A 55,403-nucleotide genomic window follows, 5' to 3' on the forward strand; every position below is an offset into this window, starting at 1 on the left:
TGCGGCTTCAGCTCCCCGGAGATCAGCCGCAGCAGGGTTGTCTTCCCGGCGCCGTTGGGGCCCACGAGGGCCACCACGGCCCCTTCCCCCACCCGGAAGGAGACGTCGCCGAGGAGCGTCCTCCCGTCGGGGAGGCAGTACTCCAGGTGCGCGGCTTCGAGGTGTCCCATGCGGCGCATTGTCCGGGCGGGCGGGACGGGCGGGCAAACCGATTTCCGCCGCCGGTCCTCCACGGGGCGACTTGACACGGAACAGTCACCTCGGGGTACCCGTTGCCTCATGATCCCAGATGTCGACCTCACCGTCCGCCCTCCGGGCCACCACGTCCTCCGGGACCGTTTCCTCGCCTCCGACTTCAGTCTGTTCGAGGCGGTGGCGGCGCGGCACTGGCCGGGCGGCGACGCCGTGCTGCCCCGGCTGAGCCGTGCCGCGAACCACGGTGTGCTGTGGTTCGCCACGGCGGCGGCGATCGCGGCGACGAGGAGCCCCAGGGCGCGGCGGGCCGCCGCCCGGGGCGTCGCCTCGCTGGCTCTCGCCTCGGCCACCATCAACACGCTCGGCAAGCGCTCCGTACGCCGCCCCCGCCCGGTCCTCGACAACGTCCCGGTGATGCGCCGGCTGAAGCGGCAGCCGATCACCACGTCGTTCCCGTCGGGCCACTCCGCCTCGGCCGCCGCCTTCGCGACGGGCGTCGCCCTGGAGTCCCGCGGCTGGGGCGCGGCGGTCGCGCCGGTGGCCGCCGCGGTGGCCCTGTCCCGCGTGTACACGGGCGTCCACTTCCCGAGCGACGTCCTGGTCGGCGCGGCCCTGGGCGCGGGCGCCGCCTACGCCGTACACGGCCTCGTCCCCACCCGCGACCAGCTGCCGCCGCCGAGGCGCCCCCGTGCCGACGCGCCCGCGCTGCCGGACGGCGAGGGCCTGGTCGTCGTGGCCGACACGGCCTCCGGCGCCGCCGACCGCGTACGCGCCCTCCAGGAGTCCCTCCCCCGCGCCGAGACCGTGGAGTGCGCGCCGGGCGACGTCAGAGCCGAGCTGGAGAAGGCGGCCACGTACGCCCGTGTCCTCGGCGTGTGCGGCGGCGACGGCACGGTGAACGCGGCGGCCGAGGCCGCCCTGCGCCACGGCCTGCCGCTCGCCGTCCTGCCCGGGGGCACGATGAACCACTTCGCGTACGACCTGGGCGTGGAGGACGTGCACGGCCTCTGCCGCGCGCTGAGCCGCGGCGATGCCGTCCGGGTGGATGTGGGGCACTTCGCGTCGGGCGACCTGGAGGGCTATTTCCTCAACACGTGCAGCCTGGGCGTCTATCCGGAGCTGGTGCGCGAACGCGAGCGCTGGTCGCGGCTGATCGGTGTCTGGCCGGCCGGTGTGCTGGGCGCGCTGCGGGTTCTGCGTTCGGAACATCACCCGCTTCAGGCCCGCTTCCAGGACCGTTCCCGCCCGCTGTGGCTGCTGTTCGCCGGCAACGGCACGTACCACCGCTACGGTCTCGCCCCGGGCCGCCGTTTCGACCTCGCGGACGGGCTCCTCGACGTCCGTGTGGTGCACGGAGGCCGCCGCCCCGGCGTCCGCCTGCTGGCCGCGGCCCTCGCCGGCCCACTGACCCGCTCCCCCGCGCACGCGGCGGTCCGGGTACGGCAGCTCCGCGTGGAGGGCGTCGCGCCGGGGACGCTCCTCGCGTACGACGGTGAAGTCACCCAGGCGGAAGGCGAACTGACGCTCCGCAAGCTCCCCGAGGTGCTGACCGTCTACCGGCCGCGCTGACCACATATTGATACCAGGGTCTCAATATCCGACATGAGCGCGTACGGTTCCGAGCGCCGACCCGCACAGCGGAAGGGGAACAGTCATGTCGGAGACCCGGGACACCGCCGTCTACACGCACGGGCACCACGAGTCCGTACTGCGCTCGCACACCTGGCGGACGGCCGCCAACTCGGCGGCCTACCTCCTCGGTTCGCTCGAACCTCACATGAGGATCCTGGACATCGGCTGCGGTCCCGGCACCATCACCGCGGACCTGGCCGAGCTGGTCCCGGACGGTCGGGTCACCGGCGTGGACAGCGCACCGGGCGTCCTGGAGCAGGCACGGGCCACGGCCGCCGGGCGGGGCCTGAAGAACGTCGAGTTCGCGGTCGCGGACGTGCACACGCTGGACTACCCGGACGACACCTTCTGCGTGGTCCACGCCCACCAGGTGCTCCAGCACGTGAGCGATCCGGTACGGGCGCTGCGCGAGATGCGCCGGGTGACCAGGCCGGGCGGCTTCGTCGCCGTGCGCGACGCCGACTACGCGGCGATGACGTGGTTCCCGCTGTCGCCGGGCCTGGACGCGTGGCTCGACCTGTACCGGCGGGTGGCCCGTGCCAACGGGGGCGAGCCGGACGCGGGGCGGCGGCTGCGGTCCTGGGCACTGCGGGCCGGGCTCACGGACATCACGGCCACATCGGCCACCTGGACCTTCGCCACGGCCGAGGAGCGGGCGTGGTGGAGCGGGCTGTGGGCGGACCGCACCCTCGCCTCCGCGTACGCCGAGCGGGCCACGGAGGGCGGTCACGCGAGCGCCCGGGAGCTGCGGGCCGCCTCCGAGGCGTGGCGGGAGTGGGGAGAGCGGGAGGACGGATGGTTCTCCGTACTGCACGGCGAAATTCTCTGCCGTAAGACCGTCTGATCCGCCGCAATCGGGAAACTCGCCAGGCAGGAGGTTCGTTGTCATGGTTCCCATCCTGCTGGTACTGCTTCTGGTGCTGATCCTTTTCGGTCTCGGCTTCGCCGCGGAAGCGCTGTGGTGGATCGCAGTGGCCGTGCTTGTGGTGTGGCTGCTGGGATTCCTGATGCGCGGGACGACCGCCGCCGGAACCAGGGGACGCTGGTACCGCTGGTAGTCGGCGGTACCGCTGGCAGCCGGCCGATTTCCGGAAGGGCCGATTTCCAGAACGGTGGAATCAATCCCTGGGAAGCAGTGGTCCGAGCGGCCCGAGGTCCAGATTCAGGTCCTCGGGCCGCAGGCCGTAGCGTTCGCGCAGTTCTGTCATGCGGTCGTCGAGCAGCATGAGCGTGAGCCCGATGCGCTCCTCCTGTTCCTCCGTCAGCTCGCCCGTGTCGAAGCGGCGCACTGCCTGGCGTTCCATGAGCTGGCGGAGCAGCTCGACGACGGTCAGGACGAGTTTCACAAGATCGCGCTCTACGGTGTCGGGCTCCAGATCGAGCCGGTTCCGGCCGGTCACCGTACCAACTCCTCCCAGGGTGAGGGGACTTGTGCGTTCACCGAGCTGATGAGCGCGTTCAGGTCGATGCGGACGAGGTCGACGTCCGCGATGCGCAGGGTGAGGTCGCCGGTGATGACGACCCCGCCGGCGAGCAGCCGGTCGAGCAGGTCGACGAGGGCGACCTCTCGGCGTTCGACGACGGTCACGAGGCCTCCCCGCCGAAATCGTCCGCGCCGGCGTCGGTGCCGGACGCGTCACTGAAGGAGTAGGCCGCCCACGGCCCGGTGAGCTCCACGCGCAACCCCGGTTCGTCGTTCTTCGTCCGGTCCACGAGTTCCACGAATTCCTCGGAATCCGCGCGCGGCACCAAATAGGCCGCGTTGAGTACATTGCGCCCCGAGGCGCCGGAGAGCGCGGAATTCTGGGGCGCGTGCAAACGGGCGTCCTCCGCGCATTCGGAGAGCTTTCCGTGCAAGCGGCGCGCGAACTTCTCGGCGCTCTCCCACAATTCCGCATGCGCCCGCTGCAGCATGCGCCGCTGCCGCAGATAGTCCCGCCCGGACGCCGCTCTTCCCGGTGGCCGGGAGGCCTCTGAATTATCCGCGCTCCCGGAGTCCTCCGTTTCCGCATACACCTTGACGCCCCATTCCACCCGGCCCTCCAGCCGGTCGAGCGTGCGCCGGAAGCTCTCCTCGCGGGCCTCCATCATGGTGCGTACGCCGCTGTCGTCCCGGAAGACGGTGGCGAGCCGCAGCGGCAGCGGGGTCGTGACGGTGGTGAGCGCGTCGATCACGCCCTGATGGGCGCGGGCGGTGGCGGTGAGCCAGGCCAGGTCCTCCAGATGCTCCCGCAGCGGCTCCTCGGCGAAGTCGGCCTCCGGGACCGTGCTGACGACCGCGACCAGGCCGTGGTGGGTCAGTTGCTTCGGCGGCACTCCCGCGACCCCGGTCAGCTCGGCCTGGAGGGCCGCGCCGAAGGGGCGGCAGACGGCGTACACGTACCGCAGTCCGGTCATGACGGCTCCTCCCGGGGGCGGCCGCGCTCCAGTTCGGACAACTCGGCGACCTGGGCGCGGAGTTCCGCGTTCTCACGGGCGAGTTCGTCGCGGCGGGCGCGGGAGGAGAGGGCCGGGTCGGTCTCCCACCAGTCGATGCCCATCTCCTTCGCCCGCTCCACCGAGGCGACGACGAGGCGCAGTTTGACGGTGAGCAGTTCGATGTCGAGCAGGTTGATGCGGATGTCGCCCGCGATCACGATGCCCTTGTCGAGGACGCGTTCGAGGATGTCGGCGAGGTTGGCGCTGCCGTTCTGGCCGTACGGGTCGGGGAGGCGGCTGGACGTCGTCATGGCGTGCTCCTGATCTCGACACGGCGGGCGTCGCCGGGTCCGCCGTGGAGAGTGACGGACCGGACGAAGTCCGCCGGCTCCCGGCGGCGGCCCCTGCGGCGCGGGGCGCCCCGGAGGGCGGACGCCCGCGGCTCTTTGTGGCGGGCAGTCCATTGGCCGTACGCGGTCCGCGGCGACACCCCGACGTCGGCGTACTCGATGACGGTGAGGGGCCGGCCGGGGCCGTCGGCGGGGTGTTCCCGCGCCCGCGCGGCCGAGATCTCGACGCCGGCCCGCACGGGGGACCGGCCCGCGACGAGCTTGCGTCCGGTGTCCAGCGCGAGCTGCGCGAGGCCGAGGGCCGCGGCCCTCGGCCTCCAGGCGGACGGTGGCCTCGCCCAGCCCGCGCGGCCCGACCGCGATCAGCAGCCGCTGAGCCCGCACCTCCGGATACGCGCGGAACTCGACCCGCGGCCGCTCCGACGCGGGCCGCAGGACGTGACTCGTCATCACGACCGCCGCCTCCCTCCGCGCCCTCGGCCTCCCCGATGCCCCGGGCTTCCCAGGCATCCCCGGCTTCCCCGAACTCGTCGCCCTCCTCCGGCAGTTCGCCCTCGATCACAGGCGAGACCCAGTCGCGTACGGCTGTTCAAGGCGATGTCCCCGGCCCCGCGCTCCTCCCGAAGGCGATCTCCAGGCGGTCCAGGAGCGCGTCCTCCAGGCGATCGAACTCCTCCTCATCGATCTCGCCCGCTTCGAGCCGCTGTTCGAGAAGGGCGAGTTCGGCCCGGACGGCCGCCGGGTCGTAGTACTGGCGCTCGGCCTCGGCGAGCACCTGTCTCACCGCCCACAGGCTGCCGCGCACCGGAGCGAACGGCAGTAGCAGCACCTCGCCGATGAGTCCCATACGGTCTCCTCAGTGGCCTCGGATCAGCGCCCGGTCTCCCCGGTGCGCGATGTCTCCGCGGGCTCGGACGGTCCGGGCTCCACGAAGCTGTACGGCGGCAGCGGCCCGTTGACGCGCACTTCGAGGTGCGGATGGCCGGTGCGGACCTCCTGGACGGCGGCGAGGAAGGCCTCGGCCGACGTGCGGGCCACGAGGAACGAGACGTTGGCGAGCCAGCCGGTGGACTCGGGGCCCACACTGACCGCCTCCGCGACGGGCTCCAGCGTGTGCTGCAACTCGACCGCGTCCGCGGCCTCCTGGTTCTGCAGCGCGGCCACGACCATCTCACCGAGGCGCAACCGCTGCTCGTAACTGCCGCCGCCCTCCTGCCGGTTGGCCTCGGTGACGGCGCGGATCTCGGGGTTCTCGGCCATCACGTGGTGCAGTACGGCCTCTTCGTTGTGGCTGGCCTTGATGTTGTACTCGACCTTGCCCTCCAGTGCCTTCAGGCGCTCCCTGTAGTGCTCGGCGCGCTCGGCGAGCACCGAGGTGACGGCCTTGTCGTCGGCGGCGAGGCTGCCGAACCGCATGGGCAGCACGGCGCCTCCCGCGCCCGCCTCGGCGAGCACGTTCTGGTGGGCGAGCAGGTGGTTGCGCTTGGGCCGCAGCCCTTCCGGGGCGTCGCTGACGATCGCCGCCAGGTCACCCTCTTCGAGCACGCGCACGGGACGCGCCGGGTCGCCGACGCCGCCCATGCCCTCGGGCAGCGGCGGGTGTGAGGCCGCGACGACGCCGTAGACGTACGTGGTCATTCCCGCTCCTCCTTCCTGCGTGCGGCCGTGGACGCGCGTGCGCCGGACCGGGGCTCTGCCCGGCCCTCCTCACGGGCCTGCTCCAAGGCGCCGGCGACGGTCCTGACGGCCTCGGTCACCGCGCCGTCGGACCGGTCGCGCCCATCGGGTCCGGTGATCTCTCCGGCGAAGTCGGCGAGTCCCACGGTCTGGCGCGGCCTGCCCTCCAGGTCGAGCCGGTTGCAGGCCTCGGCGAAGCGAAGGTATGTGTCGACGCTGGCGACAACGACTCTGATGTCGACCCGCAGAATCTCGATGCCGATGACGGAGACCCGCACGAACACGTCGATGACCAGGCCCCGGTCGAGGATGAGTTCCAGAATGTCGTACAGGCCGCTGCTGCCGCCGCTCTGCTGTGGGACAACGGTCATGTCGAACGAGCCTCCTGGCCTGCTGGTCGTATATGGGTCGGCGTGGAAAAGGGGTGTTCAGCGGCCTGTGGGTCTTGGGCCGTCGGTCCGCCCTCGTACGTAGCGGCGAACGCGGCGGTAGCCGGTGAGTTCGCCCCGTTGGTCGATGTGCACCTGGTAACCCGCGAGCAGGCTCATCGTGTCGGGGACCCGGGCGAGTTCCAGGACCTCGATCTCCAGCGTCCAGCCGTCCTCGGTGCGTTCGAAGGACGACACGGACTCGGCGTGCATGCCGGTGAGCTCCGAGAACTGGGCCCGTGCGTGACGCAGCGCGTCCGCCGGGCTCTGCGGCCCGTCCGCCGCGCCGGTGTGATCCTTCTTCGGTTCGCTCGTCATAACACCTCGAACTGCGGGTGACCGAACAGGAGTTGGCGAAACCTGCGGGGGTCGGTTCTCAGCCACGCAACGCGTCGAGCCGCCGCCGGGCCGGGCCGAGGGCGCGGCCCTTGCCCATGAGCCCCCACCAGGGTTTGGTGCGGGCCTGGTCGACGGCGTTGTCGATGTTCCAGCGGCGGGCGTCGAGGCCGGGTTCGTCGAGCTGGTTCCAGGAGATCGGAGTGGCGACGGGTGCGCCGGGTTTGGGACGGACGGTGAAGGGCACGACGGCGGTCTGGGCGTAGGCGTTGCGCTGCACGTCCAGGTAGAGCCGGTCGCCGCGGTCCTTCTTGCGGACGGCCGTGGTGAGGTGGCCGGGGTGCGATGCGGCGGTCAACTCGACGACGTTCTTGGCGAATTCACGGACCTCGTCGAAGTCGTGGTGCCCGCCCAGCGGCACCACGACATGCAGTCCGCGCGACCCTGTGGTCATCAGCGCGGACGGCAGCTCCACCGAGTCGAGGAGCTCCCCCAGCCACCGGGCGGCCTCCCGCACCTGCCCGAAGTCGTGGTCCGGCGGGTCGAGGTCGAACACCATCCGGTCGGGCCGGTCGATGCTGTCGGCCCGGGAGAGCCAGCGGTGCAGGGTGATGCAGGCCTGGTCGGCGAGGTAGACGAGGGTGGCGGCGTCGTCGCACACGGGGTGGAGGACCGTGCCGCCCTCCTTGGGCACCTCGACCCGTTCGATCCACTCCGGGTAGTGGTCGGGGGTGTTCTTCTGCATGAACCGCTCGCCGTCGATGCCGTCCGGGTGCCGTTCCAGCATCAGGGGGCGCCCGCGCAGGTGCGGCAGCATGAAGGCGGCGACGGCCCGGTAGTACGCGACGAGGTCGCCCTTGGTGTACTCCTTGCCGTCCTCGTCGCCCGGGAAGAGCACCTTGTCCTCCCGGTGGATCTCCACGGTGCGGCGGCCGACCCGCATCGTGCGCGCGCTGGCCATGTCTCAACTCCCTTGATAGCCGGGTGTGTTCAGCTCCCTTGATCGCTGGGCGCGTTCAGCGCACGACGGCATGTTCCACCAGCAGCCGGCCCGCCGCCGCGATCGACTCGGCGTCGATGCCCGCCGCGTGCAGTTGCTCGGCCGGGGAGGCCGAGCCCGGCATCGTACGGACGGCGAGGCGCACCAGGCGGGGCACGGGACGCCCGTCGAGGAAGGCGTCGAGGACCGCGTCGCCGAGGCCGCCCTCCTCGTGGTGGTCCTCGACGGTCAGCAGGCAGCCGGTGCGTTCGGCCGCCTCGCGCAGGGTGCGGCGGTCGACGGGCTTGACCGAGTACAGGTCGATCACCCGGACCCGGATGCCCTCGCGGTCGAGCGCGTCGGCCGCCGAGAGCGCCTCGTGGACGGTGACCCCGGCCGCGACGAGCGTGAGCCGGTCATGGTCCGAGGCCCGCAGCACCTTGCTGCCGCCGACCGGGAACTCCTCGGTCGGGCTGTAGATGACGGGCGTGCCGCCCCGGGACGTACGCAGATAGCGGATGCCCTCACAGCCCGCCATCGCGGCGACGAGCTTGGCCGTCTGGTTGGCGTCGCACGGGTACAGCACGGTCGAGCCGTACACCGCGCGCATCATCGCCAGGTCCTCCAGCCCCATCTGCGAGGGCCCGTCCTGCCCGATGGCGACGCCCGCGTGCGAGCCGACGAGGTTGATCCCGGCGCCGCTGACCGAGGCCATGCGTACGAAGTCGTGGGCGCGGGTGAGGAAGGCCGCGAACGTGGAGGCGTACGGCAGCCAGCCACGCGCCGCGAGTCCGATCGCGGCGGCGACCATCTGCTGTTCGGCGATGTAGCACTCGAAGTAGCGGTCGGGGTGTTCCTTGGCGAAGAACTCGGCGCGCGTGGAGTCGCTGACCTCGCCGTCGAGGGCGACGAGGTCACCGCGTCCGGTGCCGAGCGCGGCGAGCGCCTGGCCGTACGCGTCGCGGGTGGCGATCTTCTCGCCGTGCTCGTAGCGCGGGAGTTCGAGGTGCCCGGCCCGTACGGCGTGCAGCATCCGTGCCGCGGGCGGCGGCTGGACCTCCACCCGGGCGCCACGGTCGCCGCCGAGTTCCGCGATCGCCTCGTCGGCGTCCTTCAGCGGCTTGCCGTGCAGGCCCTCACGGTCCTGGGCGGCCTCGACGCCCCTTCCCTTGAAGGTGCGCGCGAGGACCGCGGTGGGCTGCCCGGCGGTGGACACGGCCTCGCCGTACGCCCGGTCGACGGCGTCCACGTCGTGGCCGTCGATCTGGACGGTGTGCCAGCCGAAGGCCTGGAACCGGCGGGCGTACGCGTCCAGGTCGTGCCCGTGCCGGGTGGGCCCGCGCTGGCCGAGCCGGTTGACGTCGACGATCGCGGTGAGGTTGTCGAGGTCCTCGTACGCGGCGTGCTCGGCCGCCTCCCACACGGAGCCCTCGGCCAGCTCGCTGTCGCCGCACAGCACCCACACCCGGTAGCCGGTCCGGTCGAGCCGCTTGCCGGCCAGCGCGATACCGACGCCGACGGGCAGCCCCTGGCCGAGCGAACCGGTGGCCGTCTCGACCCACGGCAGCCGCCGGGGCGTCGGGTGGCCTTCGAGGCGGCTGCCTGCCTTGCGGAAGGTCAGCAGCTCGGTGTCGTTGATCGCCCCGGCCGCCTTGTACGCGGCGTACAGCAGCGGTGAGGCATGGCCCTTGGAAAGGACGAAGCGGTCGTTGCCGGGGTGCTGGGGCCGGTCGAAGTCGTAGCGGAAGTGGCGGGCCAGCAGCACGGCCATCAGCTCGGCCGCCGACATGGACGAGGTGGGGTGGCCGGAGCCCGCGGCGGTGGCCGCGCGGACGCTGTCGACGCGCAACTGCTGGGCGAGTTCGGTGAGTTGACGCGTGTGCATCAGTCAGTCTCCTTCCGGGATCCGGCACTCCGACCGGGCGTCCGAGGAGCTCCGGGCACAGCCGCCGGTCCCGGCTTCAACGACTCCTCCTGCGGCCGCGCCGCCCCCTGCCGCTCCGGTCCGTCAGCCCGCCGCGGCTTCTCCCGCTCTCCGGGCACGGCCGCCGACCCCGCCTTCTCCGACGCCTCCTGCGGCCGCGGCACCTCGGGCCGCTCCGGCCGCGCCGGCCTCGCGGCGCGCTCCGTCCTGTCCTGCGCACCCGGCACCCGCGCCAGCTCCGGCGAGGCCGTGTCCAGCGGCACCGACCAGGACCGTACAAGGCCCAACTGGACGGCCTGGCGCGGCAGTACGGCGTCCAGCAGCCAGTCGGCGGCCACCCGGACGCGGTTGCCGGGCATCGCGGCGAGGTGGTAGCCGCGCGTGACCGCTCCCGCGATCGGCCCGGACAGCGATACGCCCATGGGGTTGGCCGCGGCCTTCACCCCACCGAGGTCGACGGCGAAGCCCCTGTCGCGGTGGCGGTAGGGGCGGGGCTCGCCGATACCGAGGGAGGCGGCGACGTTGTGCCCCGCGGTCTTGCCGTGCCGCCAGGCGTGCTGGGCGGTCATCGGCGTGTACTGCCCCGGCTTCTCCAGATCCGGTACGGCGGCCGCGTCGCCGCAGGCGAACACCTCGGGGCGGCCGGGCACTTGGAGCGTGGGCTCGACGAGCAGCCGGCCGAGTTCCATCGGCAGCCCGAGGGACTCGGCGAGCGGATCGGGCCGTACGCCCACGCACCACACCAGGGTGCGGGTCTCGACGAACTCGCCGTCGGTCAGCAGGACTCCGGTGGGCGTCGCCTCCTTCACGGAAGTCCCCATCCGCACGTCGACGCCCCGCCCCCGCAGCACACTGTCGGCCGTACGGGACAGCTTCTCGTCCAGCTCGGGCAGGACGCGCTCGGCGATGTCGAGTAGCAGCCAACGGGGCCGTATGCCCTCCCGCAGCGGGCGCTTGCGCACCTGTGCGTCGGTGAACAGCTGCCCGTGCGCGGCGACTTCGGTCCCGGTGTAGCCGGCGCCGACGACAACGAAGGTGCACCGTGCCGCGCAGCCCTTGGGGTCGTCCGCGGCCGCCGCCAGCTCCACCTGCCGGGTCACGTGGTCCCGCAGGTACAGCGCCTCCGGCAGCCCTCGGAAGCCGTGCGCGTGCTCGGCGACGCCGGGGATGGGCAGCAGCTTGTTGACGCTGCCGGCGGCCAGCACGAGCCGGTCGTAGCCGAGCGTGCCGCTGTCGCCCTCGGGGTCCGTGTAGTGGACGCCGCGCCCGTCCAGGTCGATGCCGTCGGCCTCGCCGAGCACGAGGCGTACGTGGGGCAGGGTGCCGGAGAGCGAGACGGTGACACGGCGTGGTTCCAGGATTCCGGCGGCGACCTGGGGCAGCAGGGGCAAATACAGGAAGTAGTCGGTCGGGTTGAGCAGGGTGATGTCGGCCTTGTTCCGGGTCAGCCGCGACAGGGTGCGGGCGGTCTGGTACCCGGCGAAGCCGGCACCGACGATCACGATGCGGGGTCGACTCACGGTTCGCCTCCGGCGGGGTCGCGTACGGAGTCTTTCGGTCCCGTGGCGGCGGCATCCGAAGGCCGCACGCCACGAACACACGGACCTTCCGCGTCCCCCTGGCCAAGGCCCCCAAACGTCCACGGTGTCCCGGGCGCCGCCTCGGTTCCCACCGGGCGTCCGACCGGCCGTGGCCTCGGCTCCCGCCCGACGTCCGACCCACCACAGCCTCGGCTCCCGCCCGACGTCCAGCCCACCACAGCCTCGGCTCCCGCCCGACGTCCAGCCCACCACAGCCTCGGCTCCCGCCCGACGTCCGACCCACCACAGCCTCGGCTCCCGCCCGACGTCCGACCCACCACAGCCTCGGCTCCCGCCCGACGTCCAGCCGACCGTGCCGTGGGCGTCCACCAGGCGTGCGGCCGTGCGCGTCCACGCGCCTTCGCCAGGCGTCGGCTGGGGCTCGCGTCCGCGCGTTTCCGCCAGGCATCGACCGGACGCGACACGTCCGTCCGGTTCAGCCGAACGCCCGACCGGACACGTATACACAGGTCCCCACGAAACGCCGACCGAACGCCTCCCCGCGCTTCCCCCAAGCATCCACCGGTCACGCCCGTCGTCCAATTCCCCCGAGCGCCCGACCGGGCGCACCCATGGGTTTCCGCCGAAGGCGCCGGGTACTCGGACGGCGACCCGACCCGACCCCGTCGCGGAGGTACTCCACATGCCCGAGTACGGCTGCTTCCTGTCGACCGAGGAGTTCCGTCCGGCGGAGCTGATCGAACAGGCGAGGATGGCTGAGCAGGCCGGATTCCAGTCCCTGTGGATCTCGGACCACTACCACCCGTGGAACGACGCGCAGGGCGAGAGCCCGTTCGTGTGGTCGGTGATCGGCGCGCTCTCCGAGGCGGTGTCGCTGCCGATCGAGACGGCGGTGACCTGTCCGACGGTGCGGATCCACCCGGCGGTGGTGGCGCAGGCCGCGGCGACCAGCGCGGTGATGACGGACGGCCGGTTCCGTCTCGGCGTCGGCTCGGGCGAGGCGCTCAACGAGCACGTCCTCGGCGACCGCTGGCCGCCCACGCACGTCCGCCTGGAGATGCTGGAGGAGGCCATCCAGGTGATGCGCAACCTCTTCACCGGCGACGAGGTCAACCACCACGGCACCCACTACACCGTCGAGAACGCCCGCCTCTACACGGTCCCCGACGAGCCCGTCCCCATCGACGTCTCCGGCTTCGGCCCCCAGGCCACCGCCCTCGCGGCCCGCGTCGGCGACGGCTACATCACGATGATGCCCGAGGAGCCGATGGTGGAGCAGTTCCGCAAGGGCGGCGGAGGCACCAAGCTGGTCTGCGGCGGGACCAAGGTGTGCTACGGCCCCGACCGCGACGAGGCCGTGCGCACGGTGCGCCGCCTGTGGTCGAACCAGCTCCTCCCCGGCGAGATGGGACAGGTCCTGCCCACGCCACGGCACTTCGAGCAGCTGGAGCCGCTGATCACCGAGAAGATGGTCGGCGAGAACTCGGTGTGCGGCGACGACGCCGACGAACACGTGGCCGCGCTCACCGCATTCGCCGAGGCGGGCTTCGACCGGGTGTACGTCAACCAGATCGGCCCCGAACAGCGCGGCTTCTTCGACTTCTACCGTACGAAGGTGCTGCCTCAGCTCCAGCAGCGGGCCGGCGTCTGATGGGTCTCCAAGTCCAGCAGCCGGTGGTGTCCGTGTACACGGTCCCGACCGACGCGCCCGAGGCGGACGGCACGCTGGCCTGGGACACCACGACCGTCGTCATCGCCGAGGTCATGGCGGGCGGCGTGACGGGCACGGGCTGGACGTACGGACCGGCGGCGGCCGGCGATCTCCTGGTCGAACACCTCGCCCCGGTCGTCACCGGCCTTGACGCCTTCGACATCCCCGCGGCGCACGACGCGATGTGCCGCGCGGTCCGCAACGCCGGCCGTCCCGGTATCGCCTCCTGCGCGGTCTCGGCGCTCGACACCGCCCTGTGGGACCTCAAGGCCCGCCTCCTCGAACTCCCCCTGGCCCGCCTGCTGGGCATGGCCCGCGACACGGTTCCCGTCTACGGCAGCGGCGGCTTCACCACGTACCACGACACTCATCTCGCCGCCCAGCTCAACGGCTGGGTGCACGGCCAGGACATCCCCGCGTCAAGATCAAGATCGGCGAGGGCTGGGGCCGGGCGGTGCCCCGCGATCTGTCCCGCGTCCGCTCCGCCCGCCAGGTCATCGGTCCGCAGGCCGAGTTGTACGTGGATGCCAACGGCGCGTACACCCGCAAGCAGGCGATCCGCGTCGCCCGGGCCCTGGCCGATCACGGGGTCGGCTGGTTCGAGGAACCGGTGTCCTCGGACGACCTGCGGGGCCTGCGCCTGATCCGGGACACCTCGGTCTGTGACATCGCGGCCGGCGAGTACGGCTACGACCTGCCCTACTTCGCCCGCATGATCGACGCCGGCGCCGTCGACTGCCTCCAGGTCGACGCCTCCCGCTGCGGCGGCCCCACCGAGTTCCTGCGCGCCGCCGCGCTCGCCCAGGCCCACGGCCTGGAGGTCTCGGCCCTCCCCCACTGCCTTAACGGCGTGGGGGTACCCCCAGCGCCCCGCACGTCCACGCCCCCGTGGCCGCCGCCGTCCCCAACCTCCGCCACATCGAGTGGTTCCACGACCACGTCCGCGTCGAGTCCCTCTTCTTCGACGGCGCCCTCGACCCGACAGGCGGTGTCGTACGGCCCGTCAACGGAGTCGGCCACGGGCTGACTCTCAGGGCGGAGGAGGTCGAGGAGTACCGAGTGGCCTGAGAACCTCAGGGCCTCAGCCTCAACTACACCTGCTCAACTGCACCTGTCAGCGTGTCAGCGTGTCAGCGTGTCAGCGTGTCAGCGTGTCAGCGTGTCAGCGGAACCAACCACGCCGACGCAACCCCCGCACCCCCGCGGCCAGCGCGACCCCCACCCCGCCGGCCACCAGCCCCACCCCCATACGCCCCCGATTCCGCGAGGCCCACTCCTGTGAACTCCCCGGCAGCGCCTCGGAGTCGAACCGTCCGTGAGCCCCGAAGTCACGCCCATGGGGCCCGTCGGCCGGACTCCACAGGTTCCCCTGGCCGTCCTGGTCCCCGTCGTCCCGCTGGGAGTCGTAGCCGGTCCGGGCGAGGTACCGGTCGAGCAGTCCGGGCGCGACGGCGTTCGCGAGCAGCGTGGCCGCCGTGGACCCGCCGACCCAGTACTCCCGCCGCCGCGCGTGTCCGGCCGCGTGCACGATGGCGCGTGCCGCCACCTCCGGCTGGTAGACGGGCGCGACGGGCCGTGCCCGTCCCGGCATACGGCTCAGCACCCAGTCGAACTGAGGGGTGTTGAGGGCGGGCAACTGCACCATGGTCGTACGGACCCGGGAGCCGTCGTGCAGCAGTTCGCAGCGCAGCGACTCGTTGAAGCCCTGGATCGCGTGCTTGGCCCCGCAGTACGCCGACTGGAGCGGAATCCCCCGGTACGCGAGGGCCGAGCCGACCTGCACGATCGTGCCGTGGTCGCGCGGCAGCATGTGCCGCAGTGCGGCCCGGGTGCCGAACACACAGCCCAGGTAGGTCACTTCGGTGACCCGGCGGAACTCGTCGGGGGTGATGTCGGCGAACGGCGCGTAGATTCCGGCGAAGGCGTTGTTGACCCAGACGTCGATGCGGCCGAACGCGTCGGCGACCTGCTGGGCGGCGTCCTCGACCCCCTTGGGGTCGGCCATGTCGACAGTGACGACGAGCGCCTCACCGCCGGCCTGCTGCACCTCGTCCGCAGCCGCGGCGAGGCCCTCGCGCCCCCGGGCCAGAAGGGCGACCCGGTCGCCACGGGCGGCGAAGGCCCGGGCCGTGGCCCGGCCCACGCCGCCGCTGGCCCCGGTGACCACGACGGCCCTGCGGCGGTGCGTTCCCAGGTGTGCTCCCAAGGGTCCGGTCATCGTCATCACGCCCGGTGGTGGGGTGCCTCGGGGTCGACCTCCTGCTGGGGCGGGCCGCCGCCGGGCGGCGTGGTCGGCATCGGCGGGTACGCCTGGCCGCGGTGTCCGCCCGGGGCCCCTGTGGGCGCGGTGCCGCCGACGACACGGTCATCGCCGCGGTCGCGGCCTTCGGCCGTCTCGGGCGCGATCTCGGCCTGACGCTCGGGCGTCGGCCGGGACGCGGACGGACGAGCCGCGCCGCGCAGGACGTACGCCGCCACGCCGAGTACCGCGGCGGTGATCAGCGCGGCGGCCCAGTCGGGCAGGCCCAGAGCGAGCGCCAGGCCGAAGGCGAGCGCCAGCGCGGCGCCCGCGTAGAGGGCGACGGCGCCGGACGCGGCGTACAGCGCGGCCGTGCGGCGCTGCCTGCGCGTCTGCTCGCGCAGTTCGTCGCGCACGGTCTCACGGGCCACCTGCGCCAGCTCGTCGACCAGGTGCGGGTCCAGATGTTCCAGGTGATCCAAGCGCTTCATGGCGGCCGGGTACCCCCGCCCCCGTGCCCGTAACGCATCGAAGGCGGTGACCAGGCCGTCGAGGACCGCATCGGGACCGCATCGAGGAGGGGCGGCCGGCGTACGGGATCCGTCCGAAACGATCTCTTTCCCGCCCGGCCCCAACTAGGCTCGTCCGCATGGAAATTCTGGGAGCCACGCTGCGCATCTGCGTCGACGACCTGGACAGGACGGTCCCCTTCTACGAACGGCTCGCGGGCGGCCCGGCGCTGCGCTTCGAGCGCGGCGGTGTCCAAGTGGCCGCCGTCGGCTGCTTTCTGCTGATGAGCGGCCCCGAGTCGGAGCTGGAGATCCTGCGCAAGGTTTCGGCCACCATCGCCGTCAAGGACGTCGTCGAGGCCCATAGGGTGCTCACCGACTCCGGTGCCCATGTCATCGCGGGCCCGGTCGAGACACCCGCGGGGCGCAACCTGATCGCGATGCACCCGGACGGCACGATCTACGAGTACGTGGACCGCGGCGCGGGCGAATAGCGGCGAGCGAGAGGGACGGACCCGGGGGCCGGCCGACGTCACGTCAACTGATCGTCCCCGAAGTCCTCTTCATCGCGTACACGTATCGCGTCCTCCTCCGCGGCCAGTCCGCTCGTCGCCCCCTCCTGGGAGTAGACATCCTGTTCGCGCGGCAGATCGGGATCGGGTTCGTCGTACAGCAGCCCGGCCGGCTCCTCGGGTGGGCCGGACCGGGCATCCGGGTCGGTCTCGGGCTCCTCGTCGGCCAGCCGCTCGTCCAGCGACTCGTGTTCGATCACCTCGTTCACGGTGGTGTCCCGCTCCTCGGCGATCGTCGGCTCGTCCCCGGCCACGGGCAGTTGCTGGGGGTCGCTCGACCGTTGCTGGCCGGGCGTCCCGTCCTGCAGGTCCGGCATGCCCTCGTCCTCGGGGTCGGCCCCGGGATCGTGCGGCCTGCTGCTGGTCACCGCGTCCACCTCCTTCCGTACGGACGGAGTGCTTGTCGTACGACGGAGTACTTCTGGTACGTCGGAGTACGTCCTGTGCGTACGCGGGAGACGAGTGCCCAGCGTGCGGCGGCTCAGTCGGCGACGGTCCCAGTGAACGCCGACACGATCACGTCCGTGAGCAGCGCCCCCGCCGTGCCGTCCGGGTCGAGGTCCGGGTCGTAGATGGTGACGTTGAGGCCCACGCAGTGCGGCGAGCGCACCAACGGGCCCAGCAACGCGGTCAGTTCGTCGGGCAGCAGCCCGTCGCGGTCGGGGCTGTCGACGGCGGGCATCACGGACGGGTCGAGCACATCGGCGTCGAGGTGCACCCAGAAGCCGGCCGGCGCCGGGATCTCCAGGCTCTGCACGGTGACGCGCGCGAGGTCGGCCGGCTGCCACTCGCGCAGCTCGCCGACGGTCACCACGGGGATCTTCAGGGCGGCGAGCTCGGCCCGGTCGGCCTCGTAGTGGTCCCGGATGCCGAAGAGCCGTACGTCCTCGTCGCGCAGATAGGGCCTCAGCCCCTCCAGGTTCGTCAGGTCCTCCTGCCCGCGCCCGGTGGCGAGGGCGAGTTCCTCCCCGCCGGCCGCCCCGATCCGGTCGGAGTTGCCCGGATGCCGGAAATCGGCGCTGGCGTCGATGGCGACCAGCCCGTACCGCCCCCTGCGCCGCAGCGCGAGCGAGGCGCCGAGCTGGATGGAGCAGTCCCCGCCGAGCACGACGGGCAGGTCACCGGCGCGGACGTGGTGCTCGATCCGGTCGGCGAGCCTGAGGGTGTACGAGGCGATCGCGGCCGCGTTGAAGACCCCGTCGCCCTCCTGCCAGTCCCCCCGGTCGTAGCGCGGCGGGACCACGACCCCGCCCTCCAGAGCGCCGAGCCGCCGCACGATCCGCTGCTCGCGCAAGGCTCCGGCCAGCTTGTAGCAGCCGGGCACGGTGCCGGGGGCGGGCGGGCGCAGGCCCAGGTTGGAGGGGGCGTCCACGACGACGACGTTCCGCATGGGGCTCATCCTCGTCCACCGGCAGACCGGTGGGAAGAACTCCTCGAACGGGCCGTCTCGCGGGCCATCTCCGCGGTGATCGCCCAGCGCTCATGGTCCCGCCACGCCCCGTCGATGAACAGGAAGTCCGGCGAGAACCCCTCCAGCCGGAACCCGCACCGCCGGGCCAGCGCGATGGACGCGGCGTTGCCCGGCTGCACATTGATCTCCAGCCGGTGCAGTCCCATCACCGTGAACGCGTACCGGACGACGAGCCCGAGCCCCTCACCCATCAACCCGCGCCCGGCGGCGTGCGCGAAGGCCCCGTACCCGAGGGCCCCGCACTGAAAGGCCCCCTTGACGATGTTGTTGATGTTGATGAACCCGGCGATGCTCCCTCCGTCCCCTTGAGAGCCCTTCCCACCGCCCTTCTCACAGACGAGAAACCCGGCCCTCGTCGGATCCTCGATGAGCCGCCCCGCGTACGCGGCGTACGTGTCGGCCCGGTCCGGCGGGTACAGCCACGGGTGGTGCAGGTCCTTGCTCTCCCGCACGCGTGCGATGAACTCGGCACCGTCGTCGTGGGTGAAGTGCCGTATACCCACACGGGGGCCTTCAACGAGGTGGCGAACGTTCTCAGGCATCCGCCCACGGTACGTCTGCGAAGGCGCCGCCCGCCGTCCGATGGGCACCCCGCCTCACCTCCGCCGCTTGGTGAAGTACGCCCCGCACACCGCCCCGATCACCCCCATGCCCAGCAGGGCCGGCCACAGCGGCATGATGACCTCGGGGATCAGCAGCCGGATCTTGGTGTGCCGCGTGTTCTCGAAGATGAACACCAGGGCCAGCACGACGATCACGGCCACGGCGATCCGGCCGGGCATCACCACGCCGCCCCGCCTGTTGCCCCCGCTCACCTCGGCGCTGTCCGCTTCCTTCGCGCTCATACGGTCAGGATCGGCCGAGGTGTGCGGGGAACGCACAGCGAGGGGTTCCTTCGGGTGACGGGCGGGCAGGGGGCGGGTAGAAGGCTCAGCCCACCGGACCCGCCGCCGTACCGGCCGGTGACTGTGGCTACACGAGTGCGGGCTCGTCCAGGGTCAGCGTGCCCGCCTCCGCGTCCAGTGCGGCCCCGACCCCGAACGGGATCGTCAGGGCGCCTTCCCCGTGCCCGAATCCCAGCTCCTCCACGATCGGCACCCCGAGCCCGCCGAACCGGTCGACGAGCATCGCGCGCACATGGTCGTAGGGGTCGCACTCGGCCCACGAGCCGAGGACGATCCCACTGACCCCGTCGAGCCAGCCGGCCCGGAGGAGCTGGGTGAGGTACCGGTCGAGCCGGTAGGTCGCCTCGCCGACGTCCTCCAGGCAGAGCAGCCCGCCGCGCGCGGAGGCCCTGGCGTGCGGGGTGCCCAGGTCCGCCGCGAGCAGGCTCAGGCAGCCGCCGAGCAGCACGCCCGTGGCCCGCCCCGGCACCAGCGCGGCCGCCCCGTCGGAGGTGATCGTCCGTACCGACTCCGGTGCGAAGAGCGTGGCCCTCAGATGCTCCTGGGCGCGTGCGTTCTTGAGGAAGTCGACGCTCGCCACCATCGGCCCGTGCAGGGTGACCAGCCCCGCGCGGACCGCGAACGCCTCGTGCAGCGCGGTGATGTCGCTGTAGCCGAGGAACACCTTGGGACCCGCGGCCCGGATCGCCTCCCAGTCGAGCAGGTCGATCATCCGCTGCACCCCGTAGCCGCCGCGGGCGCACAGCACCGCGTCGACGTCGGGGTCGCACCAGGCGGCCTGGAAGTCGGCGGCCCGGTCGGCGTCCGTGCCCGCGAGGTACTCGAACTCGGGGTGCCGGTCGAGGACATGGGGCGCCACGACGGGGTCGAGTTCCCAGCCGCGCAGGATGTCGAGCCCGGGGCCGAGCCGCTCCTCGGGGACCGGTCCGCTGGGGGCGACGACGGCCACGCGGGCGCCCGGGGCGAGGCGGGCGGGCCTGGTCAGGGGGGTGGCTCTGGCCAAGGTGGTGGGTCTGGCCGGGGAGGTGCCGGGTGATGTCACTTGGTGAGCTCCAGGGTGGGGATGCCGGGTGGGTGCAGTCCGAAGACCTGTGCGTAGAGGGAGAGTTCGGACTCCAGCACCCGGATCAGCGTCTCGGCCCGCCGGAATCCATGACCCTCCCCCTCGAACGCGATGTACGCGTGCGGCACCCGTCGTCCCTCAATCCGGGCCAGAAATCGTTCGCACTGCGCGGGCGGGCAGATCACGTCGTCCAGACCCTGGAGCAGCAGGAAGGGCACGGTGATCCGGTCGGCGTGCTCGGTGGGCGACCGCTCCGCGTACCGCCCCGGCACCTCGGCGAGCGGCCCGACCAACGACTCCAGGTACTGGGACTCGAAGTCGTGGGTCTCCCCCGACCCCCAGGTCGTGAGGTCGAGCAGCGGATAGAGGATGGTTCCGCAGGCGTAGACATCGGTCGTGGTGAGGGACACGGCCGAGGTCCAGCCACCGGCGCTGCCGCCCCGGACGGCGAGCCGGTCGCGGTCGGCGGTGCCCTCGTCGGCGAGGGCGAGCGCCACGGCGGCGCAGTCCTCGACGTCCACCACGCCCCATTGCTCGCGCAGCCGGTTGCGGTACGCCCGCCCGTACCCGGCCGAACCGCCGTAGTTGACCTCGGCGACGCCGATGCCGCGCGAGGTGAAGTAGGCGATCGCCAGGTCGAGGACCAGGGGCGCGCGGCCTGTGGGTCCTCCGTGCACCCAGACCACGTACGGCGGCAGTTCGGTGCCGGGCGCGACGTGGCCGGGGTGGTGCGGCGGGTAGATGTGCGCATGGATCTCGCGCCCGGCGGGCCCGTGGAAGGTGCGGATCTGCGGCTCCGGGTAGTACGCGGGGTCCACCGGATCGTCGTGTGCGGCACCGATCACGCGCGCGTGGCCGGTCCGGGTGTCCAGCTCGATCACCTCGGCGGCGCTGCGCGGACTGGCCCCGACACCGATGACCCGGCTCCCGCGCGTGGCGAGCATCGGCGCGAACTCGGTCCATGGACCCGCCACGTCCACGACCTGCCCCGTCTCGGGGTCGAGGATGCCGAGCACGCCGGCGCCCCGCCCGTGCAGGACGGCGATCGGCCCGCCCTCCAGCGGCGCGAACCACCGCGACCCGACCCGCCACAGCGGCCCGCCGAACTCCTCTTCCCGGCGGCACAGCGCCGTCGTACCGCCGTCATGGCCGATCCGGTACAGGTTCCACCAGCCCGTGCGGTCGCTTGAGTACACGAGCGTGCCGTCGGCCGCCCATTCGGCCTGGGCGACGGACTCCTCGGGGCCGCCCGCCACGGTGCGGGGTTCCCGCAGCGTGCCGTCATCTGTTATGTCGGCAAGGATCAGCTCCGTGCCGTCCCAGGGCATCCGCGGATGGTCCCAGGCGAGCCAGGCCGCCTGCCTGCCATCGGGCGAGAGCCGGGGTCCGGTGACGAACCGGTGCCGCTCCTCGGTCAGTTCGCGTACGGCGTCCCGGTCCTGTGCGGCCGAGCCGTCCAGGGGGACTGCGGCGAGGACCCGTCGTACGTCCGTGGGCCCGTCACCGGTGAACTCCTCCAGCACGCACCACACTTCGCCCCGGTCGAGGCGTACCTGCGGCTCCGCCCAGCGCAGCCCGCCGCCCACCGGCGACACGGGGGTGAGCGGCAGCGGCTCGCCCGTCCCTTCGTACCGGTAGAGCCGCTGGTCGGCGAAGTTCACGAACACCACCAGGGGTCCGGCGTCCCGCATGGTCCCGGTCCAGGGCTGTCCGCCGTACTCCATGACCCGGCTGCGCACGTTCCACGGAGCGGGCAGCACCGGTTCCTCGGTGCCGTCGGCCCGCCGCCGGACCAGGGTCCGCCGACCGCCCTCGCTGGGCCGCGGCTCCGTCCACCAGGCCTCCTCACCGACGAAGCCCACGAAGTCGGGATTGCCTTCGTGCGCGGCGGCGAGCGCGGCGTCGATGGGCGAGGGCCATGAACCGTATGGCAGGGTCTGCACGCTGTTGTCCCCCATTTTCGTTCCCCTGACTTCCGTTTCCCTGATTTCCGTTTCCCTAGGCCGTCCGCAGGAAGCGGTCGAGGACACGGACGCCGAAGTGGAGCGCCTCGACCGGCACGCGCTCGTCGACGCCGTGGAACATCGCCGCGTAGTCGTAGCCCTCGGAAAGCCTCAGCGGTGTGAACCCGTACCCGGTGATGCCCAGGCGTGAGAACTGCTTGGCGTCCGTGCCGCCCGACATGCTGAACGGCACCACATGCCCCTCGGGCGCGAACTCCTCGACGGCGGCGCGCATCTTCGCGTACGTCACCGAGTCCACCGGCGCCTGGAGGGCCACCTCGCGGTGGTGGAACTCCCACTCCACGTCGGGTCCGGTGAGCCGGTCGAGGGTCTCGCGGAACTCGTCCTCCCCGCCGGGCAGATATCTGCCGTCCACGTAGGCGACGGCCTCCCCGGGGATCACATTGACCTTGTAACCGGCCTCCAGCATGGTCGGGTTGGCGCTGCTCCGCACGGTCGGCTCGACCAGGGCTGCGGCGGGGCCGAGCTTGTCCATCAGCCCGTCCACGTCGTCGAGGTCGGCCTCGATGCCGTACAGGGCGGCGAGTTCGGTGAGCGCCGCGCGCACGGTCGGAGTGAGCCGTACGGGCCACTGATGGGCGCCGATCCTGGCGATGGCCTCCGCCAGACGGGTCACCGCGTTGGCGCGGTTCACCTTGGAGCCGTGGCCGGCCCTCCCGCGCGCGGTCAGCTTGAGCCAGCCGGTGCCACGCTCACCCGCCGCGATCGGGTAGATCTGCCGTCCACCGCCGTCGTGGAAGGTGAACGCCCCCGATTCGCTGATGCCTTCGGTGCACCCCTCGAATAGCCCGGCGTGCTCGTCGGCGAGGAACCCGGAGCCGTCCTCCGCGCTCGCCTCCTCGTCGGCGGTGAACGCGATGACGATGTCCCGCCGGGGCCGGGCGCCGAGCCGGGCCCACTGCCGTACGACCGCGAGGATCATCGCGTCCATGTTCTTCATGTCGACCGCGCCGCGCCCCCACACGACGCCGTCGCGGATCTCCCCGGAGAACGGGTGCACGCTCCAGTCGTCGGCCCGCGCGGGCACCACGTCGAGATGCCCGTGCAGGAGCAGCGCGTCGGCCGAGGGGTCGGTGCCCTCGAAGCGCGCGACGACGTTCGTCCGGCCCTTCGTGCGCTCCAGCAGGGTGGTCTCCAGGCCCGCCCCGGCCAGGCGCTCGGCGGCGTACTCGGCGGCCGGCCGCTCCTGGCAGTCCCCGCCGCCGCGGTTTGTCGTGTCGATACGGATGAGGTCGGACGTGAACTCGACGACCTCGTCCAGTGCCTGCTGCTCCATGGGCTCAGCCATACTGCTCCTCCGTCGCGGCCGAGACGATCGTGGTGACCGCCTTGAAGGTGCGAATTCCCTCGTACATGGTCGGGCTGGTGTACGCCACCTTGCGCTCCCCGATACGCGCCACTCCGGGCACGACGGTGGCCGCCATCCCCAGGTGCTCGGCGTCGAACTCCAGTGCCACGGTGAACGGCCCGCCGTCGACCGGTTCGTGCCGTACGGCCAGCGCGGCCGCCTCCTTGGCCGCGGCGCGAATGTCGGCGGCGGTCCTGGCCGGTGTGCGGCACACCGCCGCGTACCGCGACACATGGTCCTTGACGGCGACCTTCAGTGCCTCCGGCGCATACCCGAGCGCGTCCTCGCAGGCCACGTCATCGCCGGTGACCAGCACGACCGGCACCCCGTACTCGGCGACGACATGCGCGTTCAGCAGGCCCTCGCCGGCCCGTACGTCGTTCAGCCACACACCGGTGATGGAGTTCGCGAGGTATGTGTGCGCGAGGACGCCCTCCATGCCCGCGCCCGCGTGGTAGCCGACGAACGCGATACCGTCCACGTCCCCGTGCTGCACGCCCTCCACCATGGACAGCGACTTGTGGCGCCCGGTGAGCATCTGCGCCCGCTCGTCGAGCCGCTCCAGCAGCAGGTTGCGCATGCTCCAGTGCGCCTCGTTGATCAGCACCTCGTCGGCGCCGCCGTCGAAGAAGCCGAGCACGGCGGCGTTCACGTCCGAGGTGAACATCGAACGGCACCGCTCCCATTGCGGTGTGCCCGGCAGCACGTCGGCCGGCCAGGTCACGCCTGTGGCGCCCTCCATGTCGGCGCTGATGAGGATCTTCATGACTCGAACCGTACGCGCTTGTGACGATCCGTGACCAGGCCTGTGGATAACTCTCACCGGTCCAGACCACCGACGCACACGGACTCCGGCTGAGCCGCAGGTCTACGCCGTGCGGCCCGCCACCAACCACTTCGACGGCAGCTCGATGCGCATGCCGTCGGCCGTGTGCTCGGTGGTGGCGAGCGGCAGTTCACCGCTCGCGAGGATGGTGAGGCCGGCGGCCCGGAGGTACTCGGGCACGGCGTCGTCGGCGACCTCGCCGGGGGCGATGCCGTGGCGGAAGACGGGAGCCAGCTTCGCCGGTGGTCCGCCGGGGCTCTGGGCGAGGCCCATGAGCACCGGGCGGGCGGCTTCGGCGAGTTCGACGAGGAGGGCGCGGCCGCGGGCGCCGACGAGGGCGGCGAGGCCGTCGATCATGGACTGCCGGTCGTCGGGCTCGCACTGGTGGAGTACGCCCCGCATGTAGACGTTGGCGTCGCCGAACTCGGCGTGCAGTGCCTCGGCCTCGGTCTTCTCGGCCGCGTCGAGCAGCCGGTAGACGGCCTGGCCCGCGGGGTCGGCGTGCCGGGCGTGGTCGAGGGCCGCGGCCGACAGATCGGCGCCGACGACGCGGGCGAAGCGGTCGGCCAGGTAGCGGGTCTGCGTGCCGTTGCCGCAGCCGAGGTCCACGACGGGCAGGCCGGGGTCCGTCAGGTGCGGTTCGAAGAGGGCGAGGTGGACGCCCACGGTCACCGCGGGCTCGGCGTCCCAGAACACGGCTCCTTGTTCGTCGGGGGCCTCACTCCAGAAGCCCTCCCAGGCTTCCCGGTACCGACTCGTCACGCTCATGCCCACCACTCCCCAGGGTGCGACCGGAACCCGCCGGTCGGGGCGGGCCTGAATGGTCTATCGCGCCCGGCGTGACGGAACAAGCACGCGGCGCTTTCCTTCACGGCTCATTCGACAGGCGTACGCCGTTGAGCGCCCCGTCGGCACCGCGGGAGTCGGTCACCTCAGCGGCGCGGCAACGTCAGTTCGAACCACACGGTCTTGCCCGCGCTCGTCCGGCTCGCGCCCCACTCCCGTGCCAGCGTGCTCACCACCCGCATCCCGCGCCCGAACTCGTCGCCGGGCCCCGCGCTGAGCAGCGTCGGCAGGGTGGGGTCGTCGTCATCGGCCTCGCACAGCAGTGTCTCGCCGCGAACCAGCCGCAGTTCGATCCGACGGGTGCGCGCGTGCCGTACGGCATTGGAGACCAGCTCACTGACCAGCGACTCGGCGGTGTCCGCGAGGGAATTCAGCCCCCAGACGTGCAGTTGTTCACGGACGGCGGCGCGGGCCCGGCCGGCCTCGGCCGGGTCGAGGGCGAACCGCCACTCGGCGACGTCCTCGGGCTCGATGCCGCTGAGCCGGGCCATCAGCAGGGCCACGTCGTCCTTGCGTCCGCCGCGGCCCGCTTCTGAAAATGTCACAGCGAGGGCGCGGATGATGGTGTCGCAGGCGTCGTCCATGGAGGCGGCGGGGTGGGCGGCGGACTCGCAGAGCGTGGCGAGGCCGACGCCGATGTCCTCGCCGCGCACCTCGACGAGTCCGTCGGTGCACATCACGAGCCGGTCGCCGGGCCGCACGCGCACGCGTGCCGCCTCGAACGGCACGCCGCCGACGCCGATGGGCGCGCCCGTGGGCAGGTCGAGCAGTTCGCTGCGGCCGTCCTCGGCGCGCACCACCACGGGCGGGATGTGGCCCGCGTTGGCGAGGTGCAGTTCGCTCGCGATCGGGTCGTAGACGGCGTACAGGCAGGTCGCGAGGTAGTGCTCGCCGAGCCGCTGGGCGAGGTCGTCGAGGTTGCGCAGCAGTTGCGCGGGCGGCAGGTCCAGGGCGGCCATGGTCTGCACGGCCGTGCGCAACTGGCCCATCATCGCGGCCGAGTTGAGGCCGTGGCCCATGACGTCGCCCACGACCAGGGCGGTGCGGGCGCCGGGCAGCTTCACCGAGTCGAACCAGTCACCGCCGACGCGGCCGAGCAGCGTGCCCGGGAGGTAGCGGGTGGCGATGTCGCAGCCCGTGGTGCGCGGGGCGATGTGCGGCAGCATGCTGTCCTGGAGGGTCTCGGCGACGCTCTCCTGGTACGTGTACATGCGCGCGTTGTCGAGCACGAGGCCCGCGCGGGCGGCGAGTTCGGCTCCGGTGGCGCGGTCCATGTCGTTGAACTCGGCGCGCTCCGGGTGGCGCAGCAGGATCATGAAGCCGAGCACCACGTTGCGTGCCTTCAGTGGCACGACCAGCATGGAGCGGTTGGTGATCAGCGGGCGGATGTCGCGCTTCTCGAACTGTGCGGCGATCGTGTGGCCCATCTGCTCGCTGATGCGCGGGACGAGGACGGGTTCGCCGGTGGTCATGCACTGGAAGAACGGCGTGTGCGCGGGGAACGGCATGGCCTCGCCGACCGGCACGACGTCGTCCCAGCGGCCCGGTTCGTCCGTGTGCTCCAGGGCCACCCGGTGCCACATGGTGGTCGTGTCGGGCACCCCTTCGGGGAAGCCCTCACCGGCGACGACCTGTTCGCGCAGGTAAGTACCGGCCACGTCCGTGAAGCGCGGGACGACGGCCTTGCTGACCTCGATGATGGTCTGCGCCAGGTCGAGGGAGGTGCCGATGCGTCCGCTGACCTCGTTGAGGAACTCCAGCCGTTCGCGTACGGCCGCGTGTTCGAGGTCGTCCGCCTCCTCCCGCAGGTCCTCCGGCAGGGGCTCACCGGTGGCGAGGGCCCGGGCGGCCCGCTCCCGGCGCGCCTTGCGCTCGATCCGGCGCGGAACGCCCCAGTCCGGGGTGACGGGCACCCGGTCGTTCTGGCTGAACTCCAGGATGGGATAGCCCAGTTCGAGGACCTGCGCGACGATGCGGGCGCTCTCGCCGACGCTCATGCTGGGCATGATCTCGGGGAGTCTGCGGGCCAGTTCGTCGGCGCCGGGGAAGTCGGTGTGGAGCGCGAAACCAGGGGCGATGCGCTCGAAGACGGCGCTCTCGCCCTCCTGCCGCATCGCGTCGGCGTCGGCGGCGAGCACGAGCAGCCGCTCACGTCCGGGTCCGACCAGCGGGTACGCCCACCACAGGACGTCAGCCCGGTCCTGCTCGGCCACGGTCAGCCGGGCCCGCCCGGCGGCCGGGTAGGAGAGTCCGCCGTCGAGGGAGGACTCCAGGCCGGGGCCGAGGCCGTCGTAGGCGGCGTACGACCCGTAGGGCGCCGTCCCGTCCTCATCGGGCAGGGCACCGGACACGGGCAGCAGATCCATGGCGGGGCGGCCCACCGCGTCCTCCTTGGCGGCGCCGAACAGCCGCCGCGCACCGGTGCTCCAGTGCGACACGAGCCCGTCGCGGTCGACCACCACCACGGCCAGGGGGACACGACCGGCGGGGGCGTGCTCCCCCACCGCATCGTTCCCAGCTCCGCGGCTGGAAGGCGTGACCATCTCTCCGCCACGGTCCATGGCCCAGGCCCTCTCTCCCCACGGCTGCTCAAGATCTGCTCCGCACCCACTACCGTACGGCTACGGTACGGCGGCAACCGGTCGCGATGTGTGGCAATACACGAATTCGCCCCCGTGGGGCGCCTCCGGCGCGCAAATCACCGCGCGCGCCCCTCGCATACCTAGTCCTCGTGGCCCAGTTGCAGGTCACGTTCGGTCCTGCCGCCCCCGGCGACCTTGAGCACGGTGGCGACGGGCGGGTACCCCGACGCGACGACCGTGTACTCGCCGGAGGACAGGTCGACGAACCGGAACGTTCCGTCGATCTTGGTGGTGAGCGTGTCGACGACGTTGCCCGCGGCGTCGAGGAGGGTGACCCGGGCGTCCTCGACGGAACGTCCGTCCCCGGTGCGGACCGTGCCCCTGAGGACGGCTCCGCCCGCGAGCTCGATGTCCTGGCGGGTCTCGCGGGCGGCCTGCACGGTGACGGGGACCGCGGCCGGGCGGTGGGCATGGGCGCTGGCGGCGAGGGTGTACTCCCCGGCCACCAGCTCGGTGATGACGTAACCCCCTTCACCCCCGCAGCGGGTGGTGGCGACGACCTCCCCGTGGGCGTTGGTGAGCGTGACCGTGGCCTCCGGCACCGGGGTGCCGTCCGCCGTGAGCACGGTTCCGGCGAGGCGGCCCGCGCCGCCCAGGACGATGTCCAGCTCGACCGGGCGCTCGTCGGCGGTCACCCCGACGGCCTGCGGCTGGTGGCCGCCCGCCGCCGCGATCAGGACGTACGAGCCCGTCCCGGGCGTGGACAGCGCGTACCGTCCGTCCTCGCCGCTGGCGCCCCGCCCGATCTGCTGTCCCCCGGCATCGATGAGGGTGAGCGCGGCCCGGGGCACGACGGTGCCGTCGCGGTGCCGCACCGTGCCGCAGACGGGGACCCCGGGGGTGTGCGGCGCACGCGCCTGCGGGATCCGGGCGGCGGGGGGTGCGGGCTCGGCGGGGGCGTTGTGGGGGGCTGCGCCGTTCAACAGGGGGGTCTCCTTGAGGAAGAGGGCTGCGATCAGACCGAGGACGAGCACCGGCACGAGGGAGAGGAAGACCCGCGGCATGGCGTCGGCGTACGCCCGGATGTAGCCGTCGCGCAGTTCGGCGGGCAGGGCGTGGACGAGCTGCGGGGTGAGGGACCCGGGATCGGGCAGGACGGCCCCCGCGCGCGTGGGAAGGCGTTCGGCGAGCCGGCCCATGAAGAGCGTCCCGAAGACCGCGACTCCGACGCTGCCGCCGATCTGCCGGACGTAGTTGCTCGTACTGGTGGCCGTGCCGAGGTCCTCGGGACGTACCGAGTTCTGCACGGCGAGGATCAGCACCGGCATCACCATGCCGATGCCCGCGCCGAGGACGGCCATCCAGAGGCTGTAGTGCAGCCGGGGCGTGTCGGCGTCGAGGCGGGACAGCAGCCACATGCCGACGGCGGAGAGGGCGCTGCCGAGGATGGGGTACGTCCTGTAGTGCCCGGTGTGGCTGATGAGCTGTCCGGAGAGGACCGACGCGCCGACGATGCCGGCCATCATCGGGAGCATCAGCAGCCCCGACTCGGTGGCGGTGGCCCCGTCGGCCATCTGCAGGAAGGTCGGCAGATAGCCGGCGGCTCCGAAGAGCGCGGCGCCGATGGCCAGGCCCACCAGGCCGGTGATGATGAAGACGGGGTCCCTGAACAGGCGCAGGGGGATGAGCGGTTCGGCCGCGTGGCGCTCGGCGACGAGGAACAGCACGGCCGAGGCGACCGCTCCCGCGCCGAGCCCCAGGACGACGCGGGAGTCCCAGGCGTACTCCGTGCCGCCCCAACTGGTCAGCAGTACCAGGCAGGTCGAGGCCGCCGCGAGCAGCAGCGAGCCCAGGATGTCGAAGCGCGCCCTGGCGGCCGGCTTCGGGAGCTTCAGTGCGACGGTGACCACGGCCAGGGTGATCAGCCCGAAGGGCACGTTGATGTAGAAGCACCACCTCCAGGAGAGGTGGTCCGTGAGGTAGCCGCCCAGGAGGGGGCCGGCGACGGAGGCGAGGCCGAAGGCGGCGCCGATCAGGCCCATGAAGCGGCCGCGTTCGCGGGCGGGCACGATGTCCGCGATGATCGCCTGCACACCGATCAGGAGGCCGCCCGCGCCGACGCCCTGGAGCGCGCGGAAGGCGATGAGCTGGTCCATGGTGCGCGACCAGCCGGCCAGCGCCGAGCCGGCGACGAAGACGACGATCGCGAACTGGAAGACGCCCTTGCGGCCGTACAGGTCGCCGAACTTGCCGTACACGGGCAGTCCGACGGTGGCGGTGAGCAGGTAGGCGGTGATCGCCCAGGACATCCTGTCCAGGCCGTGCAGTTCACCGACGATCTCCGGCAGCGCGGTGGCCACGATCATCTGCTCCAGCGCGGCGAGGAGCAGGGCGAGCAGGAGCCCGAGGAAGACCAACCGCACCCGGCGCGGGCCGAGTCGGGGGTGGGCGGGCCCGGGTGGTGCGGGCGTGGTGGCCGGTTCGTCCCGCACCAGAGTGGTCCCGCTCATGTGCCGCTCCCCTCGTCGCACTTACCGCGCAATTCCCGCAGTAAGCGGCAACTGCCGACAAGTGCGACGAGTTACGGCGTCACGCGGGGCGCCGCGGAGATCCACTCGAATCGGTGAGGGTGACAACGCGCCCCGGGGAGTTGCCCTTTGGGCTACTTCTCGACCTCGGTGGCGAGGTTGGCGAGCAGGGTGTCGTAGATCCGGGCGAGGCCCTTGGGGGCGAAGGTCTTCTCGAAGAAGCCGCCGATGCCGCCGGCGCCGTTCCAGACGGTGGTCACGACGACGCGGGACTGGCCCTCGCCTGCCGGGGTGACACGCCAGGTGGTGACCATGGAGGAGTTGCGGTCCTTCTCGACGAGCTCGCCGTCGGTGGGCTCGGTCACCTCCAGGAGGCAGTCGCGGACGCGCTTGCTGGTGGCCTGGAGCTTCCAGTGGACGAGGGTGCCCTCGCCGTCGCCGCCCTCGCGCACCTCGTACTCGCTGAAGTGCTCGGGCAGCACCTTCTGGCGGGCGCCGCTGTAGTCGGCCAGGGTGTCGAACACCTTCTCCGCGTCCGCCGCGACGACTCGCTCCGTGGTGGCCTCTACCTGCGCCATGGCACTCCTCCAGCACTTGGTGTTGCTCGGGTATGCGGAAAGCCAACCACCAGGCGGCCGGGCCGCCCAAATCGGGGTCCACAAAGGGGAGCGAACGGCACCCGTGGAGGCCCGCGAACAACACCCTCACACGACACTCGAAAATGAGTTCGCACGATCAAGGGAACGCATGTTCTATTCTGTGGCCAGTGCTACCGAGGAGGCCCCCATGCGCTGGGACCATCTGGCCGAGAACCCCGCCACGGCCCGGGACGCCGCGCTGTTCGGCGCGGACGCGGTGATCACGCGTACCTTCGACACCCCCGAGTTCCGGGGCATCACCTTCCACGAGGTCCGGGCGAAGTCGATCGTGAACCGGGTGCCGGGCGCATCCCGCCTGCCCTTCGAATGGACGGTCAACCCGTACCGGGGCTGCACGCACGCGTGTGTCTACTGTTTCGCCCGCAAGAGCCACAGCTATCTGGACCTCGACACGGGCCTCGGCTTCGACTCGCAGATCGTGGTGAAGGTCAACGCGCCGGAGCTGCTGCGCCGCCAGCTCGCCTCGCGCCGCTGGCACGGCGACCACATAGCGATGGGCACCAACGTCGACTGCTACCAGCGGGCGGAGGGCCGCTACCGGCTGATGCCGGGCATCATCGCCGCCCTGCGCGACCACGCGAACCCGTTCTCGATCCTCACCAAGGGCACGCTGATCCTGCGGGACCTCGACCTGCTGAAGCAGGCCGCGGAGGTCACCGAGGTCGGCATCTCCGTCTCCGTCGGCTTCACCGACGACGAGCTGTGGCGCACCGTGGAGCCGGGCACGCCCGCCCCGGAGCGCCGCCTGGACGTGGTCCGCACCCTCGGCGAGCACGGCATCGGCTGTGGGGTGCTCATGGCCCCCGTGATCCCCTTCCTGAGCGACCACCCGGACCGGCTGCGCGCCACCGTGCGGGCGATCGCGGCCTCCGGGGCGACCTCCGTGACACCTCTGGTGCTGCATCTGCGGCCCGGCGCCCGCGAGTGGTTCATGGCCTGGCTGGAGCGCCACCACCCGTATCTCGTACGGCGTTACGAGCGGCTGTACGCGGAGGGCGCGTACGCCCCGAAGTGGTACCAGCGCCGGATCACCCGTCAGGTGCACGAACTGGCCGAGGAGTACGGCATCGGCCCCACGCGCGCGGGGATGCCGCGAAGGATCCCGGCACCCGGGGCCGCCGTACCGGACGAGGTGCCTGCTCGACCGACTCAGCTGACCCTGCTCTGATCGGAGTTGACCCTCCGTCGGCACTTCGCCGACACCTCGCCGGAGCCTCGACGGCACCTCGCCGAGGGCATCCGAGCGCTTCTCGCGACCCAATCGGGTCAAGTCTTCGCAGAACCGGGTTCTTCCGGGTGCCCGTTCCGGGACGATGCGACGAAGGCCGTGGTGTGCACGGCCCAACATCCTCCGTCCTGGGAGGCCACACAATGAAGAAACGCGCAGCTGCTCTGTGCGGTGCCGCCGCCGTGGTGGCCGGGATGGTCACGGCGATCCCGGCCGACGCGAGCGCCGGCTCCGCGTCCGCACCGCGCACCGCCCCCGCCGCCACGGCCGAGCTCGCCTGGAAGAAATGCGGCACCAGCAACTATCCGACGCTCCAGTGCGCGTCCCTGAAGGTGCCGCTCGACCACGCCGACCCGCACGGCAGGCAGATCACGCTCGCCCTCTCCCGCGTCCCGCACACCGCGAAGCAGAAATACCAGGGCCCCCTGCTGGTCAACCCGGGCGGGCCCGGCGGCAGCGGGCTCACGCTCGCCGGCTTCGTCGCGTCCTCGCTGCCGAAGAAGGTCGCGGCGCAGTACGACGTCATCGGCTTCGACCCCAGAGGCGTCGGCGCCAGCAAGCCCGCGCTCGACTGCGAGCCGGGCCACTTCGCACCGGTACGGCCCGACTCCGTGCCCAGCACCCCGGCCGTCGAGAAGGCCAACCTCGACCGCGCCGAGGCCTTCGCCGAGGCGTGCGCCACCAAGTACGCGGACCTGCTGCCATACATCGACACGGTGAGCACGGTCAAGGACATGGACGCGATCCGGCGGGCGCTCGGCACCAAGAAGATCAACTACTTCGGCTACTCGTACGGCACCTACCTGGGCGCCGTCTACGCGAAGCTCTTCCCGGACCGGGTGCGGCGCGCGGTGCTGGACTCCGTCGTCGACCCCACCGGCGTCTGGTACGACGACAACCTCCGGCAGGACTACGCCTTCAACGACCGCCACCGGGCGTTCATGACCTGGATCGCCAAGTACGACACCACGTACAAGCTCGGCACCGACCCGGAGAAGATCGAAGCCAAGTGGTACGCGATGCGGGCGGCCCTGGCCAAGAAGCCCGCGGACGGCGTCGTGGGCGCGTCGGAGCTGGAGGACACCTTCGTCCCCGGCGGCTACTACAACGGCTACTGGCCCTACCTCGCGGAGGCGTTCGCGGCCTTCGTGAACGACAAGAACGACGACCCGCTCGTCGAGGCGTACGAGAACTTCGGCGCCGTCGACGAGGACGGCGACAACGGCTACAGCATCTACACCTCGGTGGAGTGCCGTGACGCGTCCTGGCCGCGCGACTGGGACCAGTGGCGCGACGACAACTGGGCCGCGTACGAGAAGGCACCGTTCCTGACCTGGAACAACGCCTGGTACAACGCACCCTGCGCCTTCTGGCCGACGTACTCGCTGGAGCCCGTCGACGTCTCCAACGACGCGGTGCCCCCGGTGCTGCTCTTCCAGGCGACGGACGACGCGGCCACCCCGTACCAGGGCGGCGTCATGCTCCACCGCCTCCTGCACGGCTCCAGCCTGGTCGTCGAGCAGGACGGCGGCAACCACGGCATCACGCTGAGCGGCAACGCCTGCCTGGACGAGTACCTGGCGGCGTACCTGACCGACGGTTCCGTGCCGCGCGGCGACGGCGAGGCCGACGCGGTGTGCGAGGCACTGCCCGACCCGGAGCCACTGAGCACCGAGGCCGCGTCCACCCCCTCGCGGGGCTCGACACTGCACGGTCTCCTCGGCTTCCGGGGCTGAGGCCGCGGGCCCTTCGTCGGGGGCGTTGTCAGACCCATGGTCCACCATGGACGCATGAGTGAGCCGACCAGGATTCCCACCCCCGACGGGGTCGCCCCCGCCGCCGGGGCCACGTTCGACGACGTCGTCAAACTCACCTGCTTCGTCACGGACATGGCCCACATGCCGGCGATCCGCGCGGCCCGCGCCGAGCACATAGGCACATATCCGACGACCGCCTCCCGGCCGCGTCCGCGGTCCAGGTCGCCTCGCTGGTCCGGCCCGAGTTCCTCATGGAGATCGAGGCGTACGCCGTCGTTCCCACCTGGTGCAGAGCTCCGGGTTGTCCACGCCACCCAACCCGCCCTGCCCGCTTAGGGTGCCGCCATGGACGAGCGACGCCTCCGTATACGTGAGATGACCCTGGCCGACTGCCGCGACGTGGCCGAGATCCGCGTCCGTGGCTGGCAGAGCGCGTACGCGGGGATGATCCCGCAGGCCTACCTCGACGCGATGGACGTGGAGGCGGACGCCGAGCGTCGGCGTCACCACCTCGCGGGCGGTGACGGCTCGGTCGTGAACCTGGTCGCGGAGCGGGACGGCGAGGTCGTCGGGTGGGTGGCGCACGGGCCGTACCGGGACGGGGAAGTCCGCGCCGAGGACGCCGAGTTGTACGCGATCTACGTGCACCCCAGGCATGTCTCCCAGGGTGTGGGGAGCGCGCTGCTCGCCGAGTCGGTCACCCGCTGCGTCGCGGCCGGTCACGGGCGGATGCTGCTGTGGGTGCTCAAGGAGAACCTCTCCGCGCGGCGGTTCTACGAGCGCTGGGGCTTCGCGGCGGACGGCGCCGAGGAACCCTTCGAGGTGGACGGGGTGGCGGTGCCCGAACTGCGCTTCGCGCGCGTGCTGGGCGACGGGGGATCCTCCTGAGTCTCCCGGGGCAGGCGCACGCAGAACACCGCGCCCGCCGGGCGGCCGGGCTCGTACCAGGCGTCGCCCCCGTTGGCGCGGGCCAGGCTGCGGGCGATCCACAGGCCGAGTCCGGTGCCCTCGGTGGCGGACGCGGTGGCCGGGTCGCGGCGGTAGCGCTCGAAGAGGTGCGGGACGAAGGACTCGGGCACACCGGGGCCCTGGTCCGCGACGCGCAGTTCGACGCCGCCGCCGCAGGCCCGCGCGGTGATCTCCACGGGCTCACGGCCGTAGGAGAGCGCGTTCTCCAGGTAGTTGGCGACGATCTCGGCGAAGGCGACCCGGTCCACATGTGCCACGAGGTGCGGCGGGACCGTGAGGCGTACGTCCCGGCCGCGGCACTCGGGTTCGTGGTCGGCGAGTCGTTCCAGGAGGAAGCCCAGTACTTCCACGGGTGCGGGCCTGTTCTGCTGCCAGGCGCTGTCGATCCGTGCGGCGGTGAGGAGTTTGCGCACGAGAGCCTGGAGGCGGGCCGTGCGGTCGGCGATCCGGTCGACGATCTCGGCCCGGCGTTCCTCGGGGAGCGCGGGCGGCGGGTCCTTCAGCACATGGACCAGGGCGCCCAACGCGGCAAGCGGGTTGTGGAGTTGATGGGCGGCCACCGTGACGACCACGCTCTGGTGCTCCAGCGCCGCCCGCAGCGCGCGGTCGGCCTGCCGTCTGCGGGTCGTGTCGCGCAGCGCGGCCACATAGAGCTGCTGCCCGTCGGGCTGTGCGAGGGTCACCCGCATCTCGACGACCTTGGTGAGTCCGCTCGGCAGGACCAGCGTGACATCCGTGAACTCGCCCGCGACCAGCGGCAGGTCGAACGCGGAGCCGACCAGTTCGGCCGGAGGCCGCTCCAGCAGCGCTGCCGCCGCCGGATTGCAGGCACACACCCGGCCGTCGGCGTCGACCGCGACGATCCCGTCCGGCGCGGCGAGCAACATCGCCTGATAGAGCTCCCCCGCGTCAGCCATCGCGCCCCCGCCCGCTTCCGCTCCCGCTCCCGCTCCGACCGCTGTCCCCTCGCCCCCTCCGGCCACTCCTCGTCGCACCCTCAACTCTCTACCGCAGCAAGGCTGTTGGACCAGTCGTACGGACGCCATTTCCTGCTCGTCCCCCTCCATTCCGGACAATCCGGGGCTACGCTCGAACCACCCGCCACGCCCGTCCGTCCGTCCGTCCGTCCGGGGAGAGGATTTGGGATGATCCGCGTGCTCGTGGTCGAGGACCAGCGGGCGCTGGCCGACGCCCTGGCCATCGCCGTCGGGGCGCAACCGGACCTGGAGTGCGCCGACGCGGTGGGCACGGTCGACGAGGCGTTGCGGGAGGCGTCCCGTCGACCGCCCGCCGTCGTCCTGATGGACATTCATCTGCCGGGCCGGGACGGCATCGAGGGCACCCGGCTGCTGAAGGCCGCGCACCCCACCGCGCGCGTGGTCATCCTCACCGCGGACCCGACGCCGGACCAGCTGGCACGGGCCGTGACGGCGGGTGCCTCGGCGTTCCTCGCCAAGCACAGCGCGTTCCCGGACATCCTCACGGCGATCCGCACCACGGCCGACGGCAAGCTCCTGGTGGAGGAGTCCACGCTGACGGCCGAGGACCGCCGGGGGCTCACCCGGCGGGAGCGCGAGGTGCTGGCGCTGCTCGCGCAGGGGCACGGTCCGAAGGCGATCGCGGACCGGCTCGTCCTCAGCCTTCACACGGTCCGCGGGCATGTGAAGAGCGTGCTGGCGAAACTGGACGCCCACAGCCAGCTGGAGGCCGTGGTCACCGCGACCCGCCTCGGCATCCTGCCGCGCCGGCCGCTGTGAGCCGCGCCGAGCCGGTGTGGACCGGCCCGGCCCTCATGAAGCGGGGCGGCCCTCCCGCACCGGGGCGGCCTCCCCGGCGAACCAGGCCGGGACGGCCCTGAACCAGCCCATCTGAGGGGGGCGTTCGCCCCGGTTGGGGGATGGTTGCCGTTCCGATGCCGCGCCTATCGTTCGGAGGGGGCCGCCGGGTCGCAGGGCCCGGGCCTTGTGCGCGGAGATGACGGCAGTCCGGATCCCGCGACGTTCGTCCGCCTGCCGGTCGCCCGTCTCCCGCCGGGCGAACACCTGGCGGCCCCGTCTCCCGCCTCCCCTGCTGCCGGGCTCACTCCTTCGGCAACCGCTTCAAGGCACCGGCCGCCGCCTCCGCGAGCACCGGATGCGCCAGCGCATCGTTCAGCACGGGCCGCGCCCGTACGTCCCCCAGTGCCCCGAGCCCTTCCACGCACGCCAGCGCGACCCGGCGGTACGGATCGTGCGGCCGCAGGCGTCGCCGCAACGTGGTGATCAGCGCGGGAACGGCCTCGGGAGCGCGCAGCTCCACCAGCAGCCGTACCGGATGGAGGGCGTAGCCGACGCGGAGTTCGTTGGTGGCGAGCGCGGCGGCGGCGCGGGCGGTGCGCGGGTCGCCGAGCCGGGCGAGGGCGTACGCGGCGGAGGCACAGCGCTGCGGATCCCGGTGGTTGAGCAGCAGGACGAGCGCCTCGAAGGCCCGCCGGTCCCCCGCGACCCCGAGCCGGAAGGCGGCCAACTCCCGTGCCCACAGCGGCTGCCCGGGCTCGGTCAGTACGGCCGCCAGTTCGTCGGGGTTCTCGGTCCCGACGAGCCGGTAGTACGACGGTGAAGCACCGGCCCCCGCTCCCGTCCCCGCCCCGGCTCCCGCCTCGACCCGTAAGCGCTCCGTGAGTGATCGCAACTCTTCGCTCATGCCGTCGAGCGTAGAGGCGCTCCCCGGGCTCGGGGACCTACATCACAAACTCGGGGACTGGCGCGCTCGTTACCCGCGGGTTAAGCTCAGACGAGCGAGTTACCCACTCGTGTACTGACTTGCGGCGGCCTGGTGACGCAGCCGTCGCGAGTGCTGGTCGGTTCGGTACCTCCAGGTATGCGGTACGCAAGACCTGAAGGACCTCAGTACGACACGGCTCCGGGACAGGGCCGGTCGGTTCCGCCGTTCACCCGGGCATGTGTGCGCCCTCGTCGACGGCACCGGGCGTGTGCGCTCGCAGCCCGGCAACACCCGCACTCCTCACGCACGGTGTGCGCCTGTCGGCGCACCCGGGCGCGCCCCTTCAGTCGTCACCCTCATTCCTGGAGGCCCGCGATGGCCGCTCCCCTGTCCCCCTCCTCCCAGTCCCCGCTGTCCCCGCTCAAGACCGTCGCCGTCGTCGGCCTCGGCACGATGGGCACCGGTATCGCCGAGGTCCTGGCCCGGGCCGGCCGCGAGGTCGTCGGCATCGACATCAGCGAGGCCGCGGCCGCGAAGGCCGTCGCCGCCCTGGAGTCCGCCACCAGTCGTGCCGTGCGGCGCGGCCGGATCACCGAGCAGGAGCGCGAGGACGCCCTCGCCCGCTTCCGCACCTCCACCGACCTGCAGGCCGCCGCCGACGCCGACCTCGTCATCGAGGTGGTTCCGGAGTCGTACGAGATCAAGCAGCAGGTCTTCCGCGAGCTGGACGGGATCGTGCGCCCCGAGACGATCCTCGCCACCGGCACCAACGCCCTGTCCGTCACCCGGCTGGCCGCCGACTCGGCGCGTCCCGAGCGCGTGCTCGGGCTGCACTTCTTCAACCCGGCGCCCGCGATGAAGCTGGCCGAGGTCGTCTCGTCCGTGCTGACCGCGCCGACGGCCGTCTCGGCGGTCACGAACCTCGCCCTCGACCTCGGCAAGGAACCCGTCGCGGTCGGCGACCGGCCCGGATTCGTCGCCGACGGGCTGCTGTTCGGCTACCTCAACCAGGCCGCCGCGATGTACGAGTCGAAGTACGCCTCCCGCGAGGACATCGACGCGGCGATGCGGCTCGGCTGCGGTCTGCCGATGGGCCCGCTCGCGCTGCTCGACCTGATCGGCGTCGACACCGCCCGTACGGTCCTGGAGGCCATGTACGCCGCTTCGCGCGACCGGCTGCACGCGCCCGCGCCCATCCTCAAGCAGCTCAGCGAGGCGGGCCTGACCGGCCGCAAGTCGGGGCGCGGCTTCTACACGTACGAGGCCGCCGGCAGCGGCACCGTCGTGCGGGACACCCTGACGCCGCTGGAGGGCGCCGCCCTGACCCCCGGCCGGACCGTCCGCTCGGTCGGCGTCGCGGGCTCCGGGACCATGGCGTCCGGGATCGCGGAGGTCTTCGCGAAGGCCGGGTACGAGGTCGTCCTCGCCGCGCGCAGCGAGGAGAAGGCGCAGGCGGCGAAGGCCCGGATCGGCAAGTCGCTTTCGCGCTCCGTCGACAAGGGCCGGATGGCGGTCGAGGCCGCGGCCGAGACGCTGGACCGGATCACCCCGGCGGGCTCGTACGACGCCTTCGCCGAGGTCGACCTGGCCTTGGAGGCCGTGGCCGAGGACCTGGAGATCAAGCGGCAACTGTTCGCGACCTTCGACAAGGTCTGCAAGCCGGGCGCGATCCTCGCCACCACGACCTCCTCGCTGCCCGTCGTGGCCTGCGCCCGCGCCACCTCGCGTCCGCAGGACGTGATCGGCATGCACTTCTTCAACCCGGCCCCGGCGATGAAGCTGGTCGAGGTGGTCCGTACGGTCCTGACCGCGGACGACGTGCACGCCACGGTCCGCGAGCTGTGCACCGCGGTCCGCAAGCACCCGGTGGACTGCGGCGACCGGGCCGGTTTCATCGTGAACGCGCTGCTGTTCCCGTACCTCAACAACGCGGTCAAGATGGTCCAGGAGCACTACGCCTCGCTGGACGACATCGACGCCGCGATGAAGCTGGGCGGCGGCTACCCGATGGGCCCGTTCGAACTGCTGGACGTGGTCGGACTCGATGTCTCCCTGGCCATCGAGAAGGTCCTGCACCGCGAGTTCCGTGACCCGGGTCTCGCTCCGGCGCCGCTCCTGGAGCACCTGGTGGCCGCGGGCTGCCTCGGCCGCAAGACCGGCCGCGGCTTCCGCGAACATGCCAAGCGCTGAGCGGCCCGGCGACTGGTTCAGAGGCGACGACTGGGGCGGACTGCTCGACCCGGGCAGCGGTCCGCCGTCCGCCCGGCCCGGCGGTCCCCCTCCCACCGAGGGTGGGGGGATCGGCGGACATGCCCGCTCCCCTGCGCAAATGCAGTACGTTCGGGTCATGTCCCAGCCCGCCAAGTCCTCACGTACACCAGCTACGCCCGACGCGCCGGAAAGTGCCGCGGGCAGTCGCGCCGCCGCCCAACGGCTCAAGATGCGCCGGGAACTGGCGGCCGCGGCGATGGAGCTGTTCTCGACCAAGGGGTACGAAGCGACGACCGTCGACGAGATCGCGGCGGCCGCCGGGGTCGCCCGGCGGACGTTCTTCCGTCACTTCCGCTCCAAGGAAGAGGCGATCTTTCCCGACCACGACGACACCCTGGTCCGGGCTGAGGCGGTGCTCAACGCGGCGCCCTCGCACGAGCATCCGCTCGACACCGTGTGCCGTGGCATCAAGGAAGTCATGAGGATGTACGCGGCCCGGCCGGAGATCTCGGTCGCCCGTTACAAGCTCACGCGGGAGGTACCCACTCTGCGCGAGGCGGAGATCGCGTCGGTCGCTCGCTATGAGCGGCTGTTCACGCGGTATTTGCTGGGGCACTTCGATGAGCACGCGCATGACGACGACGCGAACGATGATCCGTTGCTCGCCGAGGTCGCCGCGTCTGCCGTGGTCACGGCCCACAACCATGTCCTGCGGCGGTGGCTTCGGACTGGGGGGCAGGGGGATGTCGAGGCTCAGCTCGACCATGCGTTCGGGATTGTCCGGAAGACGTTCGGGACGGGCATCGGGGCGGCGGGGCGGGAGTCCGGCGCCCAGGCCTCGGCGCCGGCGTCCGTCGCGTCCCAGGGGGAGGTGCTGGTGGCTGTCGCCAGGACGGATGCACCGCTCGACGAGGTGATGAAGACGATCGAGCAGGCGTTGCGGGAGCGGGCGTAGGGAGCAGGGGGTAGGGGTCAGGGGGTGAGTTTTTCGCCCCGCCGCCCCTACCCGTCCCATTCCCAGGGGCTGCCGCCCCTTCGACCCCGCCAGGGGGTGGGTGCCGCGGGCCGTCGAGTAACCGCGGGGTCGTCCGTTGCTGGTCGCGCAGTTCCCCGCGCCCCTGAGGGGCACGGCTCCAACCCACGCCGGCCTTCCGGCCCAGGCCGGCACCCATCAACCGGTGCCAGGCCGTTGAGCCTCACCGACATCCTTCAACGCCGCCGACACCCATCAGTCCGCCGCCCCCCTGTGCCCCGGCCGGCACCCATCAGCCTGTCCGGCGTTTGAGGACGAGGCCGCAAGGCCGACCCGCCCCCCACCTGCCCGCACCATCCCAACCCACCCCAGACGCCTCCAGCCCGTCCGGCGCTTGAGGACGAGGCCGTTCAGGCCGACCCACAGCAACCCCCACCCACCCCAGGGGGTTCAGGGTGCGCAGCCCCCTTGGCGGGGTCGAAGGGGCGGAGCCCCTGGGGATGGGACGGGTAGCGGCGGCGAAGACACGGGCGTGTACCCCTGCGCGGGCGATCGATCATCGCTCATCTGTTACGGCGAAATGACAAACGAGAGAAATTCATGGCACCGAGTGCCTTGCGTCATGACACGCCGTGCCATACGTTGAAGGAGTCCGGGCTGTCCCCGCAAGCCCTCGGCCCGCGCACCCGGACGCCTGCGTCACAGGCAACCTCCGCGCCACAACGCGCTGCCGAAGCACCACCCTTCGCCGAACCGACGGCACCTCCACAAAACCCTCAGCAGCACCCGACGTAACCCTCAGCAGCGTCTCCCCTCAGGACGCTCGTCGCCGGAGGCACCACCGTGAAGGAAATCCTGGACGCGATCCAGTCGCCGGACTCCACGTCCGCCGACTTCGCCGCACTGCCGCTTCCCTCCTCGTACCGCGCGGTCACCGTGCACAAGGACGAGACGGAGATGTTCGCGGGCCTCACCACCCGCGACAAGGACCCCCGCAAGTCGCTCCACCTGGACGAGGTCCCTCTGCCGGAGCTCGGCCCGGGCGAGGCGCTGGTCGCCGTGATGGCGAGTTCCGTCAACTACAACTCGGTGTGGACCTCGATCTTCGAGCCGCTGCCGACCTTCGGTTTTCTGGAGCGCTACGGCAAGCTCAGCGAGCTCACCAAGCGCCACGACCTGCCGTACCACATCATCGGCTCCGACCTCTCGGGCGTCGTCCTGCGCACCGGCCCCGGCGTCAACGCCTGGAAGCCCGGTGACGAGGTCGTCGCGCACTGCCTCTCCGTCGAGCTGGAGTCGAGCGACGGCCACAACGACACGATGCTCGACCCCGAACAGCGCATCTGGGGCTTCGAGACCAACTTCGGCGGACTCGCCGAGATCGCCCTCGTCAAGTCCAACCAGCTCATGCCCAAGCCGGGCCATCTGAGCTGGGAGGAGGCCGCCGCCCCCGGCCTGGTCAACTCCACCGCCTACCGGCAGCTCGTCTCCCGCAACGGCGCCCAGATGAAGCAGGGCGACAACGTCCTCATCTGGGGCGCCAGCGGCGGACTCGGCTCCTACGCCACGCAGTTCGCGCTCGCCGGCGGCGCCACCCCGATCTGTGTCGTCTCCTCGCCGCAGAAGGCGGAGATCTGCCGGAAGATGGGCGCCGAGCTGATCATCGACCGCACCGCCGAGGACTACAGGTTCTGGAAGGACGAGCACACCCAGGACTCGAAGGAGTGGAAGCGTTTCGGGAAGCGGATCCGCGAACTGACCGGGGGCGAGGACGTCGACATCGTCTTCGAGCACCCAGGCCGCGAGACCTTCGGCGCCTCCGTCTACGTCACCCGCAAGGGCGGCACCATCGTCACCTGCGCCTCGACCTCGGGCTACGAGCACCAGTACGACAACCGCTACCTGTGGATGTCCCTGAAGCGGATCGTCGGCTCCCACTTCGCCAACTACCGCGAGGCATGGGAGGCCAACCGGCTCGTCGCCAAGGGCAGGATCCACCCGACGCTGTCGCGGGTCTACTCCCTGGCGGAGACCGGGCAGGCCGCGTACGACGTGCACCGCAACCTCCACCAGGGCAAGGTCGGTGTGCTGTGCCTCGCCCCCGAGGAGGGCCTGGGCGTGCGCGACGAGGAGATGCGCGCCCAGCACGCCGACGCCATCAACCGCTTCCGGAACATCTGAGGGCCGACAGATGACAGAGCGTCAGACTGCGCCTGCGGCTGCGGGCAGAGAGCGCCCTCAGCCGCAGGCGCAAAAAGAAAGGGACCGGCCGTGGCTCATGCGCACGTACGCCGGTCACTCCACAGCCGAGGCGTCCAACGAGCTGTACCGGCGCAACCTCGCCAAGGGCCAGACCGGTCTGTCGGTCGCGTTCGACCTGCCGACGCAGACCGGCTACGACCCCGACCACATCCTCGCCCGAGGCGAGGTCGGCCGGGTCGGGGTCCCCGTCTCGCACCTCGGTGACATGCGCCGGCTGTTCCAGGACATCCCCCTGGAGCAGATGAACACCTCGATGACGATCAACGCCACGGCCATGTGGCTGCTGGCGCTCTACCAGGTCGTCGCGGAGGAGCAAGGTCTCGACGAGGAGGCCATCACCAAGCTCCAGGGGACGACCCAGAACGACATCGTCAAGGAGTACCTGTCGCGGGGCACTCATGTGTTCCCGCCGGGGCCGAGTCTGCGTCTGACGACGGACATGATCGCGTACACGGTCTCCCACATCCCCAAGTGGAACCCGATCAACATCTGCAGCTACCACCTGCAGGAGGCGGGAGCCACTCCGGTCCAGGAGATCGCGTACGCCATGTCGACGGCCATCGCGGTCCTCGACGCCGTGCGTGACAGCGGGCAGGTGCCGCGGGAGCGCATGGGTGATGTCGTCGCCCGTATCTCCTTCTTCGTGAACGCGGGCGTCCGGTTCGTCGAAGAGATGTGCAAGATGCGGGCGTTCGGGCGCATCTGGGACCGGATCACGCGGGAGCGGTACGGCATCGAGAACCCCGAACAGCGGCGCTTCCGGTACGGCGTCCAGGTCAACTCCCTCGGGCTGACCGAGGCGCAGCCGGAGAACAACGTCCAGCGGATCGTGCTGGAGATGCTCGCCGTGACACTGTCGAAGGACGCACGCGCGCGTGCCGTGCAGCTGCCCGCCTGGAACGAGGCGCTGGGGCTCCCCCGGCCCTGGGACCAGCAGTGGTCGCTGCGCATCCAGCAGGTGCTGGCGCACGAGAGTGATCTGCTGGAGTACGAGGACATCTTCGAGGGCTCGAAGGTCATCGAGGCGAAGGTGGCCCAGCTGGTCGAGGAGTCGTTCGCCGAGATCGACCGCATCCAGGAGATGGGCGGCGCGATGGCGGCCGTCGAGTCGGGGTACCTGAAGTCGCAGCTCGTCGCCTCGCACGCGGAGCGCAGGGCCCGTATCGAGTCCGGTCAAGAGAAGATCGTGGGCGTCAACATCTTCGAGACGACCGAGCCGAACCCGTTGACGGCCGACCTGGACACCGCGATCCAGACGGTCGATCCGGCGGTCGAGGCACGGGTCATCGAGTCGATACGGCACTGGCGCGACACCCGCTACCAGCCCCCCTTCAACCACCCGCGCCCCTGCAAGGCGCTGGAGAAGCTCAAGGAGGCCGCCGCGGGCACCGCCAACCTCATGGAGGCCACCCTGGAGTGCGCCCGCGCCGGTGTCACGACCGGCGAGTGGGCCGGGGCCCTGCGCGAGGTCTTCGGGGAGTTCCGTGCCCCCACCGGTGTCTCGTCCGCGCCGGTCGCGGTCACCGCCGAGGAGGGCACAGCGATGGCCGACGTCCGCCGCAGGGTCGACGCGACCGCCCGTGACCTGGGCGTCGGCAAGCTCCGCTTCCTGGTGGGCAAGCCGGGCCTGGACGGGCACTCCAACGGGGCCGAGCAGATCGCCGTGCGGGCCCGGGACGCCGGGTTCGAGGTGGTCTACCAAGGCATCCGGCTCACGCCCGAGCAGATCGTGGACGCGGCCCTCGCCGAGGACGTGCACGCGGTCGGCCTGTCCGTCCTCTCCGGCTCGCACGCCCAGCTCGTCCCGGACGTGCTGGAGCGGCTGCGCGAGGCCGGTGCGGCCGACATCCCGGTGATCGCCGGCGGGATCATCCCGAACGGCGACGCCGAGCAGCTCAGGGCCACCGGAGTGGCCGCGGTCTTCACCCCGAAGGACTTCGACATCACCGGGATCATCGGCCGTATCGTCGACGAGATCCGCAAAGCCAACAAGCTCGACCCCCTGGAGGTCCCCGCATGACCAGCCCCGTCCCTCAGGTGAACCGCCTTCGCCCGCGGCGCTCCTGCCTCGCGGTGCCGGGCAGCAACCCCCGCTTCCTGGAGAAGGCCCAGGGCCTCCCCGCCGACCAGGTCTTCCTCGACCTGGAGGACGCGTGCGCCCCGCTCGCCAAGCCCGAGGCGCGGCACACGATCGTCAAGTTCCTCAACGAGGGCGACTGGACGGGCAAGACGCGGGTCGTGCGCGTCAACGACTGGACGACGGAGTGGACGTACCGCGATGTCGTGACCGTCGTCGAGGGCGCGGGCCCGAATCTCGACTGCATCATGCTGCCGAAGGTGCAGGACGCCCAGCAGGTCGTGGCGCTGGACCTGCTCCTGACCCAGATCGAGAAGACGATGGGCTTCGAGGTCGGCCGCATCGGTATTGAGGCACAGATCGAGAATGCACAGGGCCTCAACAACGTCAATGAGATCGCTCAAGCCTCTCAACGTATTGAGACGATCATCTTCGGCCCGGCCGACTTCATGGCGTCGATCAACATGAAGTCGCTCGTCGTGGGCGAGCAGCCGCCCGGCTACCCGGCGGACGCGTACCACTACATCCTGATGAAGATCCTGATGGCCGCCCGCGCCAACGACCTCCAGGCGATCGACGGCCCCTACCTGCAGATCCGCAACGTCGACGGCTACCGCGAGGTCGCCCGGCGCGCCGCCGCCCTCGGCTTCGACGGCAAGTGGGTACTGCACCCGGGTCAGGTCGAGGCGTCCAACGAGATCTTCTCGCCCTCGCAGGAGGACTACGACCACGCCGAGCTGATCCTGGACGCGTACGAGTACTGCACATCCGAGGCGGGCGGCAAGAAGGGTTCCGCGATGCTCGGCGACGAGATGATCGACGAGGCCAGCCGCAAGATGGCGCTGGTCGTCGCGGGCAAGGGACGCGCCGCCGGTATGCAGCGCACCAGTACGTTCGAGATCCCGGAGGCGTGAGGCGATGCAGTTCGGGCGCACCTACGAGGAGTTCGAGGTCGGGGCGGTCTACAAGCACTGGCCCGGGAAGACGGTCACGGAGTACGACGACCATCTCTTCTGTCTCCTCACCATGAACCACCACCCGCTCCACATGGACACCAACTATGCGGAGAAGACGACGGACTTCGGCAAGAACGTCGTCGTCGGGAACTACATCTACTCGCTGCTGCTCGGCATGTCCGTGCCGGACGTGTCGGGCAAGGCCATCGCCAACCTGGAGATCGAGTCGCTGCGGCATGTGGCGCCGACCTTCCACGGGGACACGATCTACGGCGAGACGACGGTCCTCGACAAGACCCCCTCGAAGTCCAAGTCGGACCGCGGGATCGTCTACGTCGAGACCAAGGGCTACAAGCAGGACGGCACGCTGGTCTGCGTGTTCCGCCGCAAGGTGATGGTCCCCACCGAGACGTACATCAAGGAGCGCGGCGGCGAACAGCCGGGCCGCCCGGAGCTGACCGCACCTGCGGAAAAGAAGACGGAGAAGTAGCCATGTCGCGACTCGCGCAGACCGCCGGCCTGACCGACATCCAGCAGGAAATCCTGTCCACCGTCCGGGACTTCGTGGACAAGGAGATCATCCCGGTCGCGACCGAGCTGGAGCACCGCGACGAGTACCCGCAGCAGATCGTCGACGGGCTCAAGGAGTTGGGTCTCTTCGGGCTGATGATCCCCGAGGAGTACGGCGGTCTGGGCGAGTCCCTGCTCACGTACGCGCTGTGCGTGGAGGAGATCGCGCGCGGCTGGATGTCGGTCTCCGGCATCATCAACACCCACTTCATCGTGGCGTACATGCTCAAGCAGCACGGCACGCAGGAGCAGAAGGACCACTTCCTGCCGAAGATGGCGCTCGGCGAGATCCGGGGCGCCTTCTCGATGTCCGAGCCGGGGCTCGGCTCGGACGTGTCGGCGATCACGTCGAAGGCGGTCAAGGACGGCGACGAGTACGTCCTGAACGGTCAGAAGATGTGGCTGACGAACGGCGGAACGTCAACACTCGTCGCCGTACTCGTCCGAAGTGACGAAGGACATACCCGTTCAGAAACAGCCACAGCACCCCACAAGTCGATGACGACCTTCCTCGTGGAGAAGGAGCCCGGGTTCGGGGAGGTGCGGCCCGGACTGACCATTCCCGGGAAGATCGACAAGATGGGTTACAAGGGCGTCGACACGACCGAACTCATCATGGACGGACTGCGCATTCCGGCGAATCGGGTGCTCGGCGGGGTCACCGGCCGAGGGTTTTACCAAATGATGGACGGCGTGGAAGTCGGCCGGGTGAATGTGGCGGCGCGTGGCTGCGGCGTCGCTCAGCGTGCGTTCGAACTGGGTGTCGAGTACGCCCAGCAGCGGCACACCTTCGGCAAGCCGATCGCCCAGCACCAGGCGATTCAGTTCAAGCTGGCCGAGATGGCTACCAAGGTCGAGGCCGCCCATGCGATGATGGTGAACGCAGCACGCAAAAAGGACTCGGGAGAACGAAACGACCTCGAAGCAGGGATGGCGAAGTACCTCGCCTCCGAATACTGCAAAGAGGTCGTCGAGGACGCATTCCGGATCCACGGCGGCTACGGCTTCTCCAAGGAGTACGAGATCGAGCGCCTCTACCGTGAGGCGCCGATGCTGTTGATCGGTGAAGGTACCGCCGAAATCCAGAAAATGATCATCGGGCGCAGGCTGCTCGAAGAGTATCGACTCCAGGGCTGAATGTCTGGTTCAGGATGTTTTCTCCGAGAAGAAGATCACACCCCGTCAGCCGTTCTCGGCCTCCGACTCGGCTGCTTGGCTTGCCCAGTTGTGGCCCGCGACCGGTACGATCCCCGGAAAGCCGCCGTCCCCCGTTACTGCGCGGCATCATCCGCTACGAAGGTCATCCATGCCCCACAGCCAAACCTCTGCACCACGCGACAGCCTGGCAGGCGTACGCCTCGCGCGCGGAGCATCGCCGTGGCTTCTCCCGACCGTCGCCACCGCAGCCCTCAGCCTGGTACGCGCGCGCAAGTCCGGCGCCGCCAAGGCCGTCGCCGTGCCCGCCACCGCGCTCGCGGCGGGCATGCTGTGGTTCTTCCGCGACCCCGAGCGCGAGATCGCCCAGGGCCGGGTCATCTCGCCCGCCGACGGAGTGGTGCAGAGCATCATGCCGTGGAAGGACGGCCGCACCCGCGTCGCGATCTTCATGAGCCCCCTCAACGTCCACGTCAACCGCGCGCCGCTCTCCGGCACGGTGGCGTCGGTCGAGCACATCCCGGGTGGGTTCGTACCGGCGTTCAACAAGGAGAGCGAGAACAACGAGCGCGTCGTCTGGCACTTCGACACCGAACTCGGTGACATCGAGATGGTCCAGATCGCCGGCGCGGTCGCTCGCCGCATCGTCCCCTACATCCCCCAGGGCACCAAGGTGGAGCAGGGCGACCGGATCGGACTGATCCGCTTCGGCTCGCGCGTCGACATCTACCTCCCCGAGGGAGTCGAGGTCGCGGTCGAGGTCGGTCAGAAGACCGTGGCTGGGGTGACTCGCATTGACCGTGATTGATCCGGAGACACAGACCGGCTGGGTGCCGGAGGCGGACGAGGACGACGAGGAGGAGATGCCTCTTTCTCTTCGCCTCTCAATAGCGGACACGCTGACGCTGGGCAACGCCACGTGCGGCTTCATGGCGGTGTACTTCACCACCACCGGCATCCTGATCCCGCACCTCACCGGCAGCCAGGAAACGGGCATGGCCCGGCACAGCGCCGCCACGGCGGTCATCCTGATGCTGTGCGCGGCAGTCTTCGACCTGTTCGACGGCCTGGTGGCGCGCAAGCTCCGCTCCTCCCCCATGGGCGCCGAGCTGGACAACCTCTCGGACCTGATCAGCTTCGGCCTGGCACCGGCGTACTTCGTCCTCGTCTACGGCATGGTCGCCGACGACGCGCACCAGCGGGTGGCGGCGGTGGGCGCGATCGTGGTGTTGCTGGCGGTCGTACTGAGGCTGGCGAGATTCTCCTGCGTGACGGTGAAGGACGGCACGTTCCAGGGCATGCCGTCGCCGTTCGGCGCGCTCACGGTGGTCGCGATCGTGCTGCTGGAGCTGCCCTTCGTGGCGACGCTGCTGGCGATCCTGGGTACCGCGTGGCTGATGGTCAGCCGCGTGGAGTACCCGAAGCCGCGGGGGCGCCTCGCGGTGGCGATGCTCTCCTGGATCGTGCTGTCGATGGGCCTCCTGGCGGCCTGGGCCTTCGGCGCCCCCAGCGGCCAGCTGCTCCTTCAGACGGGCTGCGCGCTCCAGCTGGTCATGGGCGCGGTGATCCCGCTGTTCGCCACCGCGCGCCGCGTGAACAACTTCCGTGACAACCGTCGTGAGGCACGGGCGGCGCAGCTGCCGTAGTCGTTCTGCCGTACACGTCGAAGAGGGCCCGGACCACTTGGTCCGGGCCCTCTTCGCGTCGGCCCTCACCGGGCACGATGGCGGTCCGGGGGCGCGCCCCCGGATGCCCCAGCCCAGCAGGCACCCGGAACTGCTGGACCGGCCTCTCGGTGTACCGGGGCGGTCGACGAACTCGCGCCGCCGGGGGGCGGGCAATCCGACGGCTCTGCACGCCGAGCTCGTCGATCCTCGCTGGTCGGCTGCGATCTGTCGGCGGGGCCTCTTCGCTGGTCCCGCTCAGGCGGCCAACACGCATCAGGCGCTGTCCTGGCTGATCACCTCCGGCCGCCGGACGGAGGCCGCCCGACCGGGTCTCGTCAAGCGCCTGGAGCGCGGGGCCCGGGTGGCCGACCTGATCGTGGGGCGGACCTGGCCCGCCTCCTGGAGGACCCACCCGCGGCCCTGCGGCGCTGTGCACCCCGGCTCCCTGGCGCAGCCGGGTGGATACGGCCTCGGTACCCGAGGCGGTATCGCCAGCGCGTCGCGCTGCTCGCCGAGGCGGGCTTCGCGCGGGCCTGGGCGACGCACGGCACGTCGTACGGCGGTGAGTCGAGCGGGTCCGGCCCGTTCGACTCACCGCGGACGGCTCACGCCTGGGGTGTGTACGCCTGTGCCACCTCGGACGCCTCCGCCTCCCGTACGACCTTCATGCCGCCCGTGACGGCCTTGTCCGGCTGGAGGATGACGCTCTCCTTGGAGGACGGGGAGGCCGGGTCGGTGAAGTTCTGGGGGACGCCGAAGCCGATGTCGAAGTCGTCGATGGTCAGCAGGGCCTTGTCCACGCCCTCCCTGGTGAGGTCCTTGCTCTCGCAGGCCTTCTTCAGGGCCTCGCCGAAGACGGCGGCGGCGGTCCAGCCGGCGACGACGCCGTTGTCGAGGGAGTCGTCCGGGTAGGCGGCCTGGTAGTCGGTGACGAGCTTCTTCGCCTCCGGGGTGTCACCGCCGATGGGGAGCGAGGGCGAGGCCACGTAGTAGTTCTGCGCGAGGGCCGGGCCCGCCTGGGTGGCCAGGAGCTGCGGGGCGAAGGCCGAGTTGTTGCCGATGATCGGGACAGCGAAGCCACTGGCCGCGGAGACGCCGACGAGGGAGGCTGCCTGGCGCGGGCCCGCGCTGATCACGACGGCGTCTACCCCGGCCTTGCGCAGGGCCGTGACCTGGGCGGTCATATCGTTGTCGGTCGGTTTGATCTTCTGCTCGACGATGGTCAGACCGGACTCCTCCGCCATGTGCTTGGCGCCGGCGAGGGCGCTCTCGCCGTAGTCGCCCTCGAAGTACACGTGCCCGATCTTGTCGCCCTCCTTGATGCCCTTCTCCTTCATCAGGAAGTCGAGGGCGTTGATCGTCTCGACGGCGTACGTGGAGCCGATGACCCGGATGTACGGGCTGCCGAGCAGCGAGTCCGCCCAGGCCTGCGGCAGCACGAGCACCTTGTCCTGGCCGTCGATGCGCTGCTTGACAGCGGCGACGAACGGCGAGCCGATGAACTGGGCGAAGCCGAGCACCTCCGGCTCCAGCTCGGTGTACCCGGAGACGGCCTTCTGCGGGTCGTAGCCGTGGTCGCGGACGGAGAGGGCCACGTTGTAGCCGCAGACACCCCCGTCGGCGTTGAGCTGCTTCACGTACAGCTGCTGGGCCTGGGTGACGCTCTTGCCGAGGGTGGCGTACACGCCGGTCATGTCGGTGAGCACACCGAGTGTGATCGTCTTGCCGGAGATGCCCTCACCCGTCTTGACCCCGCCTGTGGCCTGCTGGTCGTCACTGTCGTCGTTGGCCTTGGAACTGCACCCGGCCAGCACGAGCAGCGCCGCGAGCGCGCCGGCGGCCACCCGGGCCATGTGTGTCGTCCTCATCGTTCCTCCCCTGATTCCCCTGGGTCGTGCCTGACGCGACGCCGGGCGGCCACCCTGACCAGGCCGCCCGGCATGAAGAGCACCACCGCGACAACGGCGGCGCCGTAGAGGTACCGGGACGCCTCGCCCGGTGCGATCCCGCCCGTGCCGGGGGCGGAGACCAGGGGCAGCGCGTCGCTGTAGCGGGTCAGCAGCTGCGGCAGCAGGGAGACGAAGGCGGCGCCGACCACCGCGCCGGAGACCGAGCCGAGTCCGCCGATCACGATCATGGCGAGGTATTCGAGGGAGAGCGTGATGCCGAAGTAGTCCGGCACCGTCCGCTGGAACACCAGTGCCAGCAGGACCCCGGCGAGCCCCGCGTACATCGAGGACAGGACGAAGACGGCGGCCCGGTAGCGGGCCACGGGCACGCCGATCACCCCGGCGGCGATGCGGTGGTCGCGGATGGCGTTCATGGCCCGGCCCGGCCGGCCGCGCAGCACTCCGCGCGCGAACAGCCCACAGCCCAGCAGCAGCACCAGCCCGACGTACCAGAGCTTCTCCGCCGACCCGAACGGCACGGCGGCCACGACGAGCTCGCTGTCGTCGAAGGTGAGGCCGAACAGGCTCAGCGGCGGTACGTCACGGCCGTTGAAGCCGCCGGTCAGGTCGCGGGCGTTGAACAGCACATGCTGCCCGATGAAGATCAGCGCGAGGGTCGCGATGCCGAGGTACGCCCCGCGCAGGCGTCCGGCGATGGGGCTGAAGAGGCCGCCCGCCGCACCCGCGACGAGGACGGCGAGCCCGGCCGCGAGCCAGGTCGGCAGGCCGAGCCCGGCGAGCCCGTCGCCCCCGTCCGCGGCGAACACGCAGTAGCCGTACGCGCCGACCGCGAGGAAGAAGGCGTGCCCCATGGAGAGCTGGCCGGTGGCTCCGGTGAGGAGGTTGATGCCGATCGCGCCGATCGCGGCGGCCATCGCGAAGAGGCCCGCCTGGAGCCAGAAGCGGTCGAGGTAGAAGGGGAGAGCGAGGAGGACGACGGTGCCGGCGGCCCAGATGTACCACGAGGGGCGGCCGAGCTTGTACGTCGCTCTGTGGGTGAGGACCTCAGACACGGGCCAGCTCCTTCGTGCCGAACAGCCCGGCGGGCCGGATGAGCAGGATGACGGTCATCACGAGGTACGGGGCCAGGTCGCCGAGCCCCCGCCCGAGGAAGGTGAGTTCGCTCTGATAGCCGGTGGCCAGCGACTCGGTGACCCCGACGAGCAGTCCGCCGACGAGGGCGCCGGTGGTGGAGTCGAGGCCGCCGAGGATGGCGGCCGGGAAGGCTTTGAGCGCGGCCAGCGACGTGGCCCGCTCCAGCCCCGGCGTCGGGAAGACCGTCAGGAACAGCGCCGCCACGGCCGCGAGCCCGCCCGCCACGGCCCAGGCACCCAGTGAGACCCTCCCGAGCCGTACGCCCATCAGCGCCGCCGTCTCCGCGCTCTCGGCGGCGGCGCGCATCGCGACGCCCCAGGAGGTGTAGCGGAAGGCGAGCAGGAACGCGGTGATGAGCAGGGCCGCGGCCACGAACGCGGCGATGCGGGTGTGCGCCAGGGAGATGGAGCCGATCGTGAGGACGGCGTCGCCCCACGGGTCGCCGAGGGCGAGGACGTCCGTGCCGATGCGGCGGGTCAGTTCGGTGGTGAGCAGGATGTCCACGCCGATCGTGACGATGGCCAGCACGCTGTGGTCGGCTCCCCGGTACCGCCGCATCACCAGGAACTCCACGGCCGCCCCCACCACGGCCGCGCCCGCGATCCCGGTGAGCAGCGCGGGCCAGAAGCCGATGTCGTCGTGGAGGGTCGCGGTGATGTACCCGCCCGCCAACAGCAGTGACGCGTGGGCGAAGTTGACGACCTCGGTGGCCCGGAAGATCACCACGAACCCGAGGGCGATGAGGGCGTACACGGACCCCATGGAGATGCCGTTGAGGAGCAGTTCGGCGAACGTGGTCACTGTGCGTTCGCCTCCCCCAGGTAGGCGCGGACGACCGCCGGATCGTTCTGTACGTCGGCGGGGGCGCCGTCCGCGATACGGCGCCCGAAGTCGAGTACGGTCACCGCGTCGGCGAGCCGCATCACCACCCCCATGTCGTGTTCCACCAGCACGATCGAGATGCCGAGGCTGTCGCGGACTCCCGCGATCACGGCGGCTGTCCGCCGCCGCTCGTCGGCGGTCATACCGGCCACCGGCTCGTCCAGGAGCAGCAGCCGTGGCTCCATGCACAGCGCGCGAGCGAGTTCGGCGAGCTTCTGCTGCCCGTACGGGAGGGAGCCGGCCGGGCGGCCGAGATACGTCTGGATGCCGACGAACTCCGCGATCTCGCGGACCCGTTGGCGGTGCCTGTGCTCCTCACGGGCCGCCCACGGAAGCCGGAGTCCCGCCGCCAGGAAGCCCGTTCGGGTGAGCCGGTGCCGGCCGAGGAGCAGGCTGTCCTCGACGGTGGCCAGCGGCGGCAGGGCGAGATTCTGGAAGATCCGGGCCACCCCGAGATCGGCGATGCGGTGCGGAGGCATGCCGGTCAGCTCGTGCTCGCCGAAGTGGACGGTGCCCGCGGTGGCGCGGTAGACGCCGGAGAGGACGTTGAAGCAGGTGGACTTTCCGGCGCCGTTGGGACCGATGAGGGCGTGGACGGTGCCGGGGCGGACGGTGAAGGTGACGGAGTCGAGGGCGGTGAGACCGGCGAAGCGGACGGTCAGCTCTCTGACGTGGAGGGGAGGGACCGGGGTCCCCTGGGATGCCTCGGACGGCTCACTCATCGGCTCACTCATCGTGGCTCACCCCTTCCACCGCGTCAGCGCCGGGTGCGTACGGCGGGCCCGGTCAGCGTCGGCGGCCGCCTCCTCGTCGACGACGCCCAGGTAGCGGCGGCGGACCTCGTCGGAGGAGGCGAGTTCCGCCGCCGGGCCGGAGAGGGTCACTTCGCCCACTTCGAGGACGTACGCGGTCGAGGCGAGCCGGAGCGCCAGCGCCGCGTTCTGCTCGACGAGCAGCACGGACGTCCCCTGTTCGTTGATCTCCCGTACGGTGTCGGCGATCCGCTCGGCCATCAGCGGGGCGAGGCCGAGGGACGGCTCGTCGAGGAGGAGCAGCCTCGGGGCGGCCATCAGGGCGCGGGCGACGGCGAGCATCTGCTGTTCGCCGCCGGAGAGCAGGCCGGCGCGCTGCTGGGCGCGTTCGGCGAGGACGGGGAACAGTTCGTGGACGCGGCGCAGGGCGGTGCTCCGGGCGGCGCGTCCGCCGGTGGCTCCTAGGGCTCCGGCGCGGAGGTTGTCGGCGACCGTCATCCGGGCGAACACCCGCCGCCCTTCGGGAACTTGGGACACCCCGGCGGCGACCACACGGTCCGGCGACAGCGCGTCGAGCCGCCGCCCGCCGAAGGAGACCGTCCCTGCGGTGACGGCGCCGCCGTGGAAGGTGAGCGTGCGGCTCACGGCCCGCAGCAGCGTGGACTTGCCCGCGCCGTTGCCGCCGAGCACCGTCACCACGGCTCCCTCGGGCACCTCCAGCGAAACCTGGCGCAGTGCGCGTACGGGGCCGTATCCGACCGACAGCTCCTGTACGACGAGACCGGAACCGACACCAACACCAGAACCAGAACCTGCCCCAGAGCCAGGGCCAGGACCTGAACCCGAACCTGAACCGCCCATGGCGCTCCCCCCTTTCCTCACCCGACGCGCCCTCGCCTTGTGGCCTCCTTCGGTGTGGCGCTCACGACAGCACCGGCGCGGGCGCCCGTCCACGGGGCGGGAACGAAACGCTGCGGGTGACCAGCGGGGGCGGCCGGGTGTTGTGCGCGCGCACAACACTGCGTGTCAGGGGCCTGTGCGCGGGGGCGTACCGGTGGCATCCTCCGCCCATGGGAGCGCGCAGAAGGCGTACCGGCCATGACTGGAAGCTGCTCGCGGAGTCCTGCGCGGCGCTGCTGGAGCGGGTGCCCGAACTCGTCGACGAGCACCTGGGGCGGCTCACCGAGCACTCCCCCGTCTACGGGCAGGTCATCCCGCACGACCAGCACTGGCGGGAGTCGGAGGAGGCGATGCGGATCGGCATCGAGACCCTGTCCGCGCCCCGGGACTCGCCGCGCCGTGACCTGGAGTACGCGGAGGACTCCGGGCGGCGGCGGGCCCAGCAGGGGTTGCCGCTGGAGCTGCTCGTCCACGCCTACCGCAGCGCGGGCTATCTGGTGTGGGACGCGCTGCTGGAGGGTGCCAACGGGCGGG

At 71.3% G+C, this 55,403-nt stretch carries 54 protein-coding genes and 1 pseudogene (2 of these 55 cut by a window edge); 21 read left to right on the forward strand and 34 right to left on the reverse strand.

What is annotated here, in order from left to right:
- Positions 1 to 170, reverse strand: partial view of an ABC-F family ATP-binding cassette domain-containing protein gene (locus ACWD3C_RS15490; RefSeq protein ID WP_451144037.1) — the 5' portion only. 1,450 nt of this gene lie to the left of the window's left edge; only the first 170 of its 1,620 coding nucleotides appear in the window; its start codon is at positions 168 to 170; the stop codon falls past the left edge of the window.
- 109 nt (positions 171 to 279) lie between these two features.
- Between ACWD3C_RS15490 and ACWD3C_RS15495 the strand changes: the two genes are divergently transcribed.
- The 3 genes from ACWD3C_RS15495 to ACWD3C_RS15505 all read left to right on the forward strand — a co-directional run bounded on the left by ACWD3C_RS15495 (position 280) and on the right by ACWD3C_RS15505 (position 2,885).
- A complete protein-coding gene (locus ACWD3C_RS15495; RefSeq protein ID WP_451144039.1) occupies positions 280 to 1,764 on the forward strand; it encodes a phosphatase PAP2 family protein in 1,485 nt (494 codons plus the stop codon).
- Positions 1,765 to 1,849: 85 nt separating this feature from the next.
- On the forward strand, positions 1,850 to 2,671 hold the full coding sequence (locus ACWD3C_RS15500) for a class I SAM-dependent methyltransferase (protein ID WP_451144041.1): 822 nt from the start codon (positions 1,850 to 1,852) through the stop codon (positions 2,669 to 2,671).
- A 43-nt stretch (positions 2,672 to 2,714) separates the two neighbouring features.
- Complete coding sequence (locus tag ACWD3C_RS15505) at positions 2,715 to 2,885, forward strand: hydrophobic protein (protein ID WP_451144043.1); 171 nt, start codon at positions 2,715 to 2,717, stop codon at positions 2,883 to 2,885.
- 60 nt (positions 2,886 to 2,945) lie between these two features.
- Here the strand turns inward: ACWD3C_RS15505 and ACWD3C_RS15510 are convergent, their stop codons facing one another.
- The 12 genes from ACWD3C_RS15510 to ACWD3C_RS15565 form a co-directional block, all read right to left on the reverse strand.
- The gene (locus ACWD3C_RS15510; RefSeq protein WP_451144045.1) at positions 2,946 to 3,227 is read right to left on the reverse strand and encodes a gas vesicle protein K; all 282 of its coding nucleotides are present in this window, start codon (positions 3,225 to 3,227) and stop codon (positions 2,946 to 2,948) included.
- Entirely contained in the window at positions 3,224 to 3,415 is a 192-nt protein-coding gene (locus tag ACWD3C_RS15515) for a gas vesicle protein (protein WP_451144047.1), read from the reverse strand. The genes ACWD3C_RS15510 and ACWD3C_RS15515 overlap by 4 nt, the downstream gene beginning before the upstream one ends.
- Positions 3,412 to 4,224 carry a GvpL/GvpF family gas vesicle protein gene (locus ACWD3C_RS15520; RefSeq protein ID WP_451144049.1) on the reverse strand — a complete coding sequence of 271 codons (813 nt, stop codon included), beginning with the start codon at positions 4,222 to 4,224 and terminating at the stop codon, positions 3,412 to 3,414. The genes ACWD3C_RS15515 and ACWD3C_RS15520 overlap by 4 nt, the downstream gene beginning before the upstream one ends.
- Positions 4,221 to 4,556, reverse strand: coding sequence for a gas vesicle protein (locus ACWD3C_RS15525; RefSeq protein WP_451144051.1), 336 nt, complete (start codon positions 4,554 to 4,556; stop codon positions 4,221 to 4,223). The genes ACWD3C_RS15520 and ACWD3C_RS15525 overlap by 4 nt, the downstream gene beginning before the upstream one ends.
- Positions 4,553 to 4,834, reverse strand: coding sequence for a hypothetical protein (locus ACWD3C_RS15530; protein ID WP_451144053.1), 282 nt, complete (start codon positions 4,832 to 4,834; stop codon positions 4,553 to 4,555). The genes ACWD3C_RS15525 and ACWD3C_RS15530 overlap by 4 nt, the downstream gene beginning before the upstream one ends.
- 350 nt (positions 4,835 to 5,184) lie before the next feature.
- Positions 5,185 to 5,442 carry a gas vesicle protein GvpG gene (locus tag ACWD3C_RS15535; protein WP_451144055.1) on the reverse strand — a complete coding sequence of 86 codons (258 nt, stop codon included), beginning with the start codon at positions 5,440 to 5,442 and terminating at the stop codon, positions 5,185 to 5,187.
- A gap of 23 nt (positions 5,443 to 5,465) precedes the next feature.
- Positions 5,466 to 6,233, reverse strand: a complete 768-nt coding sequence (locus ACWD3C_RS15540; RefSeq protein ID WP_451144057.1) for a GvpL/GvpF family gas vesicle protein — start codon at positions 6,231 to 6,233, stop codon at positions 5,466 to 5,468.
- Positions 6,230 to 6,643, reverse strand: coding sequence for a gas vesicle protein GvpJ (gvpJ, locus tag ACWD3C_RS15545; protein WP_451144059.1), 414 nt, complete (start codon positions 6,641 to 6,643; stop codon positions 6,230 to 6,232). Before gvpJ ends, ACWD3C_RS15540 begins: the two co-directional genes overlap by 4 nt.
- A 57-nt stretch (positions 6,644 to 6,700) precedes the next feature.
- Positions 6,701 to 7,018, reverse strand: coding sequence for a gas vesicle protein GvpO (locus ACWD3C_RS15550; protein WP_451144061.1), 318 nt, complete (start codon positions 7,016 to 7,018; stop codon positions 6,701 to 6,703).
- Between the two features lie 58 nt (positions 7,019 to 7,076).
- Positions 7,077 to 7,997, reverse strand: a complete 921-nt coding sequence (gene ligD / locus ACWD3C_RS15555; RefSeq protein WP_451144063.1) for a non-homologous end-joining DNA ligase — start codon at positions 7,995 to 7,997, stop codon at positions 7,077 to 7,079.
- A 55-nt stretch (positions 7,998 to 8,052) separates the two neighbouring features.
- A complete protein-coding gene (locus tag ACWD3C_RS15560) occupies positions 8,053 to 9,900 on the reverse strand; it encodes a transketolase (RefSeq protein WP_451144065.1) in 1,848 nt (615 codons plus the stop codon).
- A complete protein-coding gene (locus ACWD3C_RS15565) occupies positions 9,900 to 11,459 on the reverse strand; it encodes an FAD-dependent oxidoreductase (RefSeq protein ID WP_451144066.1) in 1,560 nt (519 codons plus the stop codon). The genes ACWD3C_RS15560 and ACWD3C_RS15565 overlap by 1 nt, the downstream gene beginning before the upstream one ends.
- 703 nt (positions 11,460 to 12,162) lie before the next feature.
- On the opposite strand from ACWD3C_RS15565, the gene ACWD3C_RS15570 reads away from it, so the two are divergent.
- Together ACWD3C_RS15570 and ACWD3C_RS15575 are read left to right on the forward strand one after the other, a co-directional pair.
- Positions 12,163 to 13,131: an LLM class F420-dependent oxidoreductase gene (locus ACWD3C_RS15570; RefSeq protein ID WP_451144068.1), complete on the forward strand. Its 969-nt coding sequence runs from the start codon at positions 12,163 to 12,165 to the stop codon at positions 13,129 to 13,131.
- Positions 13,131 to 14,259: pseudogene (locus tag ACWD3C_RS15575) on the forward strand (enolase C-terminal domain-like protein). Before ACWD3C_RS15570 ends, ACWD3C_RS15575 begins: the two are co-directional and overlap by 1 nt.
- Positions 14,260 to 14,353: 94 nt before the next feature.
- On the opposite strand, the gene ACWD3C_RS15580 reads toward ACWD3C_RS15575, so the two are convergent.
- Together ACWD3C_RS15580 and ACWD3C_RS15585 are read right to left on the reverse strand one after the other, a co-directional pair.
- Positions 14,354 to 15,397, reverse strand: a complete 1,044-nt coding sequence (locus ACWD3C_RS15580) for an SDR family oxidoreductase (protein ID WP_451144070.1) — start codon at positions 15,395 to 15,397, stop codon at positions 14,354 to 14,356.
- Between the two features lie 17 nt (positions 15,398 to 15,414).
- A complete protein-coding gene (locus ACWD3C_RS15585) occupies positions 15,415 to 15,921 on the reverse strand; it encodes a phage holin family protein (RefSeq protein ID WP_451144072.1) in 507 nt (168 codons plus the stop codon).
- 158 nt (positions 15,922 to 16,079) lie between these two features.
- Between ACWD3C_RS15585 and ACWD3C_RS15590 the strand changes: the two genes are divergently transcribed.
- The gene (locus ACWD3C_RS15590) at positions 16,080 to 16,433 is read left to right on the forward strand and encodes a VOC family protein (protein WP_451144074.1); all 354 of its coding nucleotides are present in this window, start codon (positions 16,080 to 16,082) and stop codon (positions 16,431 to 16,433) included.
- Between the two features lie 38 nt (positions 16,434 to 16,471).
- Here ACWD3C_RS15590 and ACWD3C_RS15595 read toward each other — a convergent pair whose 3' ends face one another.
- The 12 genes from ACWD3C_RS15595 to ACWD3C_RS15650 form a co-directional block, all read right to left on the reverse strand.
- On the reverse strand, positions 16,472 to 16,879 hold the full coding sequence (locus ACWD3C_RS15595) for a DUF5709 domain-containing protein (RefSeq protein ID WP_451144076.1): 408 nt from the start codon (positions 16,877 to 16,879) through the stop codon (positions 16,472 to 16,474).
- 113 nt (positions 16,880 to 16,992) lie between these two features.
- Entirely contained in the window at positions 16,993 to 17,901 is a 909-nt protein-coding gene (locus tag ACWD3C_RS15600) for an arginase family protein (RefSeq protein WP_451144078.1), read from the reverse strand.
- A gap of 5 nt (positions 17,902 to 17,906) precedes the next feature.
- Complete coding sequence (locus ACWD3C_RS15605; protein ID WP_451144080.1) at positions 17,907 to 18,524, reverse strand: GNAT family N-acetyltransferase; 618 nt, start codon at positions 18,522 to 18,524, stop codon at positions 17,907 to 17,909.
- Between the two features lie 54 nt (positions 18,525 to 18,578).
- Entirely contained in the window at positions 18,579 to 18,827 is a 249-nt protein-coding gene (locus ACWD3C_RS15610; protein WP_451144082.1) for a DUF1049 domain-containing protein, read from the reverse strand.
- Positions 18,828 to 18,954: 127 nt separating this feature from the next.
- Entirely contained in the window at positions 18,955 to 19,890 is a 936-nt protein-coding gene (locus tag ACWD3C_RS15615; protein WP_451144084.1) for a S66 peptidase family protein, read from the reverse strand.
- Between the two features lie 35 nt (positions 19,891 to 19,925).
- Positions 19,926 to 21,908: a prolyl oligopeptidase family serine peptidase gene (locus ACWD3C_RS15620; protein WP_451144086.1), complete on the reverse strand. Its 1,983-nt coding sequence runs from the start codon at positions 21,906 to 21,908 to the stop codon at positions 19,926 to 19,928.
- Positions 21,909 to 21,948: 40 nt separating this feature from the next.
- Entirely contained in the window at positions 21,949 to 23,262 is a 1,314-nt protein-coding gene (locus ACWD3C_RS15625) for a M20/M25/M40 family metallo-hydrolase (RefSeq protein WP_451144088.1), read from the reverse strand.
- Complete coding sequence (locus tag ACWD3C_RS15630) at positions 23,255 to 24,088, reverse strand: M55 family metallopeptidase (RefSeq protein WP_451144090.1); 834 nt, start codon at positions 24,086 to 24,088, stop codon at positions 23,255 to 23,257. Before ACWD3C_RS15630 ends, ACWD3C_RS15625 begins: the two co-directional genes overlap by 8 nt.
- A gap of 102 nt (positions 24,089 to 24,190) precedes the next feature.
- A complete protein-coding gene (locus ACWD3C_RS15635; RefSeq protein ID WP_451144092.1) occupies positions 24,191 to 24,916 on the reverse strand; it encodes a class I SAM-dependent methyltransferase in 726 nt (241 codons plus the stop codon).
- A gap of 164 nt (positions 24,917 to 25,080) precedes the next feature.
- Positions 25,081 to 27,555 carry a SpoIIE family protein phosphatase gene (locus tag ACWD3C_RS15640; protein WP_451144094.1) on the reverse strand — a complete coding sequence of 825 codons (2,475 nt, stop codon included), beginning with the start codon at positions 27,553 to 27,555 and terminating at the stop codon, positions 25,081 to 25,083.
- 161 nt (positions 27,556 to 27,716) lie between these two features.
- The gene (locus tag ACWD3C_RS15645) at positions 27,717 to 30,086 is read right to left on the reverse strand and encodes an MFS transporter (protein ID WP_451144096.1); all 2,370 of its coding nucleotides are present in this window, start codon (positions 30,084 to 30,086) and stop codon (positions 27,717 to 27,719) included.
- Between the two features lie 152 nt (positions 30,087 to 30,238).
- The gene (locus ACWD3C_RS15650; RefSeq protein WP_451144098.1) at positions 30,239 to 30,682 is read right to left on the reverse strand and encodes an SRPBCC family protein; all 444 of its coding nucleotides are present in this window, start codon (positions 30,680 to 30,682) and stop codon (positions 30,239 to 30,241) included.
- A 208-nt stretch (positions 30,683 to 30,890) separates the two neighbouring features.
- Between ACWD3C_RS15650 and ACWD3C_RS15655 the strand changes: the two genes are divergently transcribed.
- The 4 genes from ACWD3C_RS15655 (at position 30,891) to ACWD3C_RS15670 (ending at position 34,636) form a co-directional block, all read left to right on the forward strand.
- Positions 30,891 to 31,931 carry an Rv2578c family radical SAM protein gene (locus tag ACWD3C_RS15655; RefSeq protein WP_451144100.1) on the forward strand — a complete coding sequence of 347 codons (1,041 nt, stop codon included), beginning with the start codon at positions 30,891 to 30,893 and terminating at the stop codon, positions 31,929 to 31,931.
- Between the two features lie 203 nt (positions 31,932 to 32,134).
- Positions 32,135 to 33,727, forward strand: coding sequence for an alpha/beta hydrolase (locus ACWD3C_RS15660; protein ID WP_451144102.1), 1,593 nt, complete (start codon positions 32,135 to 32,137; stop codon positions 33,725 to 33,727).
- Positions 33,728 to 33,781: 54 nt separating this feature from the next.
- Entirely contained in the window at positions 33,782 to 34,084 is a 303-nt protein-coding gene (locus tag ACWD3C_RS15665; protein WP_451144104.1) for a RidA family protein, read from the forward strand.
- A gap of 9 nt (positions 34,085 to 34,093) precedes the next feature.
- Positions 34,094 to 34,636, forward strand: a complete 543-nt coding sequence (locus tag ACWD3C_RS15670; protein WP_451144106.1) for an N-acetyltransferase family protein — start codon at positions 34,094 to 34,096, stop codon at positions 34,634 to 34,636.
- On the opposite strand, the gene ACWD3C_RS15675 is transcribed toward ACWD3C_RS15670, so the two are convergent.
- Entirely contained in the window at positions 34,522 to 35,634 is a 1,113-nt protein-coding gene (locus ACWD3C_RS15675) for an ATP-binding protein (RefSeq protein WP_451144108.1), read from the reverse strand. The two genes, ACWD3C_RS15670 and ACWD3C_RS15675, sit on opposite strands and share 115 nt — an antisense overlap.
- A gap of 228 nt (positions 35,635 to 35,862) precedes the next feature.
- On the opposite strand from ACWD3C_RS15675, the gene ACWD3C_RS15680 reads away from it, so the two are divergent.
- The gene (locus ACWD3C_RS15680; protein ID WP_451144110.1) at positions 35,863 to 36,474 is read left to right on the forward strand and encodes a response regulator; all 612 of its coding nucleotides are present in this window, start codon (positions 35,863 to 35,865) and stop codon (positions 36,472 to 36,474) included.
- A 322-nt stretch (positions 36,475 to 36,796) separates the two neighbouring features.
- On the opposite strand, the gene ACWD3C_RS15685 is transcribed toward ACWD3C_RS15680, so the two are convergent.
- The gene (locus tag ACWD3C_RS15685) at positions 36,797 to 37,399 is read right to left on the reverse strand and encodes an adenylosuccinate lyase (protein ID WP_451144112.1); all 603 of its coding nucleotides are present in this window, start codon (positions 37,397 to 37,399) and stop codon (positions 36,797 to 36,799) included.
- Between the two features lie 396 nt (positions 37,400 to 37,795).
- Between ACWD3C_RS15685 and ACWD3C_RS15690 the strand changes: the two genes are divergently transcribed.
- The 9 genes from ACWD3C_RS15690 to pssA all read left to right on the forward strand — a co-directional run bounded on the left by ACWD3C_RS15690 (position 37,796) and on the right by pssA (position 49,270).
- The gene (locus ACWD3C_RS15690; protein ID WP_451144114.1) at positions 37,796 to 39,610 is read left to right on the forward strand and encodes a 3-hydroxyacyl-CoA dehydrogenase family protein; all 1,815 of its coding nucleotides are present in this window, start codon (positions 37,796 to 37,798) and stop codon (positions 39,608 to 39,610) included.
- 157 nt (positions 39,611 to 39,767) lie between these two features.
- Positions 39,768 to 40,586, forward strand: a complete 819-nt coding sequence (locus tag ACWD3C_RS15695) for a TetR family transcriptional regulator (RefSeq protein ID WP_451144116.1) — start codon at positions 39,768 to 39,770, stop codon at positions 40,584 to 40,586.
- A gap of 861 nt (positions 40,587 to 41,447) precedes the next feature.
- Positions 41,448 to 42,785, forward strand: coding sequence for a crotonyl-CoA carboxylase/reductase (gene ccrA, locus ACWD3C_RS15700; RefSeq protein WP_451144118.1), 1,338 nt, complete (start codon positions 41,448 to 41,450; stop codon positions 42,783 to 42,785).
- A 10-nt stretch (positions 42,786 to 42,795) separates the two neighbouring features.
- Positions 42,796 to 44,886, forward strand: coding sequence for a protein meaA (locus tag ACWD3C_RS15705; RefSeq protein WP_451144120.1), 2,091 nt, complete (start codon positions 42,796 to 42,798; stop codon positions 44,884 to 44,886).
- On the forward strand, positions 44,883 to 45,857 hold the full coding sequence (locus ACWD3C_RS15710) for an HpcH/HpaI aldolase/citrate lyase family protein (RefSeq protein ID WP_451144122.1): 975 nt from the start codon (positions 44,883 to 44,885) through the stop codon (positions 45,855 to 45,857). The genes ACWD3C_RS15705 and ACWD3C_RS15710 overlap by 4 nt, the downstream gene beginning before the upstream one ends.
- A gap of 4 nt (positions 45,858 to 45,861) precedes the next feature.
- The gene (locus ACWD3C_RS15715; RefSeq protein WP_451144124.1) at positions 45,862 to 46,389 is read left to right on the forward strand and encodes a MaoC family dehydratase; all 528 of its coding nucleotides are present in this window, start codon (positions 45,862 to 45,864) and stop codon (positions 46,387 to 46,389) included.
- A 2-nt stretch (positions 46,390 to 46,391) separates the two neighbouring features.
- Entirely contained in the window at positions 46,392 to 47,606 is a 1,215-nt protein-coding gene (locus ACWD3C_RS15720) for an acyl-CoA dehydrogenase family protein (RefSeq protein ID WP_451144126.1), read from the forward strand.
- Between the two features lie 169 nt (positions 47,607 to 47,775).
- Positions 47,776 to 48,432, forward strand: a complete 657-nt coding sequence (locus tag ACWD3C_RS15725; protein ID WP_451144128.1) for a phosphatidylserine decarboxylase — start codon at positions 47,776 to 47,778, stop codon at positions 48,430 to 48,432.
- 22 nt (positions 48,433 to 48,454) lie between these two features.
- Positions 48,455 to 49,270, forward strand: a complete 816-nt coding sequence (gene pssA, locus ACWD3C_RS15730) for a CDP-diacylglycerol--serine O-phosphatidyltransferase (RefSeq protein ID WP_451144196.1) — start codon at positions 48,455 to 48,457, stop codon at positions 49,268 to 49,270.
- Between the two features lie 626 nt (positions 49,271 to 49,896).
- On the opposite strand, the gene ACWD3C_RS15735 is transcribed toward pssA, so the two are convergent.
- Genes ACWD3C_RS15735 through ACWD3C_RS15755 form a run of 5 tightly spaced genes read right to left on the reverse strand, consistent with a single transcriptional unit; the run spans position 49,897 to position 54,830 of the window.
- On the reverse strand, positions 49,897 to 51,159 hold the full coding sequence (locus ACWD3C_RS15735; protein ID WP_451144130.1) for an ABC transporter substrate-binding protein: 1,263 nt from the start codon (positions 51,157 to 51,159) through the stop codon (positions 49,897 to 49,899).
- Positions 51,156 to 52,253, reverse strand: a complete 1,098-nt coding sequence (locus ACWD3C_RS15740) for a branched-chain amino acid ABC transporter permease (protein WP_451144132.1) — start codon at positions 52,251 to 52,253, stop codon at positions 51,156 to 51,158. Before ACWD3C_RS15740 ends, ACWD3C_RS15735 begins: the two co-directional genes overlap by 4 nt.
- Positions 52,246 to 53,136 carry a branched-chain amino acid ABC transporter permease gene (locus ACWD3C_RS15745; RefSeq protein WP_451144134.1) on the reverse strand — a complete coding sequence of 297 codons (891 nt, stop codon included), beginning with the start codon at positions 53,134 to 53,136 and terminating at the stop codon, positions 52,246 to 52,248. Before ACWD3C_RS15745 ends, ACWD3C_RS15740 begins: the two co-directional genes overlap by 8 nt.
- Positions 53,133 to 53,939, reverse strand: a complete 807-nt coding sequence (locus ACWD3C_RS15750; RefSeq protein ID WP_451144136.1) for an ABC transporter ATP-binding protein — start codon at positions 53,937 to 53,939, stop codon at positions 53,133 to 53,135. Before ACWD3C_RS15750 ends, ACWD3C_RS15745 begins: the two co-directional genes overlap by 4 nt.
- A gap of 18 nt (positions 53,940 to 53,957) precedes the next feature.
- A complete protein-coding gene (locus ACWD3C_RS15755; RefSeq protein WP_451144138.1) occupies positions 53,958 to 54,830 on the reverse strand; it encodes an ABC transporter ATP-binding protein in 873 nt (290 codons plus the stop codon).
- A gap of 209 nt (positions 54,831 to 55,039) precedes the next feature.
- Here ACWD3C_RS15755 and ACWD3C_RS15760 point away from each other — a divergent pair, with 209 nt between their 5' ends.
- A protein-coding gene (locus ACWD3C_RS15760; RefSeq protein ID WP_451144140.1) for a PucR family transcriptional regulator crosses the window boundary here: on the forward strand, positions 55,040 to 55,403 show its beginning. The gene runs 833 nt beyond the window's last position; 364 of the gene's 1,197 nt are visible here — the first part of the coding sequence; its start codon is at positions 55,040 to 55,042; the stop codon falls past the right edge of the window.

The organism is Streptomyces sp. NPDC002845, assembly GCF_053591955.1.

What these genes read in the sequence shown, in the direction of transcription:
- ACWD3C_RS15495 (WP_451144039.1), top strand. Translation starts at nt 280, where the DNA reads ATGATCCCAGATGTCGACCTCACCGTCCGCCCTCCGGGCCACCACGTC.
- ACWD3C_RS15500 (WP_451144041.1), top strand. Translation starts at nt 1,850, where the DNA reads ATGTCGGAGACCCGGGACACCGCCGTCTACACGCACGGGCACCACGAG.
- ACWD3C_RS15505 (WP_451144043.1), top strand. Translation starts at nt 2,715, where the DNA reads ATGGTTCCCATCCTGCTGGTACTGCTTCTGGTGCTGATCCTTTTCGGT.
- ACWD3C_RS15520 (WP_451144049.1), bottom strand. Translation starts at nt 4,224, where the DNA reads ATGACCGGACTGCGGTACGTGTACGCCGTCTGCCGCCCCTTCGGCGCG.
- ACWD3C_RS15525 (WP_451144051.1), bottom strand. Translation starts at nt 4,556, where the DNA reads ATGACGACGTCCAGCCGCCTCCCCGACCCGTACGGCCAGAACGGCAGC.
- ACWD3C_RS15535 (WP_451144055.1), bottom strand. Translation starts at nt 5,442, where the DNA reads ATGGGACTCATCGGCGAGGTGCTGCTACTGCCGTTCGCTCCGGTGCGC.
- ACWD3C_RS15540 (WP_451144057.1), bottom strand. Translation starts at nt 6,233, where the DNA reads ATGACCACGTACGTCTACGGCGTCGTCGCGGCCTCACACCCGCCGCTG.
- gvpJ (WP_451144059.1), bottom strand. Translation starts at nt 6,643, where the DNA reads ATGACCGTTGTCCCACAGCAGAGCGGCGGCAGCAGCGGCCTGTACGAC.
- ACWD3C_RS15550 (WP_451144061.1), bottom strand. Translation starts at nt 7,018, where the DNA reads ATGACGAGCGAACCGAAGAAGGATCACACCGGCGCGGCGGACGGGCCG.
- ligD (WP_451144063.1), bottom strand. Translation starts at nt 7,997, where the DNA reads ATGGCCAGCGCGCGCACGATGCGGGTCGGCCGCCGCACCGTGGAGATC.
- ACWD3C_RS15560 (WP_451144065.1), bottom strand. Translation starts at nt 9,900, where the DNA reads ATGCACACGCGTCAACTCACCGAACTCGCCCAGCAGTTGCGCGTCGAC.
- ACWD3C_RS15570 (WP_451144068.1), top strand. Translation starts at nt 12,163, where the DNA reads ATGCCCGAGTACGGCTGCTTCCTGTCGACCGAGGAGTTCCGTCCGGCG.
- ACWD3C_RS15585 (WP_451144072.1), bottom strand. Translation starts at nt 15,921, where the DNA reads ATGAAGCGCTTGGATCACCTGGAACATCTGGACCCGCACCTGGTCGAC.
- ACWD3C_RS15590 (WP_451144074.1), top strand. Translation starts at nt 16,080, where the DNA reads ATGGAAATTCTGGGAGCCACGCTGCGCATCTGCGTCGACGACCTGGAC.
- ACWD3C_RS15600 (WP_451144078.1), bottom strand. Translation starts at nt 17,901, where the DNA reads ATGCGGAACGTCGTCGTCGTGGACGCCCCCTCCAACCTGGGCCTGCGC.
- ACWD3C_RS15605 (WP_451144080.1), bottom strand. Translation starts at nt 18,524, where the DNA reads ATGCCTGAGAACGTTCGCCACCTCGTTGAAGGCCCCCGTGTGGGTATA.
- ACWD3C_RS15610 (WP_451144082.1), bottom strand. Translation starts at nt 18,827, where the DNA reads ATGAGCGCGAAGGAAGCGGACAGCGCCGAGGTGAGCGGGGGCAACAGG.
- ACWD3C_RS15620 (WP_451144086.1), bottom strand. Translation starts at nt 21,908, where the DNA reads ATGGGGGACAACAGCGTGCAGACCCTGCCATACGGTTCATGGCCCTCG.
- ACWD3C_RS15625 (WP_451144088.1), bottom strand. Translation starts at nt 23,262, where the DNA reads ATGGCTGAGCCCATGGAGCAGCAGGCACTGGACGAGGTCGTCGAGTTC.
- ACWD3C_RS15630 (WP_451144090.1), bottom strand. Translation starts at nt 24,088, where the DNA reads ATGAAGATCCTCATCAGCGCCGACATGGAGGGCGCCACAGGCGTGACC.
- ACWD3C_RS15635 (WP_451144092.1), bottom strand. Translation starts at nt 24,916, where the DNA reads ATGAGCGTGACGAGTCGGTACCGGGAAGCCTGGGAGGGCTTCTGGAGT.
- ACWD3C_RS15640 (WP_451144094.1), bottom strand. Translation starts at nt 27,555, where the DNA reads ATGGACCGTGGCGGAGAGATGGTCACGCCTTCCAGCCGCGGAGCTGGG.
- ACWD3C_RS15645 (WP_451144096.1), bottom strand. Translation starts at nt 30,086, where the DNA reads ATGAGCGGGACCACTCTGGTGCGGGACGAACCGGCCACCACGCCCGCA.
- ACWD3C_RS15650 (WP_451144098.1), bottom strand. Translation starts at nt 30,682, where the DNA reads ATGGCGCAGGTAGAGGCCACCACGGAGCGAGTCGTCGCGGCGGACGCG.
- ACWD3C_RS15655 (WP_451144100.1), top strand. Translation starts at nt 30,891, where the DNA reads ATGCGCTGGGACCATCTGGCCGAGAACCCCGCCACGGCCCGGGACGCC.
- ACWD3C_RS15660 (WP_451144102.1), top strand. Translation starts at nt 32,135, where the DNA reads ATGAAGAAACGCGCAGCTGCTCTGTGCGGTGCCGCCGCCGTGGTGGCC.
- ACWD3C_RS15665 (WP_451144104.1), top strand. Translation starts at nt 33,782, where the DNA reads ATGAGTGAGCCGACCAGGATTCCCACCCCCGACGGGGTCGCCCCCGCC.
- ACWD3C_RS15670 (WP_451144106.1), top strand. Translation starts at nt 34,094, where the DNA reads ATGGACGAGCGACGCCTCCGTATACGTGAGATGACCCTGGCCGACTGC.
- ACWD3C_RS15675 (WP_451144108.1), bottom strand. Translation starts at nt 35,634, where the DNA reads ATGGCTGACGCGGGGGAGCTCTATCAGGCGATGTTGCTCGCCGCGCCG.
- ACWD3C_RS15680 (WP_451144110.1), top strand. Translation starts at nt 35,863, where the DNA reads ATGATCCGCGTGCTCGTGGTCGAGGACCAGCGGGCGCTGGCCGACGCC.
- ACWD3C_RS15685 (WP_451144112.1), bottom strand. Translation starts at nt 37,399, where the DNA reads ATGAGCGAAGAGTTGCGATCACTCACGGAGCGCTTACGGGTCGAGGCG.
- ACWD3C_RS15690 (WP_451144114.1), top strand. Translation starts at nt 37,796, where the DNA reads ATGGCCGCTCCCCTGTCCCCCTCCTCCCAGTCCCCGCTGTCCCCGCTC.
- ACWD3C_RS15695 (WP_451144116.1), top strand. Translation starts at nt 39,768, where the DNA reads ATGTCCCAGCCCGCCAAGTCCTCACGTACACCAGCTACGCCCGACGCG.
- ACWD3C_RS15705 (WP_451144120.1), top strand. Translation starts at nt 42,796, where the DNA reads ATGACAGAGCGTCAGACTGCGCCTGCGGCTGCGGGCAGAGAGCGCCCT.
- ACWD3C_RS15710 (WP_451144122.1), top strand. Translation starts at nt 44,883, where the DNA reads ATGACCAGCCCCGTCCCTCAGGTGAACCGCCTTCGCCCGCGGCGCTCC.
- ACWD3C_RS15715 (WP_451144124.1), top strand. Translation starts at nt 45,862, where the DNA reads ATGCAGTTCGGGCGCACCTACGAGGAGTTCGAGGTCGGGGCGGTCTAC.
- ACWD3C_RS15720 (WP_451144126.1), top strand. Translation starts at nt 46,392, where the DNA reads ATGTCGCGACTCGCGCAGACCGCCGGCCTGACCGACATCCAGCAGGAA.
- ACWD3C_RS15725 (WP_451144128.1), top strand. Translation starts at nt 47,776, where the DNA reads ATGCCCCACAGCCAAACCTCTGCACCACGCGACAGCCTGGCAGGCGTA.
- ACWD3C_RS15735 (WP_451144130.1), bottom strand. Translation starts at nt 51,159, where the DNA reads ATGAGGACGACACACATGGCCCGGGTGGCCGCCGGCGCGCTCGCGGCG.
- ACWD3C_RS15750 (WP_451144136.1), bottom strand. Translation starts at nt 53,939, where the DNA reads ATGAGTGAGCCGTCCGAGGCATCCCAGGGGACCCCGGTCCCTCCCCTC.
- ACWD3C_RS15755 (WP_451144138.1), bottom strand. Translation starts at nt 54,830, where the DNA reads ATGGGCGGTTCAGGTTCGGGTTCAGGTCCTGGCCCTGGCTCTGGGGCA.